The organism is Endozoicomonas sp. ALE010 (genome assembly GCF_049310165.1).
Classification (GTDB): domain Bacteria; phylum Pseudomonadota; class Gammaproteobacteria; order Pseudomonadales; family Endozoicomonadaceae; genus Endozoicomonas.
Genome location: NZ_JBLYNV010000004.1, coordinates 114,330 through 172,000, shown reverse-complemented (window position 1 = coordinate 172,000; position 57,671 = coordinate 114,330). Strand labels below are relative to the sequence as shown.

The window sequence follows — 57,671 nt, the reverse complement described above, 5'->3', positions numbered from 1 at the left end:
CGCCATTCGTATGGGTGGTTTTATGTCTTACCAGATCGCCCTGATTGTCGCTAACTCGGTAGCCAGAGCCATTACCGGTCAGGGCCTTAAAATGGCAACTAACGTCGGTATTTCCCGAGTCATCGGTGTGGCTGCCGGCCCCATTGGCTGGGTCATTACCGGTTTGCTGACGGTACCGGCCATTTCCGGGCCCGCGTTTCGCGTTACTCTGCCCTGTGTTATTCAGATTGCTGCTATCCGGCAGCAGATGTTGAACGAATCAATTGGCTTTTAATACCCATGAATACCATTTTTACTTTTGACTGGGATAAAGTGTATCCCCATGTTTTTGAGGCATTACAGATTGGCAGTGCCGTGCTTCGGGATGGTGTTGCCTACTGGAGTGAAACGTCCGGTAAGTCTGGCATTATTCAGCATATGCCGTTGAAATCCGTCGTACTTGACCAGGCCGATTTGAATGATCTGACTTCTGCCATCTCCAAAGTTCAGAAGATGGTTCAAGGGACACAGGCCGCTTCATTGGTTGCAACAGCCGTCAGCACAGGCATTATTGTTGGCGCTATTGTGGTGCAAACCATATACCTGGCCAATAAGATCGACACACTGCAAAACGAAGTTGATCTGATTTCTCAGGACGTTAACTCCCAGAACATTATCTACTTTATGAGCAGGATGTCCGAGTATTTTGGCGTGGTTGAATCTGCCCGGATTTTACTGCTGGATAGAGCTCTGGTCGATGATACCCGGACAATGGCAGATCATCTGATTATGGATCTAAGCATCAAACGCAATGAGTTGATGTCGCTGATTGACAATCTTGTGGCTTTTGCTGACCAGGTATCTGAGCAACACCTGACACATATGCTGGACTTTATTACGACCATGCTTGATATCCTTCCAAAAGCCATTTTCATAGAATGTCAGCTGTGTGATCGCTACGGTAAATTTTCACTTGCAGAGCACCTGATGCGAGAAAGCAGTAAACGCTATGAGGGAATACTGGCCAATTACAGAGCCTGGTGTAATGATAGAGTAAAGCAGGTCATTATGGGTAAGTCAGACCCGAGAGCCCTTTGCTTTCATGAGAAAAAGGACGATCTGAAAGCCCTGTTCGACTCAGTCAGTAATAATCTGCTTCTGGCTCCTGCGATGCCTATTAGACTGGAAAATAACAGATAGCCTTCAGGGATACAGGTTCAGCTCTGCTCTTAACTTGTCTATAAAGGATAGACTGAGCTCTGTTTCAGTCTTTACCGGTGCTGAAATATGTGCTGCCTCGTTATTCTGAGGTGGCACACTCTTCTCGAATAAACCCGTCAGATTTAGAGTTTCTGACTGACTAAGTTGGGCAATATGGCAGGCATTACTCACTAAAACCTGAGTATTTAGAAACCATGCCAGATATTGGCCAGTAGTCGTGCATTTATACTCCATATGGCCTGATACCTGTTCACTCAGATCAATATTGATAGAGTTACTTCTATCCTCTACCAGCTGCTGCAAGCCGCAGGGCCGGTCTCCAAAAAGGGTACCCAGTCGATACAGCCAGTTCAGTACCTGATCTTTATTGCTATAGCAATTCACCAGAGTAAGCGATGGCAATTTCTCCCATACTTGCTGCCAGTCCCCATGTTCAGAAGAAACGGCTCCACCCAACAAATAGCTGGCTTGCACACAACCTGTATTGGTTAAATTAAGCAGCGTGTTATAAATCACTCTGGCACCCAGTGAGTGCCCTAATAGAATGGCATCTTTACCAGTGAAGCTCGCATCAAGATACTCCGCCAATTGCTCACCTGCCTGTTGTGCATTTTCCATTGACTGCTTCCAGTGCCCTGCCACTTTATCAGCAGCGATAGCCCCAACAGACATAAGAGAGCTGACTATTTCCCCCTTAAATAAATTTCGAGCCGTTGTTGAGAGCACCTCTTTCCCCAGGCCAGTCAGACCATCTGCCAGCACCATTTCTTTTACGCTGCCAGCCTGCCACTGAACATGTACGACCTGGTTCTCGGGGTAGAGTTGTTTGGTAATACTCAGCCAGTCAGTGACATCTTTTTCAGAAGCAGACAAAAAACCATTGATGACCAGGATTACTGGATCACAGCCCTGGCGCACAGTAGTAAAACGAAGATTTTTAAAATAAGCTTGGGAAGGCATTAGGAGCAATGTTCTGAGGTTACTGCTATGAAGCGAGTGATTTTGACATGGAAGACTTCTGGTTGATATTCCGTCTGAATACCTATTTTGTCAGTGTTTCTTGCAGGAAGGGTTGCCATTTGGGTGGTTTCAATCAATAGGTGAACCTCCCATTTTTGCAACAAGTGGTACCCTTGTTCTGTGGATTGGCCATTGATGTGAACTCCATATGATAGGAAAAACCAGATCAGAAAAACTAATTCGTTCAGTTTGCTCTGGCTATAACGGCGAATATACTGGCGCTTACATTTTAATGGAGTAATCAATGAGAGATATTTTTGAACTGGAAAGAAGCACAGAGATAGATGCAAACCATTCATACATTGTCTCCTATTCACACCTTGTCCGTTTTACATCTGGAATACAATTCTTCACAGCCACTGAGCTGGTTGCCCTGAGTCATATGGTGTATGGCTGGATGCCAACCATTCTCAGCCTTCATATTTCTGAAGAGACAGGTGCTCTTGAAGGCACAGCTCTCATTTTGCAAAAAGCAAAACAGGAAGGCAGTCTCAGCTATGACGACCTGTCGCAGCTGAAAGCCCTGGTGAACAATTCGATGGTTGGCGCATCAAAACTGCTGCACTTTGTTGCTCCAGAGCATTTCCCAATCTGGGATTCAAAGGTGTATCGCTTTTGCCATAAGCAGGAGCCTCATCAGTACAGAGTTAACAGTATTGATGAATATCTGACTTATCTGGATCAGCTGAAAAAACTGAGCGAAGATGAACGCTTCCCGGAGTTCCACAACAGCGTAATTGGGAAGCTGGGCTATGAGGTGACGCCGATGCGAGCCATTGAGCTGGTAATGTTTCTGAACGCTGAAAATGATTTGATGAAGTGAGGCAAAAATTCAGAGGGCAAAATATATAAATACCCTCTTTCTGGATCAATAAAGCTTTATTAACCAAACAGTCTCCTTCATTATGAGTACTACTGAAAAACCTGACGTCGTATTATACGGTTTAAGCCCCTCAATATGCGAGCTATTTTGGTGACATGAACCGTACTATTCTTCCGTATTCTCTTATCGGTTGCCTCTTTGTTAGAATGAACTGATTTAGGCAACTACAAAAGGCGATAAATGATAGCGATTGAAATGTGTGCTGGAGCAGGAGGTCAGGCGCTAGGGTTACATGAAGCAGGCTTTCAACATGCAGCGCTTATTGAAATCGACCGTCATGCATGTGAAACCTTACGGCTTAATAATGAACAGCTTGGTCTCGGATGGGGCGATGTCATTGAGGGTGATCTCAAGGAGTTCGCTAAGTTATCGGCTGGTTTTGCTGGTCGGGTCGACCTTGTGGCCGGTGGTGTTCCCTGCCCCCCTTTTAGTAAAGCGGGTCAGCAGTTAGGGCATGAAGATGAGCGTGACCTATTTCCTACCGCACTGCAAGTCGTTAAAAAGGTAAAGCCCAGAGCTGTAATGCTTGAAAATGTCCCGGGACTGTTTGAGGAAAAATTCCGCTGGTATCGAGACAAAATATCCGCCGAGCTTACCGCCATGGGGTACAAGAGCGAGTGGAAACTGCACCAAGCTAGTGATTATGGCGTACCGCAGCTTAGGCCCAGAGTTATTCTGGTTGCTATGCATCAAGACAATTTCCAGCATTTCACTTGGCCGGAGCCTGTTTCAAATATTGTCACTGTTGGTGATGCACTGTATGACCTGATATCTGAAGGCGGTTGGGAAGGAGCAGAAGAATGGCGAGAGAGAGCTAATAGGATTGCTCCAACTCTGGTTGGTGGTTCCAAGAAGCATGGCGGGCCTGACCTCGGGCCGACTCGGGCCAAACGTCAGTGGCGTGAGCTGGGGGTTAATGCCCATCGACTGGCCAATGATGATGAGATTCCGGGAAAAGGTTTCAAGGGAGCCATGAAGCGTGACGGTTCAATTCAAGAAGGCTGTGAAAATATGCCCCTCCTGAATGTCAGAATGACCGCAAGAATTCAAGGTTTTCCTGATGATTGGAGCTTCTACGGCAGCAAAACCCACGCTTATCGTCAAGTAGGAAACGCCTTTCCTCCCCCTGTTGCCAAGGCAATTGGAACGCAGATTATCAAAGCATTACGTGCTGAGCCGAAGGAATGTGCTGCATGAGTATACTATCCGAAGAAAGAACTGGTTTTCACCGCTACCTCATTGAAAAAGAAATTCTTACTCACGCCCCTTTTTCCAAGTTTGATGCCGACTATATTTGCAGCAATGCAGACAACGGTCAGAAGCATAGCGTGTTAGTGGCAAATCTGCTGGCTGCCAAGATTTCAAAGAAAGCAGGCGTGACACTGGTAGAGCGCAAGAAGAAAGACGGCCAAACACTCGGTAATGAGTTCGAAGAAGCTTGTGCTTTATATCTGCAAAATACCTTTCTGAAGCTGGGCAACCTTAGGCCGGGGAGCTGGGAAGTTCAGAAGATCAATAGTAGGAAGCAATCAGTTCTCGGAAGGTATGAGCAATATACTCACCTTGCAGAGCTGGGCCGCTTGGCTTCTGAGTATTCAGAGCTGCGTAATTTTTTGGGTGATGGTTACACTGTTGCTCCTGACGTGATTATCGCTCGAATTCCAGAAGATGACGAAGTAATAAATGATGATATTGAGATTGTTGGCGATGACTCCTGTCATCAAGCAATGCTCAGAGCTTCAAACCATAAGAACGACATTGCGCATATTCTTCATGCAAGCGTATCTTGCAAGTTCACCATGCGTTCTGACAGGTCTCAGAATACCAGAACTGAAGCTTTGAGCCTTATCAGGGCAAGAAAAGGGCGTTCCCCTCACATTGTATCCCTGACCTCTGAGCCTACAGCCAGCAGGATTGCTTCCCTTGCTCTTGGTACTGGTGATCTGGACTGTGTTTATCACTTTGCCCTATATGAGTTGCGTGAGGCTCTGGTTGAGCTTGATGCTGACGATGCCCTTGACCTGCTGGACTCTATGGTTGATGGAAAAAGGTTGAAAGATATCAGCGATCTACCACTTGATCTGGTTGTTTAACAGTAACTGTTTGCTGAAACCATATTGACCCTTGATTCCCAAGGGCTGCAAGAACATGGACTTTGGTTCAATATGGCTACAGCCCTTGGTAATTGGGAATACTGGATGGGATTACCAAACAGTTACGTTTAACAAGAAAGTAGAAAATTATGATTACTATTTTTGGCATAACCAACTGCGACACCATAAAGAAAGCACGCCGCTGGCTGGAAGGTGCTGGTATTGAATATCACTTTCATGACTACAGGAAAGATGGCCTGTTGAAAGACATGATCGAACAGTGGGCCAATGAACTGGGCTGGGAGGCCCTGTTAAACCGCCGGGGAACCACCTGGCGGCAGCTTCCGGAAGAAGAAAAAGCCGCCATTAATGCAGAGCGGGCAATCACCCTGATGCTGGAGCAACCCGCCATGATCAAGCGCCCGTTACTGGATACGGGCAGCCAGAAGTTGCTGGGCTTTTCCGAAGAACAATACCGCAACTTGCTGGCATAACAGACGTTCTGATTAATTGAAGGAATGAAAATGAGCAAACCGCATTTCAGTCTGGCCATTGGTGTCGGCAGCAAAAACCGGAACGACCAGTGGCTGGAAGTATTTTACCCAAAACCTATTCTCAATCCAGCACCTGAGCTGCTGGAGAGTATTGCCAAACTGGTTGGTTACCAGGGTGGCAATACGTTTATTGAGCTTGACAGCAAAACCCTGCACGCACTGGAAGACCTGTTTGTCGATATCGAACAAACTGAATTGGCTGCCATCACCCGAAGCCTGGAAGAAAGTGTACAACCCCGTGTGATCACTATTCTGGCAACCGATGAAGCACCCACCAGCACCCCCGAGGCTTATCTCAAGCTGCACCTGCTGTCACATCGTCTGGTCAAGCCACACGGCACCAACCTTCAGGGCATTTTCCCACTGCTGCCAAATGTTGCCTGGACCAGTGAAGGCGCAATCGACCTGGAAGAACTGCCAGCCCGTCAGCTGGCGGCCCGGGCAGAAGGCCGGGTTCTGAGTGTCAACTCCGTGGATAAATTCCCGAAAATGACCGACTACGTTGTCCCTGCCGGTGTCCGCATTGCCCATACGGCCCGGGTTCGCCTGGGTGCTTATGTGGGTGAAGGCACCACCGTAATGCATGAAGGCTTTATCAACTTCAACGCCGGCACCGAAGGCAAGAGCATGATTGAAGGTCGTGTTTCTGCCGGTGTCATGGTGGGTGAGGGCTCTGATCTTGGTGGTGGCTGCAGCACCATGGGTACCCTGTCCGGCGGCAATGACATTGTGATCTGTGTCGGTGAAAACTGCCTGATCGGTGCCAATGCCGGCCTGGGCATTCCGCTGGGTGACCGCTGCATTATCGAAGCAGGCCTTTACCTGACGGCTGCCAGTAAGGTTCAGGTTCTTGATGATCAGAAAAATGTCGTTGAAGTCGTGAAAGCAGGAGATCTCTCAGGCAAGTCCGATCTGCTGTTCCGCAGAAACTCCCTGACCGGAGCCCTGGAATGCCTCACCAACAAATCAGCCATTGAGCTGAATGATGAGCTGCACTCCCACAATTAAGCCCGCAATGACTGTGTATTGAAAAAAGCGCGCTGAAGAAAGGGTAGCGCATACTTATAGCCCCGGTGCATAATACTGGGGCTATTTATTAAGATCAGGTTTAAATAATAATAATGCGTCATACGATTTTTGATACGCCTATCGTTAACAGCTGTTTTCGCTTCTTATCCCACCTTGGTCTGAAGCTATTCGGCTGGAAGCTGGAAGGCCAACGCCCAAATGCCCGGAAGTACGTTATTATCGCGGCACCCCATACCAGTAACTGGGACTTTATTCTGATCATTGCCTGTGCCTTCTGCTTTCGCATTAATATCTACTGGATGGGGAAAAACTCTCTGTTCAAGGGGCCCTTTGGCGGCATCATGACCTGGCTTGGGGGAATTCCGGTTGACCGCAGCAAAGCCAATGGTCTGGTTCAGCAAATGGTCGACACCTTCCACAACTCCACAGACCTGGCCGTTGCCATTCCTCCTGAAGGCACACGCAACAAGGTTCGTCAATGGAAAAGTGGTTTTTACCACGTCGCTCACGGTGCTGAAGTCCCCATTGCGCTGAGCTTCCTGGATTATAAAAAGAAGGTTGGCGGTTTTGGCCCTATGTTCTTTACTACAGGGGACTATGCGTCAGACCTGAAAAAAATTCAGGAATTTTATCAACCTATGACGGGCAAGAACCCGGAAAAGTTTGCTTAGGCCATCTATTCGTAGCTGCATACTGAAACCAGACAGCATGTAGCTATCATCTTTAGATGTATAACTTTCCACAAAATTTATAGAACCATGGAACTATTTAATAGTAAGAGCATCTAACCCCTATAAAACCCATATAAAAAAACCGGATAACCACTTAATTAAATCATGACCATTCCAGCACTACCAAACTCGACTGCAACAAAACATGCAACCTCTGAAAAAAGTCTATTCGAGATAAAAAAAGAAGAAAAAAAATTTTTACCAACCACTGAACAACGGCATGTTAGAAAACGTATCGCTTCGTTCAACACTATAGAAAATACCCAAAGTACCAGTAAGTTTTCCGTAGAGGCGTTTTTAACTGACTTACCAGAAGCCCTTAAAGTCGAATTAAACACAATTCAAAGGTTTTGCACCCTCAATAACAATCTCACAGAGATACTTAATGGTCATGGAATTTTTTATAACCGACTAATCATCTTATTGAAAAAAATAGATCTTACTATGACTGAAAATGGCTTTTCTAATAAACAAAAAACAAAGGTAGAGAAAAAAATAAATCTGTTATTGACAGATGGTAAATTAAATTTACTCAGTGATATCGGAAGAGAAATTAATCATCTGGAAGAATATTATGACACCGGAAGCTGGCTGCCTGCCCCTGAAGACATAACCTTTTTTGATCAAGATGGTGAAAACTGTGCTGCACAGCATCGTTCAGGTGATTTCTGCCCTGAATGGATGAAAAAAACTGAAATAGACCCTGACATTCCAGCATCAAAAGCAATGCTGGGTTACTGGAACTTCCGACATTCATCCAAAAATACCAAAAGAACTAAACTGACCGACCTTATTGTCAGTAAGATGGATCCCGTACTTTTCCGTTTTATGTGCAAACTTCGAAAATTAAAAGCCGCCTTACACAATCCAGCTGTTGGTACCCCCTGCTCACCACCGGGTTTAACCAGATTTCATATTGATGCCATCGTTGCACGTTTTGAATATGCAGATAAAGTAGCCAACAAACAAGCAAAGACCAATCCTGCCTTCAAGCTTTATTTCTGGGATCATCAAGGCCCTTGCACTGAAGAGCAGGAAAGCATGCAGCCATCAGAAACCGGTGAAGCTGCCAGGCAAACGTTAAATCGAATTGTCGAAGACAGCCCTAATACCTCTACCTGCCATGTTGTTAAAGAAGAAGACAACAAGCCTATCCAGAAAACCACAGGCCGTTCATTAAGAAAACGCAGCTCTTATCCAAACTACCAGGAAATTGTTGGTGATGAGCAACTGGCCTCGCCCAAAAAGAGAAAGAAAACAAGCACATTTTCATCGTCCTCTACAGCCAATAAATTTACCAGAATGGATAAGGAAAACTTATTAAAAGAAACAGGCATCCCGGCATTTGAAAAAATTATCAAATCAGTACTTGAGGAGAGAGAGAAAGAATTAATTCCGGATCCAACGTCTGCCCCTCTTGAAGAGAGTGTTGAAGCCAGCTATCACAGAGATCGTGCAGAAGTAATAGCTGCTCAGGATGAACTCAGCCGACTATATGACGCGTGCCGACAACACTTTGGAATAAACAAATCACTCTACAGGTTGGACACAAGTATAAAATCAGAATCAATCAAACCTGTAATAGTTAGAACTAATAATCCTCGTGTTGAAGTGGATATCCCGGAGCCCAATAAACCACCATATACAGATAAACCACCCACCCAAATGAGCGCTGCTGAAAGAACGCCCAATTTTTCTGAAGCTCAAAATGCCTTCATTAACATGATAGAAAAATCCAAAGAACTATCATTGAAACCTATAATAGAGCCTGAAAGACTCCGAGGTCATCCTGAAGACTTTGAATATGCCCCTAACTGGCAACCCTTATCCACAGTTTTGACATTTCCTATGCCTTTTTTGACAAAGCTCTTGGCAATAGAAGGTGATACAAACCCGGAAGCTACCATAAAATTAAAAGAGAAAGTACCGGAATTATTTGATGACATTAAAACGATCATACGTTTTTACCGGCATAATTCACATGTCTGGTGTCCGGATGTTGCCAGAGAAACGCTCAATCCGGTCATACAAAAAGTCCGGAAAGTTCAACACTGTTTCCCACAAATCATCAATGCTTTTGAAAACAGACAGCAAGATCTGCTTAAATCAAGCCATCGCACAACAGAAGACATCAACAGCGATGAAAATCAACTGAAAATGATTCAGGAAGCACTGGCAAAAACAGCTATAGTGCTGTCTGCATTTGAAGACTTCAGCGCACATTTAAAAACTGAAAAACAGCAAGAACTCTACCAACGTCTTTTAGAAACCTTAAAGGAATGGAGTGCCTGTATAAAAAATACCCCTGAGAGCCTGCTGCCAGCAGTTCGTGAACGGGGCAGTTAACAGAGTCGTCCCTGCCTGCCTCCCACACCGCGCAAGAAATGAAGGTGTGAGTCAGCGCTCTTCTGCACTGGTAACAACACCTTTCATCATTATTACAGCGGCGTATTTTTGCAAATTTTATCAAATCAGAGGACACTGTTGACATATAAACCAAGAATTATAAGTAGCAGGAAGTATCAATGGCAGAGTCTAACCAGAAGATCGCCCTCTTTATTGATGCGGATAATGCCCCCGCCAGAAAAATTGAGAAGATCCTCTCTGAAATGGCCAAGTATGGTGTCGTCAGTATCCGAAGAGCCTACGGCAACTGGAAGAGTCACACCATCAAAGGATGGGAGGAACAACTTCACGAATACGCGATCCAGCCAATCCAGCAGTTTGATTTAACCAAAGGCAAGAACGCCACCGATATGGCCATGACCATCGATGCTATGGATACGCTCTACACCAGGAACATGGACGCCTTTTGCATTGTCTCTTCTGACAGTGACTTTACACCACTGATCATGCGACTGCTCTCAGCAGGTAAAGTGGTGTACGGCTTTGGTGAACGAAAAGCCCCATCCCCTTTCGTGAATGCCTGCTCCCGCTTTCTCTACCTGGATGAGCCCGGTGATGATCCGGAAAAAGTCGCTGCAAACGATAAGAAAAGCGGCCATGAATTGAAAGCCGATACCAAACTGATGAACCTGATCCGCAATGCCATCGATACAGAGCAGGACGATGATGGCTGGGCCTACCTTGGAAGAATCGGTGCGGTCATCGCTAACCAGGCTTCCTTTGACCCACGAAATTACGGTTATAAAAAACTGGGCGATCTGATCAGGGCTGTCGACCTGTTTGAAACTCAGGTTATGGATAATAATCAGATGAGTGTCCGTGATAAGCGACGTGGTAACCATATCCAGAATGGTGGCCATTAAGCGTGATGTGCAGCCTGAGAGGCTGCTCATCAGCACCGGCCAAGGCACCCTGGTTACCCAAAGGGGACGCTTTGCTATCCATCATCAAAGGGGCTTCGGTAGGGGTTTAGCATAAAAGTGTTTTATGGATTTCCCCTTCACAAACTGTTTCTCCACGGTACCTTCAAACTCAAATCCCAAACCGGTGAGTATCTTGACTGAACCGATATTTTCTGGGGAGACTGTCGCCGTCAGCCACTCCAGAGGCAGAGATTCCTGAGTATCATCTGGCAACGCACAGGCGACTTTAAAGCCCTGCTTTTGATACTCCGGAGCAACACCATTCACCATTGCAGCAGCCGCTTGTTTACCGTAGCCCTCACCCCAGCATTTGTGATCAATCATAAAAGTCATCTCAGAGGATCCAGCAGCTACTGTGCTGCCGACATATGCATTATTGTTCTCTCCTGATTTGAAGCAGATGTTCCCTATAAATTCCTCAGGATCCTGCACCCCACTGACATCACGCTTAAAAATCGAAAACCCACTGAAAGGATTACCCTTTTTCCAATCATCACTCCATCTCTGCACTAGCCTTTCAGAGATGCTCTTTTCCCAAGGTCGGCCAGCACCGTAGTTTTTCATATTCTCAGCACATTTATAAAGCCCAATTAAATCATTAAGATCTGAAATCTCAACAGAACGAAGATGCAAATCATCGGTATAAATGTGGACAATCAGGCCCTGTTTCTCCTTTCCCGGGTCATCGTAAGAAGCCGGGTCAATACTGAGCTCAATAGAGCCACGGTAAGGATTGCCTGATGGGAATGAAATACTGCTGTTCATAATTTAATTTCTCCATATAATTAAGCATTTAGTGATCCATCACCTTTTAGACTTAAAATAGATAGCATAGTTCCCCGGCATAGCCTGACGACCTGAGCTCAGGGAGAGTAAGGGCATATTTATACAGAAGCAGAAGTACTTTGCGGGTTGGTCACTTTACGTCTTCGTGGCCTGGGGTGGTTTTCAGCAAATACACGCCCTGACCCCGTTCCCCCGGACTTTCTCCTTTCATTACTCTGACCTGCCTGCTGCTTAGGTGTCTTACCGTTTCCGCCACTCTCCTGTCCGGGCCTGTGAGAAGTCCTGGACTTTTTAGGCTTTTCAGGTTTCGGTGGCTTACCGGACAACTGAGTCACCGACACCTCATTAACCGGCTCAAACCCGGAGATCATCTCCCTGGGTAACTGCTGATTGATCAACCGTTCAATGTCCCGAAGCTGCTTGCTCTCATCTGCACAGACCAGCGAGACCGCATGACCATCCGCCCCCGCGCGCCCTGTTCGCCCGATACGATGCACATAATCCTCCGGCACATTGGGCAGGTCGAAGTTCACCACCTGTGGCAACTGGTCAATATCCAGCCCACGGGCAGCGATATCCGTTGCCACCAGGGCTGTAATGTCATTATTTTTGAAATCAGCAAGGGCCCGGGTACGGGCTCCCTGGCTCTTATTGCCATGAATCGCCGCCGCCAGAATGCCTTTACCTTCCAGATGACGGGTTAAGCGGTTGGCACCGTGCTTGGTCCGGGTAAAAACCAGCACCTGTTGCCAGTTATGCTCTTTAATCAAGCGGGTCAGCAGTGCCGGTTTTTTACTTTTATCCACCGGATACACACACTGCCTGACCGTTCTGGCCGTAGTATTGCGGGGAGAAACGTCAATCTCTACCGGATGGTGAACAATGGTTTTTGCCAGCTGTCGTATGTCATCGGAAAACGTTGCCGAAAACATCAGGTTCTGTCTTTGCTGGGGCAACAGCGCCAGAATACGACGAATATCGTGAATAAACCCCATATCCAGCATCCGGTCTGCTTCATCCAGAACCAGCACTTCCAGGTGTTTGAACTTCACCGCATTCTGGTTGTAAAGATCCAGAAGTCGCCCGGGTGTGGCCACAAGGATATCTGCACCACGTCTCAGATTCATCATTTGCGGGTTGATTTTGACCCCGCCAAAAACCACTGAAGAACGTATTGGCAAATGCCGACCGTAGGTGGCAACACTCTCTGCCACCTGGGCTGCCAGCTCACGGGTCGGTGTCAGAACCAGCGCACGAACCTGGTTGGGCCTTGCCCGCTCGCCGCGACTGAGCAGCTCCAGTATCGGCAGCGTAAAACCGGCTGTTTTACCGGTGCCTGTCTGAGCTGCCGCCATCACATCCTGTCCTGCCAGAACCGCCGGTATGGCTTCTGCCTGAATAGGAGAAGGCTGTTTATAGCCCTGTTCAGTAATGGCTTGCAGGATCGGCAGGGAAAGCCCGAGGTTGGCGAAGGTCATGGAATGTCTCATTAAGGGCCATACAACTAAAATGATTGATATTTCGTCAGTTTACCGCTGTTCTGTTACCACATGAATCATTCTGTGGATTACACGGGAACTTTTCGTAGGAGAGGAAGCTGAGAATAGAGAACTTTTTTCTGTATTCAGAGTCTGATTGATAAGGATACAAGTTATTCAGGCTAATTTCATGCAACCAGCAAGACCATTAGATACATCTATGCCAATGCTCCAGCCTCAGGGGGCGGCAGCCAATGAACAGATGGATAATTCAGAACAGATATTGTGTCAGCATCAAGTTTTTGGACGAACGGTTTCAATGTCAAAATATACAGCTGTCTCTCTGTCTGCAGGTCTACCTGCATGCCTGTCTTTTGTTGTGCCGGGTTTGATCATTCACCCAAGCTTCGCAGTTTTTTGTTTCACTTTGGGCGCAGGTTGTCTTGTTGGTATTCCTGTTGGTAAGGGCGCCGCGGAGTTGTATCGTTGTCTTCAGCATCGGCACACAGCAACCGAGCCCCCATCTATACAGTTATCCCGGGTTATCAGCCATGCCCCTGAACCGACAGAAACACCCGGTGAAGTAGAACCAGACAATTACCCGGCGACGTTTCGACACAACCCGGGACCGCCACCAGTATACACTCCTATAGAAATAGAATCGCCACCACCTTACAGTCCTTAGACTGATGACTTCCTGATCATTAGCACTCAGGATAAACTTCGAGATTTGGGCTTACGCGATATGTGACGTTGAACAAAGGAAAAACCCATTTAAACTCTTCCTTACTGATCTCACATAAATGCTTCGTTTTCTGCTCAAAATGATCATAATTAACTTTCATTCCTTCGATAATCAAGCCAAAATCATCAGCTACCCTGGCTATGAATCTGCCATTGTCCGTAGTGGTTAAATACTCATATTTAAACGGCTCTGAGTCATGGCTGCCAGCATATTTATGAATAACCTCAATGCTTTTTTCGCCACTGATTTGCTTTTCGATAATTGTTTTTGGCAACATCATTTTGGTTTGGTTTGCTTCAGAAAGGTACTCGTATTGATGGACAATAATATTGCTTGCGTAAAAATGATGTCGGTATTCAGGTTCTTTATGGTTGGCAAAAAAAAGCCATTCATCAGTTTTGTACTCATTGACGAATAGCCCTATTTTTTTTCCTATGCTTTCAACACACAATGGTTCCCTACTGCCCGTGTTGCAGCAATTCCTGATAGTGAAATTCTCCATGATAAAGGAAAACTGTTCCTGGTATTTCACTTTTATGCCTTGCAGTCTTTCTCTTATTCTCCCGTCCAGAAGGTCTTCTGGTTTGACGACTGGCTCGCCACTGCTTTCAGCGGTGACTGGAACTTCTTGCCGAAAACAAGCAACTTTTTTTTCAGCCTGAGCCATTTTCCGGTTTGCAATGTCTGATGGCGTTTCTGAAGGTTGATCGGCCTCTGGAATCAACGATGAAACCTCTGAGTTTAAGGACAGACTCCTGTTTATTATTACGATGGTACAAGAGGCAGGCTTGCAACTCTGTGTGTATTGAGAGGTTGCACTGGCCGGAACACCCGTATTGCAAGCAGTGCTGACGGCTGTTGTTAATCCGTTCATAGAACGCGTCTCTTTAATTACTTATGAATTTCAACCATCAACAGCAGCAGGAATTCATGGTTGCTCTCTGGAGCTCGAAGAACTACGTTCTCTTCGGCCTGAACTATCCGGTGAATATATTTATCTGACAGTAATGAATAAGAAAAGTTCCCTACAGACAACTAAAGCCTCTGAGCATTTTGTTTGCAGTATAGAAAAAAACAGCTAGTTTTTAGTTGCTGTAACCAAACGAGAGAGACGAGGATGATCAACTTCTTTGAGGAAATTTCAGAAAAAATGGAAATTACGTTCCACCTGTGGTTCGTAATAACCTTGTTGGATAATCTGGACAGTTTATGATAGTCGTGTTCCGATCCATGCCTAGGAGGCTGACCGAGAATAGCGCCCGTCTAGGCGACCCCGTAGCGAGGATGGCAGAAAATTGAGGATAAAAAGTCGGAAATTTTTAGTGAATAGTGGTTCTATTTGCTAAAAATTTCCGACTTTTTAGACCAATTTTCTGCCACCGCAGTAGGGCAGTCTATTCTCGGTCAGCCTCCCAGGAAGTCAGCAAAACATGGTTTTGCAAAAACGAACGTTGAACGATTTAACTTATACCCATGAATTATCTAAAGGGCTTTGCCGGAGAGTTTATAGGTACGTTTATCCTCGTCTTGTTTGGCTGCGGCTCAGTGGCCGTGACGGTGCTATTTTCTGCCCATGCAGGACTCTTTCAGGTGGCCATGGTCTGGGGGCTGGCAGTCACCCTGGCGATTTACGCTACCCGTCGTCTATCCTGTGCTCACCTTAATCCAGCTGTGAGCATTGCCATGGTAGTCAGTCGCCGGATGTCCATGACATTACTGCCCTGCTATCTGGTTGCCCAGTTTGCCGGTGCATTTGTGGCAGCCGCCCTGCTGTACCTGCTCTTCTCCAGCTCAATCATGCAGTATGAACTGACCCATGGCATTGTTCGTGGCACCGAATCATCTATAGCCAGTGCCATGATGTTTGGCGAGTATTATCCCAACCCCTTGGCCGGGCAGGTTGCCTCCGTGTCCACCGTCAATGCATTTTTTGCCGAATGTACCGGCACCTTTGCCCTGGTCTTTATGATTCTCGTCCTGACCGAAGGCTGCAACACCGGACGACCAGACCAGGCCCTTGCCCCCCTGTTTATCGGTTTAACCGTCACCGCCATTATCTCGATTATTGCGCCACTGACCCAGGCAGGACTCAACCCGGCCAGAGATTTATCACCCCGACTGCTGGCCTCTCTGTTCGGCTGGGAGCGCGCGGCGTTTCCCGATAAGCATTATGGCTTTTTGACCGTATATGTTGCGGGGCCGATTACCGGGGGAGTTATCGCCGCTTTATGTTTTATGGGGATTGTTGAGCCGCTGATGAAAAACACGACAGCGGAAGAACCTGGCAAAATTGACAGAGCAACAACCCCGGACAAAGCAACACCGGACAAATAGCCCCCCTGATTCATGTACATTAACCAAGGCGAGAACAATGAATAACCACTCCAGTAATCATCAGGTCCTGAAGGAGTACTACGGCCGTGTTCTTGGCGGTACCACGGATCTCAAAACCAATGCCTGCTGTTCCGATCCCGGCACCATGCCAGCCCGCGTCCGGGAGATCCTGAAGCAGATCGACCCGGCCATTACGGACCGTTTTTATGGCTGCGGATCGCCGATCCCATCGGCCCTGGAAGGGTGCCGGGTACTGGATCTTGGCTGCGGTACCGGCAGGGACAGTTATATTCTTGCCAGCCTGGTAGGAAAACAGGGCCAGGTTATCGGTATCGATATGACCGACGAGCAATTAATGGTGGCCACGGGGCATATTCCCTCGATGATGGAGAAGTTTGGCTTTCAGCAACCGAATATCGACTTCAGGCAGGGTTATATTGAAGATCTGCAAACCCCGGGGATAGAAGACAATTCCATGGATGTGGTGATTTCCAACTGCGTGATAAACCTTTCGCCCCACAAGGAAGAGGTGTTCAGGGAGATTTTCCGGGTACTGAAACCCGGTGGCGAACTGCTTTTCAGTGACGTATTTGCCGGTCAGCGAATACCGGCCCCGTTAAAAGACGACCCGGTGCTGATGGGGGAATGCCTTAGTGGTGCTCTTTATATTGAAGACTTTCGTCGTCTGTTAACCGGGCTGGGTTACCCGGACTACCGGTTGCTTTCTGCCAGCCCGATCACCATTGCCAACCAGCAAATCGAGGAGAAAATTGGCAATATCGATTTTCAATCCCTGACCGTTCGGGTGTTCAAACTGGATAACCTTGAAGATATCTGTGAAGACTATGGTCAGGTGGCCATTTACAACGGTACCCTGCCGGAACACCCTCACTTTTTCCAACTGGACGACCATCATCGCTTTATCAATGGCAAACCGATGCTGATCTGCGGCAATACCGCAGCCATGGTGCAGGATACCCGCTATGGCAGCCACTTTACCGTACATGGCAATCGAAAGACCCATTATGGCCCTTTCAACTGTCTCCCGGCAGCCATTGATAATGGGACTGATTGCACAACTGGCGGTTGCTGTTGAAGCCCTATCCACTGATCCATGAACCTGATAGATTACCGGGCCAGTGAGTTACAGCGCTTTCTTTCCGCTATTAGTAATATTGTTAACCGGTTGCCAAATGCCCATAAAACCATCCAGCGGTTTCTGCATGGTTCTGACCACCTGCCCCAATCAACAGGAAGCTGACGACCATGCCAGGGCTATCATCGAACAGCGCCTGGCAGCCTGTGTTCAGAGCAGTCCAATCCACAGCCATTATCGATGGGATGGTGAAGTCCAGTCGGATCCGGAAGTACTGCTTCGGATTAAAACCACCTGTGAGCGTTATCAGGCACTGGAGCAATACCTGAAAGCTGAACACAGCTATGATGTGCCACAGGTTATTCAGATACCCATTGAGAACGGCCTGCCAGAGTACCTTGACTGGGTAAGGGATGAAACGGCGGTCATCGGCCAGTAAAACATATATTGGCAAGATCAAATCAAATACTTTATTTAGTACATTTGCCTTTTTTGGTTTGTCTGAGTTATAGGAGTCTGTACAATCCTTCTGAGCTGTATACCTGTAAAATAAGTATAAAACATGCCGCATGGTATGAGAAAAGCAAAGTTAAGGATGCATTTGTGAACAGAAAAGTTATGTACCCAGTTGTGGTCGCGTGTCTGTTGGCGGCAGTGGGTTGTTCTCCTATCCCTAAAGCAACAACCGTTGATCAAAGTCCTCAGGTTAAACTTCAATCTGCTCAGCATTGGGGAGTGATAGCCGAACATTTATCCGGACAGATTATGGCTAACGCAAACCTTGCGTCTCAGCCGGTCTATATCGATTTGGAGCAGAGTCACTCAACTTTCAGCAAAGTATTCACACAGCAGCTATCCAGTGCGTTGGTCAAGCGCGGCGCAACGGTTATGACCTCAAGTGCTACCAGCCTTTCAATGGAACTGGATGCACAGGTTGTCAGGCACTCAAATGATAGAGATAAGGGCACAAACTTCGCCACCACTGGAACTGCAGGCTTCCAATGGGCACTGGCCGAACTTGGTGATGATTTAAGCGTTGCTGAAGGTATTAGCTATGGCGTTATCCCTCTTTCGGTAGCTTATGACGTCAGCAAAATATTCCCCTCCAAAACCAACACAGAAGTTGTGATTACAGCCCGTATTGTCGACGACTACCAGATTCAATTTTCAGAAACTAATTCCTACTATATTCCTGATATGGCTATGCGGCAGTACAAAAAGTCAGCAGTTGTTAATCTGACCAAAAATGATGGACAGGGAGTAGAAAAATAATGAAGTCACTCACTGCAAAAATTATCATTGCACTGCTTTCTACCATTTTGATGGCTGGGTGTTCGAGCAAAAGCCATAAAAAGCCCGAAAGAATTGATCTGGTAAAAATCAGCCAACTTGCAGCAATTGCCATGGCTAAAAAGGCACAGGATGAATTACCGGTCGGGGCTACTATTCTTTCGACAAGTCTTGCAGATATTAACCAGCTTAGTAATACAACTACTCTGGGTCGTGTTCTTGGAGAACAGCTTTCATCCGCTTTATCTGATATTGGTTATGATTTGATCGAAATCAAAATGCGGGATAGCGTTTTTATTGATGACTTCAAGGCTGGAGAGTTCAGTCTTTCAAGAAATCTGGATAATCTCAGTAAGTCCTATAATGCTGATGCTATTGTAACTGGCACCTATGCTGTTGGCAGCTCAACTGTCTATATCAGCGCAAGAATGATTGATACCAGTACAAAACGTGTTATTTCCACTGCCGATTTCCAGATTCCAATGGACGCAGATATTCGTTTATTAGTGAGCCACCGTCGTTACTGATAATAATGAATACAGGTATTTTTATTTATGACCAGGCTGAAGTTCTGGACTTCTCTGGCCCTTTTGAAGTGTTTACCACTGCGGCACGCCTCTCTCCCAACGGAAAAGCCTTCAGGCCTTTTCTGGTCAGTGAATCCGGCAATCTGGTCACTGCCAGGGGAGGTTACCGGGTTCAACCGGACTACGGGTTTCACAACCACCCCTCAATTGACCTGCTGGTGGTTGTCGGTGGTGTGCACAACGCAGAAATGGATAAGCCCGGTGTTTTACAATGGATTTACTCTCAGGGAAAACAGGCCAGGTTGAACGCTTCAGTTTGTACCGGCGCTTTCCTGATGGCGGCAGCCGGTTTACTGAGCAACCAACAGAATGTCACCACTCACTGGGAAGATATCCCGGATTTGCAAACACAGTTCCCCAGTCTCAACGTTATCAGCAACGTCCGTTGGGTGGATGAAGGCTCTGTTATCACGTCAGCGGGTATTTCTGCGGGTATTGATATGAGCCTGCATATTGTCAGTCGCTTACACAGTGAGGCGCTGGCAGAAAAGACCGCCAGGCAAATGGATTTCCACTGGCAAAAGGCCTGATAGTATGAAGTACCGCTTTCAGGACAAGATAAACACAGCATCGTAACTATGATACCAGGTGACTGCATACCCTGTCGTACAATGATTTACAGGTTATTCAGATACCCATTGAAAATGGCCTGCCAGAGTACCTTGACTGGGTAAGGGGAGAAACGGTGGTCATCGGCCAGTAGAGATGGTCGGATAGCATTCTTCAGGAAAAAGGACTTTTGTACTTACTTGATTGTTGAAACTCCTTTCAGAATTGATTTCATACGGCTTTGCCGTATAATAAATGTATGATTTTTATAGAAACCAGCCGCTTTACCAAATTGCTATCCGGATATTTATCAGATGATGAATACCGGGTATTGCAGTGGCACCTTCAACAGAAACCGGATTCTGGCGATCTTATCAGGGGTAGTGGGGGTGTCCGTAAAATACGATGGGCACCGGATGGAAAGGGTAAAAGTGGTAGTATCCGGGTTATTTATTACTGGAAAAAGAGTGATTTTGAAATCTGGATGTTGACCTTATATCGCAAGTCGGAGCGTGAAAGTATTCCTGGTCATATCCTGAAAAAGATAGCGGAGGCTATAAACGATGAATGAACGAGATATTGGTCAGGAAATCCTCGATGGCCTGAATGAGATCAAGGCATTTAAGGCGGGTAAGGGAAAGCTGAAAACGACCGTCTTATCAGAGCCGTCACCTGCCAAAGAGATCAGGGAAAAGCTCCAGCTGTCCCAGTCGGCTTTTGCTTCTTTTATGGGAGTCAGTGTTCGGACAATCCAGGACTGGGAGCAGGGACGGCGGAATCCTCAGGGGCCTGCAAAAGCTCTGTTGCGAGTTGTCGAACAGCATCCTGAGGTTTTTGAGAATCTCCGTTAATGGGCATTTGTTATAGTTTGCCAGAGTGTCCAGCATTTGTCTGAAAATCAACCAACAACCACTTCTACCAACTAATCCGAAGATATTTAATAATAATGAATACAGGTATTTTTATTTACGACCAGGCTGAAGTCCTGGACTTCTCTGGTCCTTTTGAAGTGTTTGCCACTGCGGCACGCCTCTCTCCCAACGGAAAAGCCTTCAGGCCTTTTCTGGTCAGTGAATCCGGCAATCTGGTCACTGCCAGGGGAGGTTACCGGGTTCAACCGGACTACGGGTTTCACAACCACCCCTCAATTGACCTGCTGGTGGTTGTCGGTGGTGTGCACAACGCAGAAATGGATAAACCCGGTGTATTACAATGGATCTACTCTCAGGGACAACAGGCCAGGCTGAACGCTTCAGTTTGTACCGGCGCTTTCCTGATGGCGGCAGCCGGTTTACTGCGTAACCAGCAGAATGTCACCACTCACTGGGAAGATATCCCGGATTTGCAAACACAGTTCCCCGGTCTCAACGTTATCAGCAACGTCCGTTGGGTGGATGAAGGCTCTGTTATCACGTCAGCGGGTATTTCTGCGGGTATTGATATGAGCCTGCATATTGTCAGTCGCTTACACAGTGAGGCGCTGGCAGAAAAGACCGCCAGACAAATGGATTTCGACTGGCAAAAGGCGTGACAGTATGAAGGATCGCTTTTGGAAAAGATAAAACAGTAAACGTAACTATGATGCCAGGTGATTACAGTAAAAACCAATCACCTGGATTTCCCAGAGCCGTTTCTTCACCACTGATCTGACACAATCACATCCTGTTGTTCCAAACAATTTTGCGGGAAAAGTTTACATCAGCCACTTTTTATAATACAAATGATAATTATTCTCATTAAAATAAATGAATCAATACGGGATCCGGACAGTGAACCAGTGGCAACAGAAGCTTCATCAAGGGAATGTTAATTTTCATCAATGCAAATGGCGATCAGCTGAAACAGCTTATCTGGACGCTGCCCGGATGCTGGAACATGAATGGTTCAAGGATCTGGATAACCCTCAGTTAATGATGGCGTGGATTGCTGCCATGCATAATCTGGCAGCCCTTTATGAAAATCAGAAGATCCCCCAGAAGGCCAGTGAATTTCTGGTCTTCCCCTACCGGCGGATTATCACGCTGATAAAGTCAGGAGGATTATCTGAGGCATTTAAGCCCCCGTTACTCAAGGCTCTGAAGTGTACTGTGATACCACTGCTGGAGTTTTCCACAAAGCATCGTATCTGTAAGTGCTGTCAACATTATCTCGATGAGGCCAAAGAGTGGCTAAGTCTGAGTTGGCCGGATCTGCAATACCTGCACAGAAACCAAAACCATATTGCTAACCAGTCTTCCCCCACAGACAGAACAATTCATTGAATCTAAAGGGGCGTTTTCGCCTTGCTTGTGGTCTGGTCACATGGCGAGAAAACGTCCCAAATGCTTTTCCAGCGTTACCAACGCCCTGTTGAACGCAGGCTAAACCACCTCTTTCAGCCGATACCACAACATCCCCAGGGCCAGTAACGGCGAACGGAAATAGCGCCCTCCGGGAAAAGTGATATGACGTATATTGGCAAACACATCAAACCGTTCTGCCTGGCCGGAAATAGCCTCTGCCAGTACCCTCCCCGCCAGATGGGTGGCATTGACCCCGTGGCCAGAATAGGCCTGGGCAAAGTAAATGTTTGCCCCTGATCGACCAATCTGTGGCATGCGATTGGCACCAATCCCAATCATGCCGCCCCACTGGTATTCAATAGCGACATTTTCCAGCTGAGGAAAGACCTGCAACATTTTCGGGCGGAGCGATGCGACAATATCTTTTGGATCCCGCCCGGAGTAATTGCACATACCACCAAACAACAGTCGTTTATCCGCAGAAAGGCGGAAGTAATCCAGGGCAAGGCTGACATCACAGATAGCCGTGTCTTGTGGTATCAGGCTTTGCCAGACCCTGTCCTCCAGTTGTTCTGTGGCAATGATATAACTGCCCGCAGGTAACACTTTTCCGCCAATCTTTGGTTCCAGGTTCCCCAGGTAGGCATTCCCTGCCAATACCAGGAACTGGCAGGTTACCGAACCTTTCGCCGTTTCAACCCCGGGCAGGTTACCCTTATGGATTTTCACCACCGGCGAATATTCGAACAACTGTACCCCTAATCCCTCAGCTACACGCGCCTCACCCAGACAGAGATTCAATGGGTGCAAATGCCCACTTCCCGAGTCGAGCATGCCGCCAATATACCGGTCAGTATTGATATATTGCTTGATATCATCCTGTGATAGCAGCCGCAGCTCATGGGCATAATGGCGTGCCTTCAGGGACTCATAATCTTCCGTAATCCCGGCCATCTGTTTTGGCTTGATCGCCGCATCCACATAGCCCATTTTCAAGTCACACTGAATGCCGTATTTCCGGACCCGCTCGCGCACCAGCTCAACAGCCTCAAACCCCATCCGATGGATTGCCTCGACCCCATCGGTACCGATCTGGTTGCGAAACTGCTCCGGCTCTTCCCCCATCCCCCGAATCAGCTGACCGCCATTTCGCCCGGTTGCCCCCCAACCGATTTTCCGTGCCTCCAGAACCGCAACGCGATAGCCACGCTCGGCCAGTTCCAGGGCTGTAGCGATGCCGGAGAACCCCCCACCAACCACACAGACATCGACGGTCAGGCTACCTTCCAGCACCGGATAATCTGTGGCAAAGTTCAGTGACGCGGCGTAGTAAGACTGCGCATGGGCTTCGGTATGTACAGGTGCCTTGAGTTTCATAAATCATTGCCTGTTCTTATATTTCAACGTTTTCAAGAGGCAGAATTTCAGCGAACCATTCCTCACGAACTATTCCCCAGGCCCCCTGATATATCAAGGGAATTTTCAGTCTGTGTCAGAGTCTAATTACCGAGTACTTATGATGAGCTTTTTTTATGACGCCCCCCAAGGAACCCGGCAAACAACATTTATCTTTCAACACAAACCCGCCCCGGGGAGCCGTTGCAGCAACAGCGCGTCCTGCGAAACACAATCAATATTCGGTAAAACCGGATGATGGAGTAGCGATCGCCGGAAAAATTACCGGAGAATCCATTGACCTTCCTCTACCTGCAAAGGCTCCGATCAATAAAAGAGCCAGTCGCCACTACTCCCCACCGATTGAAACCGAACAGGTGATAGTGCAGCTCTTGCGCCTGAAAGAACCGGTGAAAAGCAGAAAAATCAACGAAGGAGGGTCTTCTGTGGTAAAAAAAGTATCGGATGGACAACAAACCATCGCTGTGAAGCTGTTAAAAGATAAAACATTCTCAATAGAGCGGAGACTCATTCAGCAGAAAAACGGAGAGATATCAGGGCTGAATATTCCGGATCATCCGAATATTGTTAAAACTCTGGCGGTTTTAGTACAGCGAGAAGCTAACAATAAATATCGTTTGATCCAACACGGGGATCCTGATTTTTCCCTGGCTCTCTACAGGCCCCTGGCCTGCGTTCTCGAATATGTTGATGCCATTGACCTTTGTGAAAGCCTTGTAAATAAAAAAGTCGAACCTGGTTTCGACCTTGCAGTTGATGTTGGCAGAAAAATCTGTGCCGCATTAATGTGTATTCATGATCAGAATTTGGTGTATCGGGATATTAAGCCCGATAATATACTTTATGCCCCCCCAAAAGCCCCGGGGGAAGAAAGCATGGTAAAGCTAACCGATATGGGGCTCACCAAACACCTGAAAAAAGACGATTATACCAGAACCCTCTGTGGCACTGTTGACTATGTTGCCCCCGAGGTGTTCTCTGAAAGAAGATATAATCATACCGTAGATGCCTGGTCACTCGGGGTGCTTCTATTTGTTCTATCCACCGGATTGCGATTATATGACTCAAAGGATAAATCTAAGACTTATAAGGACATCATCCGTTTCAATGAAAAAAGTGAGGAACAAAAAAGGTCATATATGCTGACGCGATTCAGAGTTTTTCATCCTGAATTGTTGAACATCATGCTTTCGCTGTTTCGTAAACCGAGCCAGCGAATGGCATTGTCAGAAGCGAAAGCAGCATTGGACCAGTTAGCAGGCTTAAAGCAGTGAAATCCAGGTAGATTTCAACTCCGTGTATTTATCAAAGGCATGGAGCGACTTATCCCGACCATTACCGGACTGCTTGAAGCCACCAAAAGGCACCGTCATATCTCCACCATGGTAGTTATTGATGAACACTGAACCCGCCCTGAGTCGCCTGGCTACCCGATGCGCTTTGTCAAGATTACCGGTCCAGAACGCTGCCGCAAGGCCGTAGTCGCTGTCATTGGCAATGCGGATTGCCTCCTCCTTATCATGGAAGGAAATAACCGACAGCACCGGCCCAAAGATCTCTTCACGGGCAATGGTCATCTGATTATCAACCTGGTCAAACACCGTGGGTTCGATAAGTAGTTGGCCAAATGGAATCGTATATTTCTGGCTAAGTGGGCAGTTGCTATGCAAGGCGCAACGTAGGGAGCATAGCCGTAGCTATGTGACCGGAGTTGCAACGCCGCAGAGTGACTGCCCACTTAGCTAGAAATATACGATTCCATTTGGCCAACTACTTAGCCTGCCATTGCCCGCGCGTTCTGGTCGCCATAACCGCTCCCGTTGTTATTGTTTGAGGGCATTTGTTGATAAAAGCACATTAACGAAATGCAGTACTTGATTCAATACAGATTGTTTGAAATATTGTGCACAATGTTTGCAATCATGTGCGCCACTGATACCACTGGCGTCAGCAAACCAGGGCTCAATAATAACAAAGGTAAGGGATATGACTGATCTGCCCCTGAGTAAGCCCACAGCAACTGCCCGCCAACATACCATGAACAGAAAAGCCAGCTCACTGGACGCGCTCTGAATGCCCTTCACAGCAAACCGCCAGTTCAGGCAACAGTCCCGCATGCTCACCAGTGCAGAAGGCATGTACTATCAGGACGACAAAGGTCGTCTGATTCTGGATGGCTGCGCCGGTCTATGGTGTGTTAACGCCGGTCATGGACGTCAGGAGATATCTGACGCTGTCGCCCGTCAGGTGGCAAAAATGGACTACGCGCCACCCTTTCAAATGGGGCACCCCCTGGCATTCGAGTTTGCAGAACGTCTGGCGGACATTGCCCCCGGCAACCTGAACCACGTGTTCTTTACCAACTCAGGCTCAGAGTCTGTAGAGACTGCCCTGAAAATTGCCCTGGGCTATCATCGCATCAGGGGTGAAGGTACACGACAGAGACTGGTTGGTCGTGAGCGTGGTTACCACGGTGTGAATTTTGGTGGCATTTCTGTCGGGGGGATCGGCAATAATCGCACAATGTTCGGTAAACTAACTGAAAAAACGTGTGATCAAATATTGAAAGCAGACATGTCCCAGATAGACACCCACGATCCCTGTAACACCTGACAGTACAGGGGGTGCAGGGATCGGCAAGCGGAAGTAGCTGAAGAGCATACCTACGGCAAAACCAGTGGCTGTAGCAATAAGGGCTTCGTTCATCAGGTGACACCAGAAGAAACTGCAGGAAAATCTTATATTAGTCCATGAAAACAGCCCCTGAAGTCTGATTCAGGGAAACGAAGCTTAAACAACATAATAAGGTGGATTATGAAAACCGATACCCGGCCACTGATCGGTGTCACAGCAGACACGGCAATGGATGGTCTGCACCGTGTACATCAGGCTGGAGAAAAGTATCTCACCTCTGTTGTTCATGCTGCCAATGCCCTCCCTGTTATCATCCCTTCTTTGCCTGTTCCCCTGGATAGTCAGGACATTCTTGCACAGCTTGACGGCCTGCTGGTTACTGGTGCTTATTCGAATATTGAACCCCGGCGCTATGGTAGTGCACCGGCTAACTCCGATGTTTCAAAAGAAAGCGCACACCATGATAGCCAGAGAGATAACACAACTCTGCAACTTATCCCTGATGCCATAGCCCTGGGTATTCCTTTATTAGGCATTTGCCGAAGCCTGTCGTACAAGGCATTACCAACGATTACCTCGTCATCACTAAGAACATAACCATAAGCAAAGATACTATGAAAAAGCTGGCCAGCTGGTTAAAAGCGCAGAGAATCACCGAGGTCGAAGCGGTCATATCCGACTTTACCGGTATCGCCCGTGGCAAGATTATGCCCAGTAGCAAGTTTATTGCCGAAAAAGGCATACGACTGCCGGAAAGTTTGCTGATTCAGGGAGTGACCGGAGATTACGTCGAAGATGAAATCTACTATGAGCTGATGAATGCCGCTGAGATCGATATGATTCTCAAACCCGATGAGTCCGCTGTCCATATGGTACCCTGGGCACTGGAGCCAACGGCGCTGGTTATCCATGACTGTTACGATAAGCAGGGTAACCTGATCAGCATGGCACCAAGGGCAGTGCTGAAAAACGTTCTGGCGCTTTATGAAGCCAAAGGCTGGAAGCCCGTCGTGGCACCTGAACTGGAATTTTACCTGACCAAACGCACCGCTAATCCGGACCACCCGTTGCAGCCGCCGGTTGGCCGATCCGGGCGTCCTGAGTCTGGCCGCCAATCCTATAGCATTGACGCTGCCAATGAATATGACCCTCTCTTTGAAGATGTTTACAACTGGTGTGAACAGCAGGGGCTGGATGTAGATACCCTGATTCACGAAGAAGGTGCAGCCCAGATGGAAATCAACTTCCGTCACGGTGATGCGCTGTCCCTGGCAGACCAGGTATTTATATTTAAACGCACGGTACGGGAAGCGGCATTAAAACATGAGATTAATGCCACTTTTATGGCCAAGCCCATCAGTGGTGAACCGGGCAGCTCCATGCACCTGCACCAGAGTATCCTGGATAAACAGGGAAACAACATTTTCAGCAACGAAGATGACTCCCCCAGCAAGATGATTTACCACTATATTGGCGGGCTTCAGCAGTATGTATCGGAAGCCATGCCACTTTTTGCGCCGAACGTAAACTCCTACCGTCGTTTTCTCAGGGATACCTCTGCGCCGGTGAATCTGGCCTGGGGTATTGATAACCGGACTGTCAGCCTGAGAATTCCTGACTCATCTCCTGCCAACCGCCGTGTTGAAAACAGACTGGCAGGGGCGGACGCCAACCCATACCTCGCCTTTGCGGCATCACTGCTTTGTGGTTACCTTGGCATGATTAATGCCGCAGAACCAACACAAGCCGTTACCGGAAATGCCTCTGATGATTCTAACGACAAAAGACTTCCACTTAATCTTGAGGAAGCCCTTGAGCTGATGGAACAGAGTGAAATTCTCAAAAAGACCCTGGGAAGACGCTTTGTTCGTTCCTATGTTGAAGTGAAGCGCACTGAATACCAGAACTTCAAAGGGATTATCAGCTCCTGGGAGCGTGAATACCTGCAGATGACTGTTTAAAAAAATAATAAAATTCTTGATGGCATGGCCGGGCTCTGGTGCGTCAATATTGGCTATGGACGACAGGAGCTGATTGCCGCAGTCTGTCAGCAGATGAAAGAGCTGCCTTACTACAACACCTTCTTTAAAACCACCCATAACCCGTGGTGTCGGCATGGTTGCGGCACTGGAAATGACCAATAACAGGGAAGCAAGAACCCGTTTTGATGATGAAGGCACAGCAGGCACCGTCTGCCGTAATTTCTGCTTCAAAAATGGTCTGGTGATGCGCGCAGTGGGCGATACCATGATCATCTCACCACCACTGATCATCAGCCATGCCGAGATTGATGAATTGGTGACCAAAGCCCGTAAATGCCTTGATTTAACCCTGGAGTACTTGAACGACAGAAAACAATAATTCATCCGGGTTGTTATAACCCGGGTATTTTTTAATCAACCTTGCCAAAGACACCATTGCCAACTTTGAGCAAGAGACCGGTATCCAGGTTCGCTATGACGTGTTTGACAGTAATGAAGTACTGGAAGCCAAGCTCCTGTCAGGAAATACCGGCTACGATATTGTCGTGCCCTCTTCCGATTTTATGGCCAGGCAGATCAAAGCCGGTGTGTTCAAACCGTTGGATAAAACCAGACTGTCTGAATGGAAACACCTTGATACGGAACTGATGGCCCTGCTGGAGACATACGACGAAGGCAATAAACATTCCATCCCTTACCTGTGGGGAACCACGGGCATTGGCTATAACCCTGAGCTGGTCAAAAAATATCTTGGCGAAGAGGCCCCTGTCGACAGCTGGGACCTGGTGTTTGAGGAGAAGTACATCAGCAAGCTGAACAAGTGCGGTGTTGCGTTTCTGAATGCGCCAACAGAAATCATGCCTGCTGCCCTGCGCTACCTTGGGCTTGATCCTAACTCAGTGAACAAGGGTGATTATCAGAAAGCGGAAGCGCTGCTGATGAAGGTTCGCCCTCATGTCACCTACTTCCACTCTTCCCGCTACATTTCTGATCTGGCCAACGGAGATATCTGTGTGGCAATAGGCTGGTCCGGCGACGTGCTGCAGGCCAGTGACCGTGCCGATGAAGCCGACAATGGTGTCGTTGTTGAATACACCATTCCCAAGGAAGGTGCAGGCATGTGGTTTGATATGCTGGCCATTCCCAAAGATGCGAAAAATATTGATGAAGCCTATGCCTTCCTGAACTATCTTCTGAAGCCGGAAGTGATTGCTGACATCAGTAACTACGTGGCCTATGCCAGCCCGAATAAGAGTTCTTTTGCCCTGGTTGACCAGGATATCCGTGAAAATCCCGGTATTTACCCGACCGCAGAAGCCAAAAAGAATCTCTACGTTTTTGCTGTGCTGCCACCCAAAGTGGATCGCATTATTAACCGGTCGTTCACCAAAGTCACTACCGGACAGTAAACGTCACCACTGGCTCCTGCGGGACAGGGAGCCAGTCTCTTGCTTCCCTGTGGGTCTGTTCAAACATCATGGAGAACTTCAGGGAAGCTTCAAGGAGAACCTGCTTTGGATGTAGGAACACGGTTAAAAACCGTTCGAATTATGCATAACCTCTCCCAGCGAGAGCTGGCAAAACGTGCCGGTGTTACCAACAGCACCATTTCCATGATTGAAAAAAACAGTGTCAGCCCATCGGTCAGCTCCCTGAAAAAAGTACTCGATGGCATTCCCATGTCGCTGGTGACGTTTTTCTCTGTGGAGATGGATGAGTACGGCTACGAGCCAGTCGTCTATCGTTCAGAAGAACTTCCTGCGATGATCATGGACCAGATACAGATCAAAATCATTGGTCAGCACAAGGCGAACCGTGCCATGGCCTTTATGGATGAAAATTACCCGCCGGGTTCCGATACCGGTGAGGAGATGCTCTGCCATGAAGGTGAAGAAGCCGGCATCATCATTGAAGGTCAGCTTGAGCTTACCGTGGGTCTAGATGTCTATCTGCTGAACCCCGGTGACAGCTATTATTTCGACAGCAACCGCCCTCACCGCTTCTGCAATCCGAGTAATGACAAAAAGTGTCGTTTGATCAGCTGTACAACTCCCGGTAATTTTTAATGCCTTCCGGTGAAGGCGCTATCCGGTCAGGCCCTTGCTTTAAAAAAATAACTATATTGCTTTCCAGAGAGATCGGTAAACCTGTGGAGCCCATGCCATGGGCATACTTGCATGGATGTATTGGACATATCCTCTGAGGTCATCAAATGCAAATTGCAACATCTACCTTGCCAAATGTCTTCCCTTCCCAGGTCACTTCTTCACACTCCCGGGAAACCACAAAAGCATCAGGTATCACCGTCAGCCACGGGCAGACGAGTGCCAGTTGCCGTCATGGCCCAGCTCAAAAGCCTGAGCACAGGGCGATTTCTGACTACAGGGTAAGGCAGCTTGCCGGTAGTGCCTTACAGGCCGGAATGGGACTGATGCGTAGTGTAGCGGGTTATGCATTTAATCAGGTAATGACCTCACCTTATATTGATGGTGTTGCACCAGGGCTTAAAACACTGCTCAGCTTTGCTGTTTTTTATCATCAACTGCAACCGGCCGGGGCGAAATGTCCTTCTGACGAATTCAGCTGTGACAACGGTAAATGTATTTATATCAGTGATCTGTGCGATGGGCATGATGATTGTTTTGATAATACGGATGAGCGGAAAGATGTATGCACTAAGGACAAATGTGAAAAGTTGGGGCGGTTTATCTGCAACAGCGCAAAGTGCATTGATACCAAGGGGGTCTGTAACGGGAGAGATAGTGGGTATGGTCATTTAGATTGTGGCGATGGTTCCGATGAGGGGGCGAAAACATGCACTCAGGATAGATGTGAGAAGTTAGGGCGTAGTTTCCTCTGCCACAACAGTTCAAAATGTATCTCTACCGAAAGAGTGTGCAATGGACATAATAGTTGTAATACTCTGAATGTTACGGATAATTCTGATGAAGGGCCGGATTTATGCACACAGGACCAATGTGAGAAGCTAGGGCGTAGTATCCTCTGCAACTACGAAGACAAACCAACATGTATCTCTCGCAGGATGCAGTGCGATGGATATATTGATTGTGGTGATGGTTCCGATGAGGGCGCGGATTTTTGCACTCAGGCCAGATGTGAAGAGTTAGGGCGTAGCTTTCTCTGCAAAAACAAAAGGTGCATTGAGCCCAAGTATGTCTGTAACAAGGATGACTGTAACTTGGTTAAATCTTATTGGTATGATAATTGTGATGATAATTCCGATGAGGGGGCGGATTTATGCACACAGGCCAAATGTGAAGAGTTAGGGCGTGATTTCCGCTGCGACAGCAGCAAATGTATTCCTCGGGATAAAGTGTGCGATGGGAATTTCGATTGTTGTGATTTCTCGGATGAGCGGGCAGATTTATGCCATACTGTTGCCCCCCCTGCTTATGGCTGGCTTGCTTTACCCGCTGTTTTGACAATAGCCGCCTATGGAGTCTGTACCTATAAAAGTTATAAGACTCTCAGGCAGGCAAATCCGGACTCATCAACAACACCTTTATTGTTGAACGCACTAAGTAATCCATTGCAATTCCGGCAGTCTCATCATCAACCCGCAGCTACAGCGGAGCCTTCGACGGGGTCCGCGAACAACAATAATCCGGTGGTACAACTGGAGCAACAGAACGTTTGACGGCATAAATCATGTGCCCAACCAGCTGTGGCTGATTAGCCGCAGTGGACGGTCAATGACAAAGGTCAAATTCATAGCCAGAGGCTGTGCAGGAGAACAATAGTGTATGAAATTACCAGTCAATAGTTGCATCTTTGTTTTCCCTGGGCACAGTCAGCTTTCCTGCACTCTACTTCATCATTAAAGTACAAAGGCGACGTTAACCCAACAGTATTGACCTGATAAAAATCAACTACAATTCGATACAGGATTCATCAATGAATTAACCATCCAAGGTTTCTCTGCATCTCAGTGCCCTGAATTTGAGCCAGAACAGTTCATCCAATGCCGGGGGCACTGATATTTTACCCTTGCAGTATGATTCAGAAGCGGGTGTGACCAATGCTCCAGCATTAGAAACTATCGGGCTGGCTTCTAAAGGAACTCATATTACAGGCCCTTTATTACTGGATAGAACGGCTTCTATTTCATCATCTGGTGATGTTTCCCTGCTATCCAGTGGCTTTCGGAAAAGATGGCAAGTCAATGAAGAGAACCATTCCCCAAAAGAGCCCCATTCCCCACCCTTTGAAATATTACAGCAGGCGCATAAAATCCAATTTACCTTGGCAAATGAGCCTGGTAAATGTTTGTCCATCCAGCATTTAACTAACCACACAGGGCTATCAATACCAGAGGCTGAAAAAGAGATTAACAGCTTTTAAAAAAAACTGGAGAGCGCCCAATATCACTGGAATTATGCAAAATCAAACATTGAACGTTTAGCTAACGACCACCATCATATATTCAATACTTTACACACCGTTGAAGCCAATAGAAATCTGGCAGAAAGAAGCGCTGTAAGATTTGAAAAAAAGCATGACAAGATTGAATCCATTCTGAAACATATCAGCAGGGAAGAAAACAAAGCGATTATCACCGAAAAACTTTGTGAGCAGCTCAAGAAGCCAAAACATGACGTTGAAATTCTTTTTCAGCGTTTTATCTGCGAAGCGGAAAAACCGAAATCAGTACTTCATGGGGTGCTAACAGGTCTGTGTCTTTTCAGTGCTTTTGGCAGATACAGCAGTTTTATTCTCGATAAACAATCTACAGCCAGTGACATTATTGTGACGTTGATCGGGTCTTTCAGTACTGCTGCATTGACATTAGATGCTGTGTCAGCCGCTCCTGACAGCTGGGAAGAGTATTCAGCAAAACTTTCCCGGGCACAGGAAACCTTCAATAAATGTTATTTCCCCGCATTATTCCTGGCCACGGCCAGCGACATGGCAAGGGTTGGCATTGCTGCCCATAAAGAATTTGGACTGACTATTGCCATTTTGGGTACTGCCTCAGAAGGTATTACCATGCTGGCCATTGGCTGTGAAGCGCTCAATCTTCTCTACAAAGCCGGGGAAATAATAGGCAAGGCAGAGCGTTGTCATCTTGCTGCTGAGAATATTTTGGCCGCTGACCTTGTTCAAACCGCTGCCATTGCGTCTCCAGTTTCGGCCTATGCCTTACCACTGGGTGTTGAACAATGGACCAATGATCCCCCGGAACTCATTCCGCCAGAATCATGGGCCTTTTCTTACGGGGCCCAGGCAGCAAAAATTTTCATAATGTCGCCTCACGCACTGGTTAATACGATTATTGAAACTTATATGACGGCGACATTTTTAGTGTCAATTAAAAAGGTAATATTTGAAACTGCACGTTTAACGTCTGTTTTTTGTAAGAAAAAAGCGGGCCAACAAACACAACTAACCGATTCAGAAAAACGTATCTCTGATAAGATCGATAAAATTCTGACCACGCTTGGCTCTGTACCAGACTCCAGAGTTGGCAAAGTCGCCCTGGCTAAAGCACTCCTGGGCCTGGCATGCAGCTTAACCGTTGGCAGTTTTGCGCTTTACAATGCCTTTATCTACCAAATGGGCCTCACCCGGGAAAGGGCTGATACATTCAGAGTGATGCCTAACGAAACTCGCTTTAACGGCACTGTGCATCCGGGTGTGTCGCCTGATCCACTGGATGGATTAGCAAGATGGGCTGACAGAGATGCCACTGTCAATGAATTTTCGGTCGGGACAACCATGACAGCCCAGTTTATGGAAGCCTTCAGTCTGGTCAAGGCGGCGGGGATGGTTTTTGGCGTTGGTAAGGCACTGTATCAGAGATGCCGTGGCACTCAGCCTATGACTCCGAGCCAGCTGCGCACTGCACTGGAAGCGTCTTCTGAAGAAAAACTGGATGAAATTTTAGCCATTTTTCAACAACAGGGCTCACTGTCCAAAAAATTAGTAGAATATAAAATTTCAACGGTTTGACCAGCTAAGCCTTTACCTTCCTGTAAGGGGAAGGGTTATGCTGCATCAGTCAGTGACAGAATGGCAACAGGAGCATAACCCATGACCGTCATAGAAACCGAACTGCGATTGAGTGGTCTGCGCTGTGCCGGCTGTGTTGGCAAGGTAGAAAAGGCCCTGCTTGCGGTGACCGGCGTTACTGCCGCCAGTGTTAATCTTGCCGACCGCACTGCACGGGTTGCCGGAACCGCCTCTTCAGAATCGTTAGTGAGCGCAGTAGAAAGTGTTGGCTTTGTCGCTGAGCTTGCTTCGGGAGTTCAAACCTCGGCAATGGTTGCCATCGCAGCCATGAACTGTGCCTCCTGCGTTGGCAAAATTGAAAAATCACTGCAGGGCATCGATGGGGTTCAGGGAACCGTTAATCTGGCGGATAAAACCGTTCTGCTGGAAAGTACCGACGGTACGGATCTTCATATAGAGATCCATAGCGTGCTTTCTGCGCTGGAACAGGCGGGGTTCCCCGGCACGGTTCTTAACTTTGCAGAGGGTTCATTCGAGCAACAACAGGTTCAGCAGGAAGCAGAAGACAGGCGACGTTATCGCTATCTGCTGAAACATACCGCCATCGCCCTGGGCCTCGGGATACCACTGATGATCTGGGGCATGGTCACCGGCGAGATGGGCGTCAACAGCCCTCAGGAGCAGATTGCCTGGGGTGTGGTTGGCGTTGTTACCGGACTGATTCTGTATTTCTCCGGTGGGCACTTCTTCACAGGGCTATGCCAGTCCCTGAAACATCGCAATGCCAATATGGACACTCTGGTGGCACTGGGCACCGGTGCCGCCTGGCTGTTTTCCATGATTGTTGTACTGTTCCCGGATTGGCTGCCCGACAGTGCCCGGCATGTCTATTTTGAAGCTTCCGCCATGATTATCGGCCTGATCAACCTGGGCCAGGCGCTGGAACTCAGAGCCAGGGGCAAAACCAGTGAAGCGGTAAAACGACTGCTTGGGCTTCAGGCCAGGACAGCGCGGGTGATTCGTGCTGGCAAAGAGCTGGATATCCCTGTGCAGCAAGTGCGTAAAGGCGACACACTGCGGGTACGCCCCGGAGAGAAGATTCCGGTGGATGGCAGCATTGTGGATGGCATGAGCTTTGTGGATGAATCCATGCTGACCGGTGAGCCTGTCCCTGTAGAAAAGCAGGCGGGTGATGCCATTAGCGCCGGCACCCTGAATAAAAATGGCTCACTGTTGTTTACTGCTGAAAAAGTGGGCAGTGAAACAGCACTCGCCCAGATTATCGCCCTGGTAAAAAAAGCCCAGAGTGCCAAGATGCCGATCGCCCGACTGGCCGATAAAATTTCCAGCATCTTTGTTCCTGCCGTTATCCTGATTGCACTGCTGGCGGCAGCTGTCTGGTTTTTTGCAGGACCTGAGCCCAGGGTTGCCCATACGCTGGTGGTCACCACCACGGTGCTGATCATTGCCTGCCCCTGCGCACTGGGCCTTGCCACGCCCATGTCAGTTATGGTGGGAGTGGGTAAAGCTGCGGAGCTGGGCATTTTGATTCGTAAAGGTGACGCGTTGCAGCAGGCCAGTAAACTGACGACACTGGTTCTGGATAAAACGGGCACCATCACCGAAGGTCGCCCCACCGTAACTGAGATTGTCAGCCTGGAGCCATACACCGAAGTCGAACTGTTAACCCTGGCAGCCAGCCTGGAACAGGGCTCTGAACACCCTCTTGCTGAAGCAATTGTGGCATCCGCCCAGTCAAGGCAGATAGCACTGAAAGCCGTTGAAAGTTTTCAGGCCATTCCCGGTCATGGCGTCTCTGGCAACGTCGATGGTCAGGTAGTGTTGCTGGGTAATAAAAAATTGATGACCGACAATGGCTGCAACATCGAAAGCCTGGTCGATAAAGCGGAACAACTGGCAGAACAGGGGCAAACCCCGATGTTTATGGCGATTAATGACTGTCTGGCCGGGATCATCTCCGTTTCAGACCCAATCCGGGCCGACTCACAGGCAGCCATCAAACGGCTTCATAAACTGGGTATTACCGTGGTTATGCTCACCGGAGATAACCGGTTAACAGCACAGGCCATCGCCAGACAGGCGGGCATCGATGAGTTCCATGCCGAAGTTCTGCCTGAAGATAAAGCCGGGCATGTGAAAGAAATACAGCGTCTTCTATCCGGGCGCGGTCATAAAGTGGGTATGGCGGGTGATGGCATCAACGATGCCCCGGCCCTGGCCCAGTCCGATGTTGGCTTTGCCATTGGCACCGGGACCGATGTTGCCATTGAATCGGCGGATGTGACCCTGATGGGCGCGTCTCTTCACGGTGTCGCAGATGCTATTGAACTCTCAAGAGCAACACTGAGAAATATCAAACAGAACCTGTTTGGTGCCTTTATCTACAACTCATTAGGCATACCCATTGCCGCGGGCATCCTGTTCCCGTTTACCGGTATGCTGCTCAATCCGGTTATCGCCGGTGGTGCCATGGCACTGTCGTCGGTAACCGTGGTGTCCAATGCCAATCGGTTAAGGTGGTTCAAACCATCAACGAATAAACATCAATTGTCATAAAATCATGCGACTGGCAGTGTCAGGGTAACCTCCAGCCCACCCTCCGGATGGTTACGAAGTCTGAGGCTGCCACCATGAATCCGCGCCAGGTGGCGAGCGGTGATCAGCCCAAGACCGTTACCATCCGGGTTCTTCTGACAGCCGTAGTCCAGCCGGAAATAAGGTTTAAAAATCGTTTCTTCCATCCCCTCTGGAATACCGGGCCCATGATCACGGACAGTAATGATGACCTGATCGGCTACCCGCTCAATATAAACATTGGCCGGTGCCCCATAAACAATCGCATTGCCAATCAGGTTCTCCAGACACCGTTTAAGCGCCAGCGGTTTGCCGGTGATGTTATAACGCCCGTCACCTTCAGGATGATTCAGGAACGGTGTATGCAGCCAGGCTCTCTGCCCGACTGATTGGGCTGCCAGTGTCATGTCATTCAGCATTCTTTCCAGATCAACCACCCGGGGGTTTTCATGGATATCGGTATTGCTGACCACCTGCAGGGCCGACTTGACCATGATTTCCAGGTGTTCCAGGTCATGGATAAACGGCTCCCGCTGGGCGTCATCATCCAGCATTTCGGCTCGCAGGCGCAGTCGGGTAATCGGCGTTTTCAGGTCATGGGAAATCCCCGAGAACAACTGTTTCCGGTCATTCATATAATGGCGGATATTCTGCTGCATCTGGTTAAAAGCCCGGGCCGTTCTTTCATACTCCAGACAACCCCGTTCAGGAATGGCCACAGGCTCCAGATCCCGCCCAAAATCGTTTGCTGCTTTGGATAACGCCGCAAAAGGACGAACCATAAAATAGATAGCCATGGTCGCAAATACCAGCAGCACCAGCATCCAGATCAAATAGGAAGTTTGCAAAGGTGCCGGGGAGGAGTCATCAGCCGAGAGAATGGATGAGTCTGGCATCAGGGTTGCCAGGTATAGCCACTCACTGTTTTCAAGTTGAACCTGTATTACCAGAACCGGAAGATCCAGAGGCTCAACCAATAACGTTTCCCGGCCCCAGTTATCGGGCAGATCCTGCAGCAGCGTTTGATTATCAAACACCTTCAGCGTTTCCGGTCGGGAAAAAGCCACCTCGACCCGACCACTGATATGATTGGCGTTTTTAAGTACTGCCTTAAAGACATTCACCACCGTTTGATGGGCCAATGAGTTCTCATAAGGCACCAGTTTAATAAACTCCGGATTCAGGGTGATGAAGTAACGGGCTCCTCCCATGTAACGCAGTTTGTTGATAGCGGCCTTACGGAGTGAGGCAGGCAATGTCACAAAATATTCAGTGGTAGCCGACATACGCAGCGCCACACTGGTTGATACTCTGGCAAGCGCTTCCTGCCGGTCACTCTCGGTTTCCCGCTCCCAGAGATGATTCACCAGAAGCTGAGAGGTGAACACCAGGGCAAACATCACCATCAGGAAACGGCCGGCCAGCGTCCTTGGTGAGCACTCATGAAACTGGTGTTTGAGGATTTGCCAATACTCTTTTATGACGCCGCTCATCCTTACGCTCACGAAAGAACAGGCACAGTGGCATCATGAGAAAATCGAACCTCGGTGGCCATCAGGTATCCGGCACCTCGCACGGTTTTGATGATCGCCGGTGACCTGGCATCATCACCCAGACACTGGCGGAGACGGCTGATATGGACATCAATAAAACGGTCCAGTGGATCTGAACCGCGTTTGCGGGTTTCGCCAGCAATATACTCACGACTCAACACCCTGCCGGCATTGTTCACAAAGAGCATCAACAGATTGTAATCAGCACCAGAGAGCGGCAGGGGTTCCCCTTCCGTATCAGACAATGACCGGGTAACCATATCCAGGCGAAGGCCATGAAAACAGCAAAACCGTGAAGGCGGCAGCACCTCAGCGGTCTGCTCACTGCGCCGGAAAATGGCTTTAATTCGGGCCAGTAGCTCCCTCGGGTTAAAGGGTTTGGCAAGGTAATCGTCTGCCCCGATTTCCAGACCAACAATACGGTCCATTTCATCGGATACGGCAGTGAGCATGATCACAGGGACTTTGGTAAAGGTTCTCAACTGCCGACAGACATCAAAGCCATCAATACCCGGCATCATGATATCCAGCACCACCAGCGCATTCCGGGTTTCTTCCACGGACAGTGATTGGAACCGTTCCAGAAAAGACTCACCATCCGGTGATGTTTCTACAGCAAAACCATGCTTTGTCAGGTATTCAGCCAGTAACTGCCGAATGCCATCATCATCATCCACCACAAAAATCCGGTGCGATGCCCTCATCGTTCCCCCTAACCATATAATGACCACGTCGTCAGTCAGGATTATCCCAATCAGCGCTGAGCAAAACTATTGATCCCTGACAATATGAACGTCGATCGACTTATCTTTTTATGATCACTTTTTTAAGACTTTGTTACATTTCGTTGAGCTGCCTTACCCTAACAGTAAGCACTGTTTGATACCATCAAAGCACACAGAAATTCACCGAAGGACAACCATGAAAAAAGTCACAGCGCTGGCTGCCATGATGGCAGCGATAACCATTGGCAGTGCCGCTCAGGCCAGCACGACCCTTGGCGTTACCGTTTACAAATACGACGATAACTTTATGGCAAGCGTTCGCCGGGCTATCGAAGCAGAAGCCGACAAGGTTGACGGTGTTCGACTGCTGATGAACGACTCGCAGAACGATCAGTCCAAGCAGAATGACCAGGTTGACATTATGCTGGCCAGAGGGGTGGATGCTCTGGCGATTAATCTGGTGGACCCTGCTGCCGCTCCGGTCATCATTCAAAAAGCCAAGTACGATGATGTTCCCATTGTCTTCTACAACAAAGAGCCCTCCGCTGAAGCCCTGGCCAGTTATAAGCATGCTTACTACGTTGGCACTGACTCCAAGGAATCGGGCATTATCCAGGGAGAACTGATTGCTGAGCACTGGGCCAGAAACTCAGCCTGGGATCTGAACGGTGATGGCAAGATCCAGTATGTATTACTGAAAGGTGAGCCCGGCCACCCGGACGCAGAAGCAAGAACGTCCTATGTCATCTCTACCCTGAATGACCGGGGCTACCCGACGGCAGAACTCCATATGGATACCGCCATGTGGGATACCGCCATGGCAAAAGACAAGGTTGATGCCTGGATCTCTGGCCCGAATGCCGACAAAATTGAAGTGGTTATCGCCAACAATGATGCCATGGCCATGGGCGCTATCGAGTCCCTGAAAGCTGCCGGTAAATCCGCCATTCCCGTGTTTGGCGTTGATGCCCTGACAGAAGCACTGGCACTGATTAAAGGCGGGCAGATGCAGGGAACCGTACTGAACGACGCCAATAACCAGGCCAAAGCTGCTTTTCAGTTAGCCAATAACCTGGCCAATGGCAAAGCCGCAGGTGAAGGCACCAACTGGAATATCGAAAATAAAATCGTTCGCGTACCTTACGTGGGTGTCGATAAAGACGACTTGTGACAGGCAGGTTTAGGTCTGACTAACCTCTCGTTCCCACGCAGGAGCATGGGAACGAGAGGAAACCAGGCCAAATCTTTCAACTCCGTTTCTCATTCAAAAGAGCAGCCTCCCGGGCATTTCCGGTGCCCTTGCCGGGTGCTCTTTATCTCTGAAAAGTCAGAATGCTATGGATACCAGCAACCATTTGATTAACGATAGTGAATGGCTTCTGGAAATGACCGACATCAGCAAATCATTTCCCGGAGTAAAAGCCCTGGACCGGGTTAATCTAAAAGTGCGTCCTCACTCCGTCCATGCCCTGATGGGGGAAAATGGTGCCGGTAAATCAACACTCTTAAAATGTCTTTTCGGTATTTATGAAAAAGACGAAGGCAGTATTTATTTTCAAGGCAAGGCCACTGAATTTACCTCATCAAAGGAAGCACTCACTCACGGTGTTTCCATGGTGCATCAGGAGCTGAACCAGGTATTGCAATCCAGCGTGATGGACAATGTCTGGTTGGGTCGTTACCCAAAGAAACATGGTTTTATTGATCACAAAACCATGTACGACGAAACCAAAAAGATCTTTGACGAGCTGGATATTGATGTTGATCCAAAAGATAAGGTGGCGGATCTGTCTGTTTCCAAACGACAGATGGTGGAAATTGCCAAGGCATTTTCCTACAACGCCAAAATTGTCATTATGGATGAACCGACTTCGTCCCTTTCAGAAAAAGAAGTCCGCCACCTGTTTACCATCATTAATAAATTAAAAGAGCGTGGCTGCGGTATTGTCTACATCTCTCATAAGATGGAAGAAATTTTTTCTATCTGCGACGACATTACCATACTTCGGGATGGTCAATGGGTGACTACCCGGCCACTGGCAGGTCTGGATATGGACCAGATCATCAGCCTGATGGTGGGGCGGGAACTGACCCAGCGATTCCCTCAGCGGGATCACCAGCCGAAAGAAGTGATCCTTCAGGTTGAGCATTTGACCGCCAAAAACCAGCCCTCCATACAGGATGTCAGCTTTGAACTCCGTAAAGGGGAAATTCTCGGTATCGCCGGTCTGGTGGGTGCCCGTCGTAGCGATGTCGTGGAAACCATTTTTGGTATTCGCGATAAAAGCGCGGGCGTTATCAAGCTGCATGGAAAGACACTGGACAATAAGGATGCATACCAGGCCATCCAGAATGGCTTCTCTCTGGTCACCGAAGAGCGACGTGCGACGGGTATCTACGCCACACTCGATATCACCTTTAACGCTCTGATTGCCAATATTGAAAAGTACAAACAACGTTTTGGCTTATTAAGTAATCAGACCATGGGGGCGGATACTCAGTGGGTCATTGATGCAATGAAGGTAAAAACACCCGGTCATAAAACGCACATCGGCTCACTCTCCGGCGGTAACCAACAGAAAGTGGTCATTGGCCGCTGGCTTCTGACCCAACCGGAAATCCTGATGCTGGATGAACCGACCCGGGGGATTGATGTGGGTGCCAAGTTTGAAATCTATCAGCTGATTCTGGACCTGGCCAAAAAGGATAAAGGCATCATTATGATTTCATCAGAAATGCCTGAGTTGCTGGGTGTCACCGACCGCATCATGGTAATGAGTAATGGTCGGGTTGCCGGCATTGTCAATACCCGGGAAACCACGCAGCACGAAATTCTTGAACTGGCTGCACGCTATCTATAACGCATTTTTTATTTACTGAAACGAACAAGGGGAGAGACTGCCATGAGTGTTGCCAGCAGTCTGACGGCGGGAAAACAACTGAGTGTTCTGCGCCTGGTAAAAGAAGGTGGTATCTATGCGGTGCTGCTGATTCTTCTGGCGGTGATAATTATACAAGAACCGTCGTTTGTAAGTTTAAGAAACCTCAGCAATATACTGACACAGTCGTCGGTCAGAATTATTATCGCCCTGGGGGTTGCCAGTCTGATCGTTACCCAGGGAACCGACCTTTCTGCAGGTCGGCAGGTTGGTCTGGCAGCGGTCATCTCGGCAACCCTGTTGCAAGCTTTGGAAAATGTCAACAAAGTCTTCCCGGAGCTGGGACCACTGCCGATCCCTGCCGTTATCATGATTGTCTGTGCCATTGGTGCATTGATTGGTCTGGTGAACGGGCTGGTGGTCGCCTACCTGAAAGTGACGCCGTTCATCGCTACCATGGGTACGATGATTATCGTCTATGGCGTGAACTCCCTCTACTATGACTATGTGGGCGCTTCGCCAGTGGCCGGTTTTGCCACTCAGTTCTCCGAATTTACTCAGGGCTTTATCCGACTGGGTGACTTCCGGCTTTCCTACATCACCTTCTATGCGGTTATTGCCATTATTTTCAGCTGGGTACTGTGGAACAAAACCGTCTTTGGCAAAAACATCTTTGCCATCGGTGGTAACCCGGAGGCGGCCAAAGTATCTGGTGTCAACGTACCACTTACCCTGCTGAAGGTGTATGCGCTTTCCGGCGTGTTTTATGCCTTTGCCGGTCTTCTGGAAGCTGGCCGTATCGGCTCTGCCACCAATAACCTGGGCTTTTTGTATGAACTGGATGCCATTGCCGCCTGTGTGGTTGGCGGAGTATCTTTTGCCGGTGGCGTCGGCAGTATCATGGGGGTGGTCACCGGCGTATTGATCTTTACCATCATTAACTACGGTATGACTTATATCGGCATCAACCCTTACTGGCAGTTTATTATCAAGGGGGGAATTATTATCTTTGCCGTAGCTCTGGATTCCATGAAATACGCCAATAAAAAATAGTCGATAAAACGACGATGTCAAAGCACTGGCTCAGCAGAATATTGCCGATCACATTGTCTGATCAAGAAACGTGATCACCTGTTCAGCCAGTGCTTCCGGCGTTGTCTCCACCGATATTTCCAGGTGTCGATGCAACTCACCTCTACCCAGCAGTCCGGATAACATACCCTGCAAACCCCGTTGCTGACGATCGACTTCAAACCAGAGTTTAAGCTGTTGCTCATCGCGCCAGGCAACAATTTCCAGCTCCCGCCAGCGGCCAAGAAACTTTCCGGAGACAGGGATAAATTCAAACTCCTGAACAAACGGCAGTGCAAAGCCACTGGCGGCTTCACACTCTGCCTGGCGCAACTGCAAACCGGCGTTGGTGAGTCCATCAAACAGACCGGCCATCAATGCATCCGGCCTTACTACCAGCAAGTCAGTATCCGAAGGATCTATGGCAAACTGGATATCCAGCCCGGTTTCCAGCCATACCTTACCCTCGCCCAGAGTAATGGGTGTGTTATAGGGCAAAATAAAACTGGCATTGAATATTCGTTCTTCACCCGGAGCAATAATAAAGGTTTCCGGCAATGACCACTGGCTTAAAGAGCAGGTCTGTTTTACCTTTTCAGTCACGGTTCCTTCATCACCGCCCTTACGCTTTTCCAGCTCGGCAAAATATTGGCAGCAGATATTCAGATAGATGTTATCAATCTGTTGTTCAGCGACACCCCCGTTAACCCGAATGGTGAAATCCCCCCGTTTGCCCGGAATCAACTCTGGCTGCTCGAGCACGGCATCCACTTTGGCGGCACCTATCGACAACGACGCCATTGCTTTTTTCAGTAGTGACATAGATATACAACAACAAAACAGTAAAATCAGTCTGTGCAGCTGATCATTGATGATCAGAACACAATTCATATTGGCCAAAGTCGCCCATGATAAGCCCCATTTCCTGCCCGTCAAACTCTCTTCACTGACTCAGCCGGGCAGCGAGTCATTCATTATTCTGACCAGGTTCCGGCAGGTCATGTGCAGCTATATGTGCGTCAGTTTCTGCATAGGAGAGTATTTCTCTACAGCCACTCAGCGGACAGTGCACAAACAACCTGCCAATCTCATCCATGCTGGAAATATCGTAGTTTTCCAGTTTCTTGTCATCGCCACACCGACGATTGGGACAGCGTTGTTCATTACTGATCCAGCACTGGTTACAAACCCGATGGCCGCAAACCGTAACTTTGGTACCCTGCAAAAAATAAATATTGCACCCTGAGCACGTCGCTCTGGATGACAGCGCCTCCATAAGCTCTTTGTCATCAAGGCTCCTTTTGGCTATGGTCACCATATTACCTGCTGAAGTCACGACATAATCCAGTTTCATCCCGGGCATATAGCTCACTTTTCAATACTGTGTGATCGCAAAAAACCGGTACTTTCGGTGCGCAGCAAAAGTATGTATGCGACGATCTTTTCTTTTTAGTAGGCGGTAGTCTGGTATGGTTCTTTGCGATCACCAAGGAAGGTTGGTATTTCTCCATATACTGTACATCACGGGTTGTTATCTGAAAGCCTCTTCCACAGGTTTCGGTCTGTTCAGTTCAGCAGCCAATGTCAGGTAATAAGGTACCGATGTACGCAGTGTTCGGACAGCACTCATGATAGTCAGCGAGTTCTGTTTTGAAATCTCGCATTGATAGATCCCCCGGTTCTTTTAAGCGCAAGCCTCACTTTCAGCCCCGGGAGCCTGTCGGACTCAAGACTGGCCTTCCCGGGCAATATGCCGACTGACTTACTCTCTTTATCATTTTTGAGGCCTTTTTTATGCCAATACTGCCCAGTCACAGAGAGATGTTCAATATTCAACAAAAGTTAATTTACCGGCGGTTATATGGCTTTATCTGTTATGTCTTCCTGAACACAGAGCAAAAAATTCATTCAAAAATATTTTTTAGATTAAAAAACCAATAAAAAGTCATATTCAAGATAAAATCCTGTGAAAATTGATGTTAAATATTGTTATATCCCAATTTAATAGGATCATGGAGTTGAATATGCGGATAGGTATTCCCAAGGAAATCAAGAATCACGAGTACCGCGTAGGCCTGACCCCGGCTGCTGTTAAAGAGCTGGTTCACAACGGACACGAGGTGTTTGTTGAAGACCATGCCGGTAATGGCGTCGGTTTCTTCAATGAGGACTATCTGGCCTCAGGTGCCACAATCCTGGACACGGCAGAAGCGGTTTTTCAGGCAGCTGAGCTTATCGTGAAAGTAAAAGAGCCCCAGGCTGTTGAGCGCACCAGACTGAAACCCCACCACACACTGTTCACCTATCTGCACCTTGCACCAGATGTGCCACAGACCACAGAACTGATCAATTCCGGGGCAACCTGTATCGCTTACGAAACCGTAACCGATGCCCGGGGTCGTTTGCCACTGCTGGCCCCCATGTCTGAAGTGGCCGGGCGCATGTCTATCCAGGCCGGTGCACGATGTCTGGAAAAATCCATGGCCGGACGCGGCATGCTGCTTGGCGGGGTTCCCGGCGTTGAACCTGCCAAGGTGGTCATTATCGGTGCCGGGGTTGTTGGCCAGAATGCCACCGCGATGGCAGTCGGCATGGGTGCCGAGGTGGTGGTACTTGACCGTTCAGTGGATGCCCTGCGCTGGCTGGATGCCCAATATGGCAACCGTGTGCGTACCGTATACTCCACTTCCCAGTCTATTGAGCAGCATGTGCTATCCGCTGACCTGGTCATCGGCAGTGTTCTGCTGCCCGGAGCAGCAGCGCCAAAGCTCATCACCCGGGAGCTGGTTAGCAGGATGAAATCAGGTTCTGTTATTGTCGATGTGGCCATTGATCAGGGTGGCTGCGCAGAAACTTCCGTGGCGACTACCCATGCCGAACCGACCTTTATCGTTGATGAAGTGGTGCATTACTGCGTTGCCAACATGCCCGGGGCGGTCGCCCGTACTTCTACCCTGGCACTGAACAATGCAACATTGCCTTATGTTCTTCAGATTGCCAACAAAGGTACTCGCAAGGCCCTGGAAGACAATCCATACCTGTTGGCTGGCCTGAATGTTTGCCGGGGTGTTGTTACCTGTGAAAGCGTTGCTCAGGCACAAAACCTGCCTTACAAAGCAGCAGCCCTGGTGCTGACTGAGATTTAACCGGCGCTGAAATTCATGTCTGATGGTTGCTGACTCCGGGTTACATCTCCACATCTGTCGAATGATCAGGGGTGTGGAGGCGTGACCGGGAGGCAGCACTTTTACAAGTGGCTCCCTGAGTCCTGCCGCTCATCCCTGAAAACCCCCACACTCTGTCAAAAATCAGTCTTACTGACACCTGCCCAAAGGATTTCCCAACAGGCCCCTGCAACGGGAAAGCACAACACTATACTCAGTAGAAATTCCCATTAAAGGGAATCAAACATCATTAAACACCATGGATGGAGAATTACCATGATAAGGCAACTCAAAATAACCGCCCTTCTGACAGCAGCCCTTCTGACAACAGCCTGCGGCTTAAAGCAAACCAGCAGTGAAATGGCCGCCAGTGATTACCAATCAACCAACAGCGTTTTCGACTGTGACTTTGGTCCCTTCTGTGCTTTTGCGGAAAAGCCACCCGAGGCCATATATTTTGATTTTGGAACTTCGGTTCTGGATATGGAAGATCGCAAGTTACTCGATACGGTGGCAGAACAGATGGGTGATTCCAGGCGTATCGAACTCACGGGCTATACCTGCAAAATTGGTTCAAGCCGGGCAAACCAGAATCTTTCTGAGAGTCGGGCCCTCGCTGTAAAAGCCTACCTGATGCATAAAGGTATAGAAGAAGAGCGTATTACAACGTCGGGTAAAGGCAAACACAGCCCTGCTACCCTCAACAGCAAAGGAAGCGACCGTTCGCAGAATCGTCGGGTTGAAATGAGGATCTTTCGTTAATCGTTTCTGATTTGATTGGACTACACGGTTAGCGATCTTCAAAAAGGTACCGTTCAACCGGTACCTTTTTTATGTACAGTATCCTGAAAATGCAGGAGCAATACTCCGCAAACACCTAGTACATGCTTTCAATGCGTTTGACGGTTTGTCGTGCCTCCGCACTCCGTTCGTCCTGAGCCTGTCGAAGGGCGGAAGCTCCGGAGTCTGATAGATTGTGCCAAGCACCCTTCGACTCCGCTCAGGGTGAACGGAGATTGTACACGTCAAACTCATTGAAACCATGCACCAGTGCGGCAAAGCGTTAATACCCGTACACCCCGTTCATCCTGAGCTTGTCGAAGGATGGTGCCACCGTACTTCGACAAGCTCAGCACGAACGGTGTGGGTATCAACGCTTAGTACGCTAAAGCGTCATTACCTTCAACAGATCCAGCGCACTGATTACCCCCTTCAGTGAGCGATCCCTGGTGACCATAACCCGGTGAATACGCCCTTTAACCATCGCTTCAGCGACGTGGATCAGCGGTGTATCCGGAGACACTTCAAACACCATCGGCGTCATAATATCATTGACCAGAACGGACTGATCCACCAGATCATGAAACGAGCGCTGATCTTCCGGTGACAGTGAATCGTCGATCATGGTGCTGTAAAAATCATCATCCCGCCTGGCCAGATCAACCAGACCACTGTCTGCATGCCGGACAATATCGGAAAATGACACAACGCCAATCAACTGTCCGGCATTATTCACCACCGGCGCACCGGAAATGGCCTTATCCGTCAAAAAGCGCGCCAACCGATCCACTGACCAGTCAGAGGGAACAGTCATCACCTTCTGACACATGATTTGTTCAGCCGTCATGCTAACTAAGGGGTTGTCATTATTCATATCCCTGGCTCCCGGAAGAAACACCGTCGGGATCAGTATGACCTATTGCGGTAAACCACTATCTTGACCCAGATCAATATTCAGGGAGAACAGAGAGTAACCGTCACTGTGCCATCACCCCCGGTTAAGCTGAAGCAGCTTATGGGAATGCCACTCCCCTTCCCACAGGTTTATGACCTGTTTAAAACCGACGTCTTCTGACCATTGCCGAAACGTCTGCACCTCTTCCGGAAAGTCACAGTCCGTAATATGAGCACTCAATGCCTCCAACTCCTGAACTGACATGGCTATCCAGTTGGAATGCATATAAGCCAGATAATTTGCAAGGTATCGCTGCCGGGATTCGCCGGGCTGTAAAAATACATCGTAGATAAACATCACCCCATGCTCTCGAAGACAGCGATAAGCCATCTCCAGGCACCGTTTTTTATCATCAAACGACAGGTGATGGATACAAAACCCGGCGAGAATAATGTCAAACTGACCATCACAGGACGATAAAAAATCCATCATATCCTGACAGTCAAGTTGAAACGCCACATCCCTGCCGTTAAAACGCCGGGTCAAAACCTCAAGAGCCGCAGCAGAACTATCAACGCCCCGATACGCATTGACCGTCAGCTCCGGTAGCAGCTGGAAAAACACCTCGGCATCGCCACAGCCCAGATCAAGAATATCCGAACCTTGCGGCAGCGGCTCTATCTGCCTGAGGATATGGTCAGCAATACTGTTGTGCCCCATGTAGCCCTGGTCAACAACGGTTCGATAGGTACGCCACTGCTGGAAGAAATTGTCCATGCTGTTAGTCTTTTTAGATCGGGTGATCAACCAAGCATAGACGAACACACAGCGGTTACGCCCCATTCAATAAGCGTTACAATCAGGCCAGACTAATAAAGGCATGGAGTGAATGCTTGCATGAAAACACTGGTTGTCTTTGCCCACCCGGTTCCTGAGAGTTACAACGCCAGCATCTTGCAGGTGGTGTCTGATGAGCTGAGGGCAAAATCATTTGAGGTACAAACGCTGGATCTCTATCAGGAAAATTTTGAGCCCAGAATGAGCACCGCCGAGCGAAGAACCTATAAGGACAGGGACAACACCGCTACTGTCGAGAACTATGTGCAACAACTGCAATGGGCTGAAGCCCTGATCATGATCTATCCCACCTGGTGGATGGGACCGCCGGCCATCCTGAAGGGCTGGCTGGATCGAGTCTGGCTTCCCTCGGTCGTGGCCGATTTTGGTCCGGATGGGGTAAAGCCAAAGCTAACCAACCTGAAGAAGATTCTGATCATTACCACCCAGGGCGCATCCCGCTGGCGGATGGCCCTGATCGGTAACCCACCCCGCAAAATGATGAAACTGAGCCTGAAGGCCGTCACCCAATGCAGGGATATTGACTGGCTGACCCTGTACCGCATGGATAAGATTGCCAAACCCCGGTTAAGCCAGTTTCTGGACAAAGTCCGCCAGAAAATCAAACACTTTTAGTCATCCACCACTGACAGGGATGGCACGGCCGGGGCCTGCTGATGACGTAACCACAGTTTTGCCGTCATGTGCCTGGCCATATCCCGGTAGATCATGGCGATCTGTGATTCCGGTTCAGAAACAACCGTAGGCGCGCCCTGGTCTGCCTGTTCACGAATCATCATGGAAAGAGGCAGGGAGCCCAAAAGGTCGATTTCAAACTGATCAGCGATACGGCTTCCCCCACCTTCACCAAACAGATGCTCGGTATGGCCACAGTTTGAGCAGATATGAACCGCCATATTTTCCACCACGCCCAGAACAGGCACACCAACCTTGCGGAACATCTCCACACCTTTTCTGGCATCAATCAGCGCCAGATCCTGAGGTGTTGTCACCACCACACTGCCGGAAACCGGAATTTTCTGAGCCAGGGTTAACTGAATGTCACCGGTGCCCGGAGGCAGGTCAATCACCAGGTAATCCAGGTCATGCCACATCGTCTGAGTCAGCAACTGAATCAGGGCACCACTGACCATGGGGCCACGCCATACCACAGGGGTATCTTCGGTCACCAGAAACGCCATGGACATCACCTGGATACCATGGGCCTCAATGGGCACGAAAAATTTCTCATTCTTCACATCCGGCCGGGTGCCATCGGCAATACCAAACATCTGCCCCATACTCGGGCCATAGATATCGGCATCCAGAATACCCACCCGCGCACCTTCTGCCGCCAGTGCCAGTGCCAGATTTGCTGCGGTGGTGGATTTACCCACCCCACCTTTACCGGAAGCCACGGCAATGATGTTCTTCACACCGGCCATGGTTTCCAGCTCACCCTGAACCGGTGCCGGATCCACTTGCCAGTTGACCGAAACATCCACCGACGCAACGCCATCAACATCTTCGATTTTACTGGCCAGCATCTGGGCCACCCCATGACACAGGCCTTTGGCCGGGTAACCCAGCACCAGTGAGGCGCTGACGTTGCCATGGTCAATGTTCAGGGATTCAAGACAGCCAGCATCCAGCAAATTGTTTTTCAGGTAAGGGTCCTGATAGCTGCGGATCGCCGCTTCAATATCGGCTCGGCTTGGATTCATGGCCACACTCCAGTCGGCGGGAAAATAATATTCGGTTTAATGAGGGTTTGAGGCGAGAAATTCAAGAGGCCAGCTTTGCGTACACATCACCGCGCAGGATTTACTGCCAATACTGTTCAGTCGATGCACGGAGTTCAGGGCTCCCTGCATTGCATCAGGGATGATTCAGTATCAGCCCTGGTCAAACACTGTCCTTAACCGATCCCGGGCTGATGCCCCATTATCCGGATCAATACCCTGGGAAATCATCGTCTCCCGCTGATGCTGTTGCGCCGCCTCTTCTGCCAGACGGGTGACTTCTTTACTGCGACTATCTTCAATCCCTTTCAGGATACTGGCCTCCAGATCTTCACCTTCCAGTACCCGGTTGCAGAGTATTTCATAGTTTCGCTCAAATACCGGAAAAGCGATCCGCTGTTCTTCACTGCGCAGCATCATCCAACCGGTTTCACGGGCGGCAAGATAGACCGCAATATGCGACCATGGATAGTCTCTGTGCTGGTGCGGGGCATAACAGGCCTCATAATAAGCCTGCAGGGGCTCTTTTAGCCCCACTTCATCGTATCGCAGCTTGCACTGCTCACGGATATCACTGAGATCGGGAAAAAATTTAGCGGTATCAAGCGCCTTTTTTGCCGCCATCAAAATACGACGAGGGCTGAATTCCTGCAGAGAGTTTTTCCAGACCCGCTTGGCTCGGATGATATCTTCATGGGTTTGGAAAGCCCGCTTGAACTTCAGGGGATAAGCATCTTCCAGTAGCGTGAAAACCGCATTAATGGCATCAACATGATCGGCCCCGGAACGGGCCTGTTGCGTACCAGGTCCGGACGCTGCCGGATCACAGGCCGCAGGCGCTTGTTGAGCGATGGAGCGCTGATCACTCGCAGTCTTCGAACTGGAAGCCGTCGTCCCAGCTCCGGTCTGTAAGCTTTTCAGCTGTTGATCGATGAGATCTTTGCCCTGTTTCACTTTGATTCCGCTTCCACTGGTAAATGACGTGGGATTTGAACTTGTTCTGCCAGGCTTTTCGCGCCTCACCCGTTTCATGCCAGTACAACTTGAAATCAACCAGCTGGGTAGCAATAAATTCCAGGGGTATGCCCTGATGGGCCTGGAGAAACTCCAGAATTTCCCGGGATGGAGCAAAATCTTCCGGCAAAGGCTGAACCCGGGCCCCCTCACGGATGACAGGCTGAGCCTGACCAAACACAGGATGCTCTTCCTGCTTGCGGGTATCCGGCTCAATTTCCCAGGGTAATGCGCCCGCATTGCGTCGGCGAATGTAGTGTTTGTTCTCGTCAGTCATGTAATCAACAATACCTGCCTTGCCGTTTCTGGTCTAGCTTGATCAATGATATCACCCTGTTTGCCATACGGTTTCATAAACACAGAAAAAGCGACACAGGAATAACCATTGTCAGCCCGGACAGGGAAGTTTGCTGCCGAAGCCATGACATGGCAATGAGTAAAGGACACAAAAACCATCAGCACTGGCTCATGACAAATTAGCGCACTCGAACCAGAGTGCTTGTGAGGCCCACGGGTCTCCTGATGAATGTAAGCCCATGTCTTGCTGACATTATTTTATCAACGATTGCCTCGAAACATAATTAAAAAATTCATGATAAAAAACCATCTTTGTACGGCCGTAGATCACTAATATAATCATCAGTTGCAAAAATTAGCGCCTTGATTTCAAAAGAATTAAAAAATACGAATATTTACTTAGCGAGAAAATAGTCAACTCAGGAAACTTTCAAACGGTCTCAATGATCTGAAGAGGAGGTTTTTAATCAGGAGAGTGAGAATGGACCTACAATACCCAGGTTCAGGTTACGATCATACGATCCACCGTCCCCGTGAGCAGAACCTTCCCCATTCGGCCACTGCGTCGTCCCGGGAAGAAGCAAAAACGCTTTACCACGGCATGAAGACTGATAAATTCTCGCCTGATTCTGATACTCTGCAACTCTCTTCTCACCTGCATCCCTCAGCAGAGGGACATGCCAAACAGCTTCCGACCAGAAAGCGGAAAATCCCGGATCAACACTATCAGTCAGCTTTCACACTGAACACCAATAAGAAGAGCACCAGCCAGTCGTTTTCTGCCCTTCTCGCCAGGGCAGACGAACAGGCTGAACGTTTAAGGATTTTATTAGAAGGACACACAGCGTCGCTGCCACGTTTACGGGAGCATCGTGCTGACCAGCCTCAATCCTCCCTCAGCAGCCAACCGGTCAGGGCAACTGAAATCAAACCGATACGCCAACAGAGCCTCGAAACGCACATCACTGAACCGGACATCACCGGGCTGTCATCATCAGAAACATGGGCGGAACTGACCGTTCAGGATGCTCCAGCTGCTGCCTCACCGTTTGAACAGCCTGATGCCGACACGGCGGAAGCACCATCAGGCTCAACCGACAGCACTTTACAAAACCAGCTCTCACAGGATGACCAACTCAGTACCTCCTCATCCGCATCTTCTACAGAAGGTGTCTATGAAATTCAGGAATATCCAGTTGATATAGAGACAGACCAGGGATCACCAGGAAGTCCCGTGGAGCAGTTTGTAACCGCGCATGAGTTTTTCAGTCAAGAACAGTATCAGTCTGGGCCTGAAACCAGCGGCAGTGACGATAGTGGTCATCTCGAAGATGAAGTCATAACCAGAGATTCCGCGAGTTATCTGCCATCCATGGATATCACAACCGGACCAGCAGCTGCAGATCAGAATCCGATTACCCAAACCATAACGCACAGCCTTGAAAGTAAAGTGGGTGAGTTGGAAATCAGCGGGGCTGATAAAGAAGATGACGATGCAACAGCAATCAATGACACACCTGAGAAAACGGGCACCCAACCGGATAAAGCCTCAGTGCTTCCATCGTTGAGTGATTCTGCCACAGAGACTGACAGTTTGGCGGAAACCCAATTGAGCCCTAAAAATGAGGATGATATTCAGCTAACCTCTGAATCCATGCAAAAAGAAAAGCCTGTCTACAAGAAACTCACAATCAGTGTTGTATCTGTGGCCAACCCCCACCTTAAACCGGCAAAAAAAACACCTGAAAGACTGGACACCAACCAAAGCACCAGTGCTCAGGATACCATAGCCCCAAAAGCCAGAAACCCAAAAGCCAGAAAAAAGTCGGTTAGATGGGCCCCATCGGTGGAACAACATCACTCCACCTCCGTTCAAACAGAAACTCAAAAACCGCAGGCAGAGCCTTCGAGAACCGGGTCCGCATCCATTTCCAGTCCGGCAAAGTCTGTGATCGGAGCAAAAAAAGCAGCAACCGTGGGTACGCCATCGGAATTATCCGACGGACCCCGCACCCGCAGTATTAAAATCACCTACGAGTACCGAAGGAGACATTACGAAGTTTACAAACAGACGTTTTCACCAGACACGCCCCTGGACGTTATTCAACAGCGAGTGAATGCTGAAATCAGCAAATTTAAAAACTCGGGGTACAAAAGTCAGTACCCCATACGGGCCGAGCTCAGCTCTGTGATAAAAGATCTTCCTGATAGCAAAAGAACGATGTCAGTGGATGTGCCAGGGTCCAGGAACGTAGATCGTCAAGATTCTGCTGCTACTCCATCCTATGAGCAAAAAACAGCATCACTGTTTGATCAACTGAAAAACGCTGAAGCCGAGTCGGATTTTTACTAAACGTTGTTATTTTCCTGAAATCTGATGTCAAAGGACTGATCAGATACTCAGGAGCACCAAAAAGTAGTTAACCAGCAGGGAGGTAAATGATGATCGTCAACGATCGAACTTTTCACGAATAGGCTTTCCTCTGGACAGTTTGTATAATGCCGCATTCCCGTTTTTTTATCCGACCATCAAGACAGAATCGAATGAGCCAACGCAAAATACTTGTCACCAGTGCCCTGCCCTATGCCAACGGCCCTTTACACATGGGGCATCTGGTGGAATACATCCAGACTGATATCTGGGTTCGTTTCCAGAAACTGTCTGGCCACCAATGTACCTACGTTTGTGCTGATGATGCCCATGGCACCGCCATCAGCCTCCATGCGGAAAAACAGGGCATGTCACCGGAAGAGTCCGTGGCTCGCATTAACATCGAACGGGTTCGCGATTTTGGTGAGTTCCATGTGGCATTTGATAATTATTACTCCACCCACTCGGAAGAAAACCGCAAGCTCTCAGAAGCGATTTACCTGTCTCTGAAGGAAAAGGGCCATATTGTCAGTCGCAATATCATTCAGGCTTATGATCCTGAGAAACAGATGTTTCTGGCCGACCGTTACATCAAGGGTGACTGCCCGAAATGTGGTGCCTCTGGTCAGTATGGCGACAACTGTGAAGCCTGTGGAGCGACCTACTCACCGGCGGAACTGAAAAACGCCCGGTCAGCCATTTCCGGTGCCGCTCCCGTTGACAAAGAGAGTGAGCATTTCTTCTTCAAACTCTCGGATTTTGCTGACTTCCTGAAGCAGTGGACCCGCTCTGGCACCATCTCCGAAGAAATTGCCAACAAACTGGCGGAGTGGCTGGATGCCGGTCTGCAGGACTGGGATATCTCCCGTGATGCGCCTTACTTCGGCTTTGAAATTCCTGGAGAAACCGGTAAATACTTTTATGTATGGCTGGATGCGCCCATTGGTTATATGGCAGCATTTGAAAACCTCTGCCAGCGCCGCGATGACCTGAACTTTGATGAGTACTGGCAGAAAGACAGCCAGTGCGAGGTGCACCATTTTATTGGCAAGGACATTGTCAACTTCCACTGCCTGTTCTGGCCAGCCATGCTCCACGGTACCAACTATCGCACCCCAACCCGTGTGAATGTGCATGGCTATCTGACCGTGAACGGTGAAAAGATGTCCAAGTCCCGTGGCACATTCATCACCGCCCGTACTTACCTGGAACACCTGGACCCTGAGTATCTGCGTTATTACTACGCCGCCAAACTCTCCAACCGTATTGATGACCTTGACCTGAATACCGATGACTTTATCCAACGGGTAAACTCGGATCTGGTGGGCAAGGTGGTCAATATTGCCAGCCGTAATGCCGGTTTTATCAATAAGCGTTTTGGCGGCAGGCTTTCTGCCACCCTTTCTTCCGAGAAGGGCGCACCGGAACTCACCGCCGACTTCCAGGCAGCGGCACAGCGTATTGCCGGGCACTATGAAGGCCGCGAATTTGGCAAGGCGATGCGTGAGATCATGGCCCTGGCAGACAAAGCCAATGCCTGGATTGACGAAGTGAAGCCATGGGTAGTTGCCAAAGAACAGGGCAACTCTCTTGAGAAAAGACAGGTTCTGCATGACATCTGCAGCACCGGCATCAACCTGTTCCGACTACTGATGATCTATCTCAAGCCGGTACTGCCAGCCATGACGGTGAAAGCGGAGGCCTTCCTCAATGTTGCCCCTCTCACCTGGCAGGACAGCCAGACGCTGCTTCTGGATCACCACGTCAATAAATTTGAACCATTGATGACCCGCGTCGAAGCCGATAAAGTAGCGTCCATGATCGAAGCCAGTAAGGAGGTCCTGGCCCAGATGGAATCATCCAATAAGCCAGCTGAAACGTCTGCTGTTTCTTCTGAATGGTTAGAGAAAGACCCTGTTGCCGATGAAATCACCTTTGATGACTTCGCCAGAGTTGATCTGCGTATCGCCAGAATTGTCAACGCCGAACTGGTGGAAGGGGCGGGCAAGCTGCTGCGTCTGACCCTGGATATTGGCGAACCCGAGCCTCGCAATGTCTTTGCCGGCATCAAGTCTGCCTATGCACCAGAAGCCCTGGTGGGCAAACATACGGTTATGGTGGCCAATCTGGCTCCACGTAAAATGAAGTTTGGTGTGAGTGAAGGCATGGTATTGGCCGCAGGCCCCGGCGGTAAGGATCTGTGGATTCTTGAGCCTCACGAAGGCGCTCAGCCTGGCATGCGTGTGATGTAATCGTCCTCAGCCATAGAATTAGAGCGTAGCCCGACAGCTGCGCTCTTAAGTCCATATCACCGGGCTGATTACCACGATATCCGCTCGATCTCCTTTTCTTATCCGCCCGGCGTCGATACCAAACCACTGAGCCTGATCCCCGGTAAAACTTCAGTCTTTTTGTCCAGCCAGCACGCTGACCGAAAACAGATCGGTTGGTTCTCAAACATCAGCGCATTGAAAGCCAGTTGTTTTCCCGGTTGCATCAGACAGGGCGATCTCAGCAAATGAAACTGAACCCGATCCTACCAACACGGTCACACTGGCTCCCATGAACTTTTGCTTCAGAAATCTGTCTTAAAGTGTGGCTGTTTGACATTCAACAACATACCAATCACAAGCTTAAAGGAATAAGAGTATGCAGAACCCTAACATAACAGCGAACAATGTCGGTGCAGCTTTCGAATTGCGGACTTACGGTAGCAATTCCGGCAACACTTACCTCCTGTTACATGTCTTCCAGGTCCAGGAAGACCGTTACCGATTTTTTGCTGGCAAGTCAATCAACGATACACTCCACAAAGTTCCGGTAACCTTTTCCAGGGCTGACACCTGTCACATTCTTCTACAAAACACCCTCACCCAGTTCCATGTACGTCCGATCGAAGATATTAAATCTCTGTTCCCTCCGGAAGACTCAAAGCTACCGCACGAGTTAAATCATGCCATTAACAAGGATCACCCTTACTCCGTACCATGGAAGTTTTAAAGATGAATACCAATAAAGTTGGCCAACCTAATGACTATAACGCTTTAGCTTTTGAGACCGTAACTCCTCAAAAAAGACTGGCAAATTCTACATGCGATCATCTACAACCCAGTAAAATCGCTAAAATAACAATAGAAACTGAGGTTTCGCCCGTCAAAAATGAGCCGTTACTTGAGACCAATGATCCGACAGAAAATGGTACCAGCCATGGTGTCACCACTGTTCCTGCCCGGGACTGCTTTCCATTACTGGCCATGCCAAGTGAACCTTTATTACGGATTTTGGGTTATTTATCACACAGAGATATTGTGGCGATAGAAAAAACCTGTCTGGATTTAAGGAATTTAGCCACCAGTATTCTGACCGTCAGGAGCCAGGCATGGTACGCACAGTTCGAGACATCACAAAAGCAGCAATTCACCCGGATCGCGAAAAACATCAGTCAACATAAACTGAAAGCCTGGCTTATGCAGTTTACCCGTGATGAAGTGCTGGTCAGCCGTCTTTGCAGCCAGCTGGCCGGGGAGGCGACGGACGACCTTGAGGCCTGCAACCCGGAAAAGATAACATCGTTCCCTCAACGCCTGTTTTACCGGGTGGCTAAACTCATGTTTGACTTTCCAGCCTTTAACCCGGCTTTAGTATCAGACATTCAGTGCAAGTCCTTTAAATCCGACCTGTGCCTGCTCACTCCCAGTGATGTCAGCTACCTGGTAACCAACTGTGATAGTGCCGATTGCTGTGCAAAAATTCATATCCT

General features: G+C 48.7%; 59 protein-coding genes (2 of these 59 cut by a window edge). 43 read left to right on the top strand and 16 right to left on the bottom strand.

The features are described 5' to 3' along the window. Both ACO6UY_RS03760 and ACO6UY_RS03755 read left to right on the top strand, forming a co-directional pair. Positions 1-274, top strand: partial view of a DUF3944 domain-containing protein gene (locus ACO6UY_RS03760; protein WP_422459352.1) — the 3' portion only. The gene continues 470 nt to the left of window position 1, outside the view; only the last 274 of its 744 coding nucleotides appear in the window; its start codon lies beyond the left edge, outside the window; the stop codon is at positions 272-274. 5 nt (positions 275-279) lie between these two features. Then, positions 280-1,179: a hypothetical protein gene (locus tag ACO6UY_RS03755; RefSeq protein ID WP_422489096.1), complete on the top strand. Its 900-nt coding sequence runs from the start codon at positions 280-282 to the stop codon at positions 1,177-1,179. Positions 1,180-1,182: 3 nt separating this feature from the next. Here ACO6UY_RS03755 and ACO6UY_RS03750 read toward each other — a convergent pair whose 3' ends face one another. Further along, positions 1,183-2,160 (bottom strand): DUF726 domain-containing protein, encoded by a 978-nt coding sequence (locus tag ACO6UY_RS03750; RefSeq protein ID WP_422489094.1) that lies wholly within the window; start codon positions 2,158-2,160, stop codon positions 1,183-1,185. Positions 2,161-2,464: 304 nt separating this feature from the next. Between ACO6UY_RS03750 and ACO6UY_RS03745 the strand changes: the two genes are divergently transcribed. From ACO6UY_RS03745 to ACO6UY_RS03710, 8 genes are all read left to right on the top strand, one after another. After that, positions 2,465-3,043, top strand: coding sequence for a hypothetical protein (locus ACO6UY_RS03745; protein WP_422459347.1), 579 nt, complete (start codon positions 2,465-2,467; stop codon positions 3,041-3,043). A gap of 240 nt (positions 3,044-3,283) precedes the next feature. After that, positions 3,284-4,300, top strand: coding sequence for a DNA cytosine methyltransferase (locus ACO6UY_RS03740; protein WP_422459345.1), 1,017 nt, complete (start codon positions 3,284-3,286; stop codon positions 4,298-4,300). Beyond that, a complete protein-coding gene (locus ACO6UY_RS03735; protein WP_422459343.1) occupies positions 4,297-5,196 on the top strand; it encodes an NgoMIV family type II restriction endonuclease in 900 nt (299 codons plus the stop codon). The genes ACO6UY_RS03740 and ACO6UY_RS03735 overlap by 4 nt, the downstream gene beginning before the upstream one ends. Positions 5,197-5,345: 149 nt before the next feature. Beyond that, positions 5,346-5,690 carry an ArsC family reductase gene (locus tag ACO6UY_RS03730; protein ID WP_422459341.1) on the top strand — a complete coding sequence of 115 codons (345 nt, stop codon included), beginning with the start codon at positions 5,346-5,348 and terminating at the stop codon, positions 5,688-5,690. A gap of 30 nt (positions 5,691-5,720) precedes the next feature. Continuing rightward, positions 5,721-6,758 (top strand): 2,3,4,5-tetrahydropyridine-2,6-dicarboxylate N-succinyltransferase, encoded by a 1,038-nt coding sequence (gene dapD, locus ACO6UY_RS03725; protein ID WP_422449257.1) that lies wholly within the window; start codon positions 5,721-5,723, stop codon positions 6,756-6,758. Positions 6,759-6,871: 113 nt separating this feature from the next. Next, positions 6,872-7,450, top strand: a complete 579-nt coding sequence (locus ACO6UY_RS03720; RefSeq protein ID WP_209203321.1) for a lysophospholipid acyltransferase family protein — start codon at positions 6,872-6,874, stop codon at positions 7,448-7,450. Between the two features lie 165 nt (positions 7,451-7,615). Next, positions 7,616-9,856, top strand: a complete 2,241-nt coding sequence (locus ACO6UY_RS03715; protein ID WP_422449259.1) for a hypothetical protein — start codon at positions 7,616-7,618, stop codon at positions 9,854-9,856. Between the two features lie 179 nt (positions 9,857-10,035). Beyond that, positions 10,036-10,779, top strand: a complete 744-nt coding sequence (locus ACO6UY_RS03710; RefSeq protein ID WP_209203323.1) for an NYN domain-containing protein — start codon at positions 10,036-10,038, stop codon at positions 10,777-10,779. 84 nt (positions 10,780-10,863) lie between these two features. Here ACO6UY_RS03710 and ACO6UY_RS03705 read toward each other — a convergent pair whose 3' ends face one another. The 3 genes from ACO6UY_RS03705 to ACO6UY_RS03695 form a co-directional block, all read right to left on the bottom strand. Then, positions 10,864-11,604 (bottom strand): GNAT family N-acetyltransferase, encoded by a 741-nt coding sequence (locus ACO6UY_RS03705; RefSeq protein WP_422489092.1) that lies wholly within the window; start codon positions 11,602-11,604, stop codon positions 10,864-10,866. Between the two features lie 119 nt (positions 11,605-11,723). Continuing rightward, positions 11,724-13,103 carry a DEAD/DEAH box helicase gene (locus tag ACO6UY_RS03700; protein ID WP_422489090.1) on the bottom strand — a complete coding sequence of 460 codons (1,380 nt, stop codon included), beginning with the start codon at positions 13,101-13,103 and terminating at the stop codon, positions 11,724-11,726. A 704-nt stretch (positions 13,104-13,807) separates the two neighbouring features. Beyond that, entirely contained in the window at positions 13,808-14,572 is a 765-nt protein-coding gene (locus tag ACO6UY_RS03695; protein ID WP_422489088.1) for a hypothetical protein, read from the bottom strand. A 112-nt stretch (positions 14,573-14,684) separates the two neighbouring features. On the opposite strand from ACO6UY_RS03695, the gene ACO6UY_RS03690 reads away from it, so the two are divergent. The 11 genes from ACO6UY_RS03690 (at position 14,685) to ACO6UY_RS03640 (ending at position 21,965) form a co-directional block, all read left to right on the top strand. Then, positions 14,685-14,930, top strand: a complete 246-nt coding sequence (locus ACO6UY_RS03690; RefSeq protein WP_422489087.1) for a hypothetical protein — start codon at positions 14,685-14,687, stop codon at positions 14,928-14,930. Positions 14,931-15,321: 391 nt separating this feature from the next. After that, positions 15,322-16,182: an MIP/aquaporin family protein gene (locus ACO6UY_RS03685; RefSeq protein WP_422449269.1), complete on the top strand. Its 861-nt coding sequence runs from the start codon at positions 15,322-15,324 to the stop codon at positions 16,180-16,182. A gap of 37 nt (positions 16,183-16,219) precedes the next feature. Next, the gene (locus ACO6UY_RS03680) at positions 16,220-17,278 is read left to right on the top strand and encodes a methyltransferase domain-containing protein (RefSeq protein ID WP_422449271.1); all 1,059 of its coding nucleotides are present in this window, start codon (positions 16,220-16,222) and stop codon (positions 17,276-17,278) included. Positions 17,279-17,375: 97 nt separating this feature from the next. Then, entirely contained in the window at positions 17,376-17,717 is a 342-nt protein-coding gene (gene cutA / locus ACO6UY_RS03675) for a divalent-cation tolerance protein CutA (RefSeq protein WP_422489085.1), read from the top strand. 164 nt (positions 17,718-17,881) lie between these two features. Then, the gene (locus tag ACO6UY_RS03670) at positions 17,882-18,550 is read left to right on the top strand and encodes a hypothetical protein (RefSeq protein WP_422449275.1); all 669 of its coding nucleotides are present in this window, start codon (positions 17,882-17,884) and stop codon (positions 18,548-18,550) included. Beyond that, entirely contained in the window at positions 18,550-19,095 is a 546-nt protein-coding gene (locus ACO6UY_RS03665) for a FlgO family outer membrane protein (protein ID WP_422449277.1), read from the top strand. Before ACO6UY_RS03670 ends, ACO6UY_RS03665 begins: the two co-directional genes overlap by 1 nt. A gap of 5 nt (positions 19,096-19,100) precedes the next feature. Next, on the top strand, positions 19,101-19,685 hold the full coding sequence (locus ACO6UY_RS03660; protein WP_422489084.1) for a DJ-1/PfpI family protein: 585 nt from the start codon (positions 19,101-19,103) through the stop codon (positions 19,683-19,685). A 278-nt stretch (positions 19,686-19,963) separates the two neighbouring features. Next, positions 19,964-20,275 carry a transcriptional regulator gene (locus tag ACO6UY_RS03655; protein WP_422449281.1) on the top strand — a complete coding sequence of 104 codons (312 nt, stop codon included), beginning with the start codon at positions 19,964-19,966 and terminating at the stop codon, positions 20,273-20,275. Beyond that, complete coding sequence (locus tag ACO6UY_RS03650; protein WP_101746508.1) at positions 20,268-20,555, top strand: helix-turn-helix domain-containing protein; 288 nt, start codon at positions 20,268-20,270, stop codon at positions 20,553-20,555. Before ACO6UY_RS03655 ends, ACO6UY_RS03650 begins: the two co-directional genes overlap by 8 nt. Before the next feature lie 95 nt (positions 20,556-20,650). Beyond that, a complete protein-coding gene (locus tag ACO6UY_RS03645; protein WP_422459327.1) occupies positions 20,651-21,235 on the top strand; it encodes a DJ-1/PfpI family protein in 585 nt (194 codons plus the stop codon). A gap of 238 nt (positions 21,236-21,473) precedes the next feature. After that, entirely contained in the window at positions 21,474-21,965 is a 492-nt protein-coding gene (locus ACO6UY_RS03640) for a hypothetical protein (protein WP_422459325.1), read from the top strand. 99 nt (positions 21,966-22,064) lie between these two features. Here the strand turns inward: ACO6UY_RS03640 and ACO6UY_RS03635 are convergent, their stop codons facing one another. Beyond that, a complete protein-coding gene (locus ACO6UY_RS03635) occupies positions 22,065-23,363 on the bottom strand; it encodes an NAD(P)/FAD-dependent oxidoreductase (protein WP_422489082.1) in 1,299 nt (432 codons plus the stop codon). Positions 23,364-23,518: 155 nt separating this feature from the next. On the opposite strand from ACO6UY_RS03635, the gene ACO6UY_RS03630 reads away from it, so the two are divergent. Then, positions 23,519-24,676 carry a protein kinase domain-containing protein gene (locus ACO6UY_RS03630; RefSeq protein WP_422489080.1) on the top strand — a complete coding sequence of 386 codons (1,158 nt, stop codon included), beginning with the start codon at positions 23,519-23,521 and terminating at the stop codon, positions 24,674-24,676. Here ACO6UY_RS03630 and ACO6UY_RS03625 read toward each other — a convergent pair. Next, the gene (locus ACO6UY_RS03625; protein ID WP_422459319.1) at positions 24,665-25,072 is read right to left on the bottom strand and encodes an aldehyde dehydrogenase family protein; all 408 of its coding nucleotides are present in this window, start codon (positions 25,070-25,072) and stop codon (positions 24,665-24,667) included. The genes ACO6UY_RS03630 and ACO6UY_RS03625 overlap by 12 nt on opposite strands. Positions 25,073-25,475: 403 nt before the next feature. On the opposite strand from ACO6UY_RS03625, the gene ACO6UY_RS03620 reads away from it, so the two are divergent. Further along, a complete protein-coding gene (locus ACO6UY_RS03620) occupies positions 25,476-26,015 on the top strand; it encodes an aminotransferase class III-fold pyridoxal phosphate-dependent enzyme (RefSeq protein WP_422489078.1) in 540 nt (179 codons plus the stop codon). On the opposite strand, the gene ACO6UY_RS03615 is transcribed toward ACO6UY_RS03620, so the two are convergent. Beyond that, positions 25,938-26,108, bottom strand: a complete 171-nt coding sequence (locus tag ACO6UY_RS03615; protein WP_422449295.1) for a XapX domain-containing protein — start codon at positions 26,106-26,108, stop codon at positions 25,938-25,940. The two genes, ACO6UY_RS03620 and ACO6UY_RS03615, sit on opposite strands and share 78 nt — an antisense overlap. 108 nt (positions 26,109-26,216) lie before the next feature. Here ACO6UY_RS03615 and ACO6UY_RS03610 point away from each other — a divergent pair, with 108 nt between their 5' ends. The 10 genes from ACO6UY_RS03610 to ACO6UY_RS03565 all read left to right on the top strand — a co-directional run bounded on the left by ACO6UY_RS03610 (position 26,217) and on the right by ACO6UY_RS03565 (position 36,565). Continuing rightward, complete coding sequence (locus tag ACO6UY_RS03610) at positions 26,217-26,633, top strand: gamma-glutamyl-gamma-aminobutyrate hydrolase family protein (RefSeq protein ID WP_422459317.1); 417 nt, start codon at positions 26,217-26,219, stop codon at positions 26,631-26,633. A 17-nt stretch (positions 26,634-26,650) separates the two neighbouring features. Then, complete coding sequence (locus ACO6UY_RS03605) at positions 26,651-27,997, top strand: glutamine synthetase family protein (protein WP_422459313.1); 1,347 nt, start codon at positions 26,651-26,653, stop codon at positions 27,995-27,997. 24 nt (positions 27,998-28,021) lie between these two features. Beyond that, positions 28,022-28,180, top strand: coding sequence for a hypothetical protein (locus ACO6UY_RS03600; RefSeq protein ID WP_422449301.1), 159 nt, complete (start codon positions 28,022-28,024; stop codon positions 28,178-28,180). Continuing rightward, positions 28,152-28,397: a hypothetical protein gene (locus tag ACO6UY_RS03595; RefSeq protein WP_422449303.1), complete on the top strand. Its 246-nt coding sequence runs from the start codon at positions 28,152-28,154 to the stop codon at positions 28,395-28,397. Before ACO6UY_RS03600 ends, ACO6UY_RS03595 begins: the two co-directional genes overlap by 29 nt. Before the next feature lie 34 nt (positions 28,398-28,431). Next, positions 28,432-29,427 (top strand): extracellular solute-binding protein, encoded by a 996-nt coding sequence (locus tag ACO6UY_RS03590; protein ID WP_422459428.1) that lies wholly within the window; start codon positions 28,432-28,434, stop codon positions 29,425-29,427. 105 nt (positions 29,428-29,532) lie between these two features. Next, entirely contained in the window at positions 29,533-30,084 is a 552-nt protein-coding gene (locus ACO6UY_RS03585) for a cupin domain-containing protein (protein ID WP_422449305.1), read from the top strand. A 146-nt stretch (positions 30,085-30,230) separates the two neighbouring features. Then, positions 30,231-31,676, top strand: a complete 1,446-nt coding sequence (locus ACO6UY_RS03580) for a hypothetical protein (RefSeq protein ID WP_422449307.1) — start codon at positions 30,231-30,233, stop codon at positions 31,674-31,676. A gap of 350 nt (positions 31,677-32,026) precedes the next feature. Further along, positions 32,027-32,380, top strand: coding sequence for a hypothetical protein (locus ACO6UY_RS03575; RefSeq protein ID WP_422489076.1), 354 nt, complete (start codon positions 32,027-32,029; stop codon positions 32,378-32,380). Between the two features lie 453 nt (positions 32,381-32,833). Beyond that, positions 32,834-33,988: a hypothetical protein gene (locus ACO6UY_RS03570; protein ID WP_422489074.1), complete on the top strand. Its 1,155-nt coding sequence runs from the start codon at positions 32,834-32,836 to the stop codon at positions 33,986-33,988. Positions 33,989-34,069: 81 nt separating this feature from the next. Then, positions 34,070-36,565 carry a heavy metal translocating P-type ATPase gene (locus ACO6UY_RS03565; RefSeq protein WP_422449313.1) on the top strand — a complete coding sequence of 832 codons (2,496 nt, stop codon included), beginning with the start codon at positions 34,070-34,072 and terminating at the stop codon, positions 36,563-36,565. Between the two features lie 2 nt (positions 36,566-36,567). Here the strand turns inward: ACO6UY_RS03565 and ACO6UY_RS03560 are convergent, their stop codons facing one another. Both ACO6UY_RS03560 and ACO6UY_RS03555 read right to left on the bottom strand, forming a co-directional pair. Continuing rightward, positions 36,568-38,076 carry an ATP-binding protein gene (locus ACO6UY_RS03560; protein WP_422467432.1) on the bottom strand — a complete coding sequence of 503 codons (1,509 nt, stop codon included), beginning with the start codon at positions 38,074-38,076 and terminating at the stop codon, positions 36,568-36,570. An 8-nt stretch (positions 38,077-38,084) separates the two neighbouring features. Beyond that, positions 38,085-38,840, bottom strand: coding sequence for a response regulator (locus ACO6UY_RS03555; RefSeq protein ID WP_422459304.1), 756 nt, complete (start codon positions 38,838-38,840; stop codon positions 38,085-38,087). A gap of 217 nt (positions 38,841-39,057) precedes the next feature. Between ACO6UY_RS03555 and mglB the strand changes: the two genes are divergently transcribed. The 3 genes from mglB (at position 39,058) to mglC (ending at position 42,793) form a co-directional block, all read left to right on the top strand. Next, on the top strand, positions 39,058-40,032 hold the full coding sequence (gene mglB / locus ACO6UY_RS03550) for a galactose/glucose ABC transporter substrate-binding protein MglB (protein ID WP_422489073.1): 975 nt from the start codon (positions 39,058-39,060) through the stop codon (positions 40,030-40,032). Between the two features lie 166 nt (positions 40,033-40,198). Then, positions 40,199-41,722 (top strand): galactose/methyl galactoside ABC transporter ATP-binding protein MglA, encoded by a 1,524-nt coding sequence (gene mglA / locus ACO6UY_RS03545; protein WP_422459300.1) that lies wholly within the window; start codon positions 40,199-40,201, stop codon positions 41,720-41,722. A gap of 42 nt (positions 41,723-41,764) precedes the next feature. After that, a complete protein-coding gene (gene mglC / locus ACO6UY_RS03540; RefSeq protein ID WP_101744865.1) occupies positions 41,765-42,793 on the top strand; it encodes a galactose/methyl galactoside ABC transporter permease MglC in 1,029 nt (342 codons plus the stop codon). A gap of 48 nt (positions 42,794-42,841) precedes the next feature. On the opposite strand, the gene ACO6UY_RS03535 is transcribed toward mglC, so the two are convergent. Next, the gene (locus ACO6UY_RS03535) at positions 42,842-43,612 is read right to left on the bottom strand and encodes a sporulation protein (RefSeq protein ID WP_422489071.1); all 771 of its coding nucleotides are present in this window, start codon (positions 43,610-43,612) and stop codon (positions 42,842-42,844) included. A 166-nt stretch (positions 43,613-43,778) separates the two neighbouring features. Next, positions 43,779-44,174, bottom strand: coding sequence for a hypothetical protein (locus ACO6UY_RS03530; protein WP_422489069.1), 396 nt, complete (start codon positions 44,172-44,174; stop codon positions 43,779-43,781). A gap of 661 nt (positions 44,175-44,835) precedes the next feature. Between ACO6UY_RS03530 and ald the strand changes: the two genes are divergently transcribed. Both ald and ACO6UY_RS03520 read left to right on the top strand, forming a co-directional pair. Further along, complete coding sequence (ald, locus tag ACO6UY_RS03525; protein WP_422449327.1) at positions 44,836-45,957, top strand: alanine dehydrogenase; 1,122 nt, start codon at positions 44,836-44,838, stop codon at positions 45,955-45,957. A 294-nt stretch (positions 45,958-46,251) separates the two neighbouring features. After that, positions 46,252-46,737, top strand: a complete 486-nt coding sequence (locus ACO6UY_RS03520) for an OmpA family protein (RefSeq protein ID WP_422449329.1) — start codon at positions 46,252-46,254, stop codon at positions 46,735-46,737. Positions 46,738-47,140: 403 nt separating this feature from the next. On the opposite strand, the gene ACO6UY_RS03515 is transcribed toward ACO6UY_RS03520, so the two are convergent. Beyond that, on the bottom strand, positions 47,141-47,629 hold the full coding sequence (locus tag ACO6UY_RS03515; RefSeq protein WP_422449331.1) for a CBS domain-containing protein: 489 nt from the start codon (positions 47,627-47,629) through the stop codon (positions 47,141-47,143). A 114-nt stretch (positions 47,630-47,743) separates the two neighbouring features. After that, a complete protein-coding gene (locus tag ACO6UY_RS03510; protein WP_422449333.1) occupies positions 47,744-48,427 on the bottom strand; it encodes a class I SAM-dependent methyltransferase in 684 nt (227 codons plus the stop codon). 120 nt (positions 48,428-48,547) lie between these two features. Here ACO6UY_RS03510 and ACO6UY_RS03505 point away from each other — a divergent pair, with 120 nt between their 5' ends. Further along, complete coding sequence (locus ACO6UY_RS03505) at positions 48,548-49,123, top strand: NAD(P)H-dependent oxidoreductase (protein ID WP_422449335.1); 576 nt, start codon at positions 48,548-48,550, stop codon at positions 49,121-49,123. On the opposite strand, the gene apbC is transcribed toward ACO6UY_RS03505, so the two are convergent. The 3 genes from apbC to ACO6UY_RS03490 form a co-directional block, all read right to left on the bottom strand. Further along, positions 49,120-50,211, bottom strand: a complete 1,092-nt coding sequence (gene apbC, locus ACO6UY_RS03500) for an iron-sulfur cluster carrier protein ApbC (protein ID WP_422449337.1) — start codon at positions 50,209-50,211, stop codon at positions 49,120-49,122. The two genes, ACO6UY_RS03505 and apbC, sit on opposite strands and share 4 nt — an antisense overlap. A 171-nt stretch (positions 50,212-50,382) precedes the next feature. After that, positions 50,383-51,183, bottom strand: coding sequence for a replication protein P (locus ACO6UY_RS03495; RefSeq protein ID WP_422449339.1), 801 nt, complete (start codon positions 51,181-51,183; stop codon positions 50,383-50,385). Next, the gene (locus ACO6UY_RS03490) at positions 51,092-51,520 is read right to left on the bottom strand and encodes a DnaT-like ssDNA-binding domain-containing protein (protein ID WP_422449341.1); all 429 of its coding nucleotides are present in this window, start codon (positions 51,518-51,520) and stop codon (positions 51,092-51,094) included. The genes ACO6UY_RS03495 and ACO6UY_RS03490 overlap by 92 nt, the downstream gene beginning before the upstream one ends. A 501-nt stretch (positions 51,521-52,021) precedes the next feature. Between ACO6UY_RS03490 and ACO6UY_RS03485 the strand changes: the two genes are divergently transcribed. From ACO6UY_RS03485 to ACO6UY_RS03470, 4 genes are all read left to right on the top strand, one after another. Next, complete coding sequence (locus ACO6UY_RS03485; RefSeq protein WP_422449343.1) at positions 52,022-53,893, top strand: hypothetical protein; 1,872 nt, start codon at positions 52,022-52,024, stop codon at positions 53,891-53,893. A 146-nt stretch (positions 53,894-54,039) separates the two neighbouring features. Further along, on the top strand, positions 54,040-56,163 hold the full coding sequence (gene metG, locus ACO6UY_RS03480; RefSeq protein ID WP_422489067.1) for a methionine--tRNA ligase: 2,124 nt from the start codon (positions 54,040-54,042) through the stop codon (positions 56,161-56,163). A 397-nt stretch (positions 56,164-56,560) separates the two neighbouring features. After that, positions 56,561-56,911: a hypothetical protein gene (locus ACO6UY_RS03475; RefSeq protein WP_422449347.1), complete on the top strand. Its 351-nt coding sequence runs from the start codon at positions 56,561-56,563 to the stop codon at positions 56,909-56,911. Positions 56,912-56,913: 2 nt separating this feature from the next. Beyond that, positions 56,914-57,671 carry the start of an F-box/WD repeat-containing protein gene (locus ACO6UY_RS03470; RefSeq protein ID WP_422449349.1) on the top strand. 1,336 nt of this gene lie beyond the right edge of the window, so only the first 758 of its 2,094 coding nucleotides appear in the window; its start codon is at positions 56,914-56,916; the stop codon falls past the right edge of the window.

Excerpts from the sequence above, each read along its gene's own strand:
- metG (WP_422489067.1), top strand. The coding sequence starts at position 54,040 with ATGCCGCATTCCCGTTTTTTTATCCGACCATCAAGACAGAATCGAATG.
- ACO6UY_RS03515 (WP_422449331.1), bottom strand. The coding sequence starts at position 47,629 with ATGAATAATGACAACCCCTTAGTTAGCATGACGGCTGAACAAATCATG.
- ald (WP_422449327.1), top strand. The coding sequence starts at position 44,836 with ATGCGGATAGGTATTCCCAAGGAAATCAAGAATCACGAGTACCGCGTA.
- ACO6UY_RS03485 (WP_422449343.1), top strand. The coding sequence starts at position 52,022 with ATGGACCTACAATACCCAGGTTCAGGTTACGATCATACGATCCACCGT.
- ACO6UY_RS03635 (WP_422489082.1), bottom strand. The coding sequence starts at position 23,363 with ATGAAACTCAAGGCACCTGTACATACCGAAGCCCATGCGCAGTCTTAC.
- ACO6UY_RS03650 (WP_101746508.1), top strand. The coding sequence starts at position 20,268 with ATGAATGAACGAGATATTGGTCAGGAAATCCTCGATGGCCTGAATGAG.
- ACO6UY_RS03665 (WP_422449277.1), top strand. The coding sequence starts at position 18,550 with ATGAAGTCACTCACTGCAAAAATTATCATTGCACTGCTTTCTACCATT.
- ACO6UY_RS03755 (WP_422489096.1), top strand. The coding sequence starts at position 280 with ATGAATACCATTTTTACTTTTGACTGGGATAAAGTGTATCCCCATGTT.
- ACO6UY_RS03605 (WP_422459313.1), top strand. The coding sequence starts at position 26,651 with ATGAAAAAGCTGGCCAGCTGGTTAAAAGCGCAGAGAATCACCGAGGTC.
- ACO6UY_RS03535 (WP_422489071.1), bottom strand. The coding sequence starts at position 43,612 with ATGGCGTCGTTGTCGATAGGTGCCGCCAAAGTGGATGCCGTGCTCGAG.
- ACO6UY_RS03700 (WP_422489090.1), bottom strand. The coding sequence starts at position 13,103 with ATGACCTTCGCCAACCTCGGGCTTTCCCTGCCGATCCTGCAAGCCATT.
- mglB (WP_422489073.1), top strand. The coding sequence starts at position 39,058 with ATGAAAAAAGTCACAGCGCTGGCTGCCATGATGGCAGCGATAACCATT.
- ACO6UY_RS03745 (WP_422459347.1), top strand. The coding sequence starts at position 2,465 with ATGAGAGATATTTTTGAACTGGAAAGAAGCACAGAGATAGATGCAAAC.
- ACO6UY_RS03720 (WP_209203321.1), top strand. The coding sequence starts at position 6,872 with ATGCGTCATACGATTTTTGATACGCCTATCGTTAACAGCTGTTTTCGC.
- ACO6UY_RS03600 (WP_422449301.1), top strand. The coding sequence starts at position 28,022 with ATGGCCGGGCTCTGGTGCGTCAATATTGGCTATGGACGACAGGAGCTG.
- ACO6UY_RS03735 (WP_422459343.1), top strand. The coding sequence starts at position 4,297 with ATGAGTATACTATCCGAAGAAAGAACTGGTTTTCACCGCTACCTCATT.
- ACO6UY_RS03580 (WP_422449307.1), top strand. The coding sequence starts at position 30,231 with ATGCAAATTGCAACATCTACCTTGCCAAATGTCTTCCCTTCCCAGGTC.
- ACO6UY_RS03630 (WP_422489080.1), top strand. The coding sequence starts at position 23,519 with ATGACGCCCCCCAAGGAACCCGGCAAACAACATTTATCTTTCAACACA.
- ACO6UY_RS03565 (WP_422449313.1), top strand. The coding sequence starts at position 34,070 with ATGACCGTCATAGAAACCGAACTGCGATTGAGTGGTCTGCGCTGTGCC.
- dapD (WP_422449257.1), top strand. The coding sequence starts at position 5,721 with ATGAGCAAACCGCATTTCAGTCTGGCCATTGGTGTCGGCAGCAAAAAC.
- cutA (WP_422489085.1), top strand. The coding sequence starts at position 17,376 with ATGCCCATAAAACCATCCAGCGGTTTCTGCATGGTTCTGACCACCTGC.
- ACO6UY_RS03595 (WP_422449303.1), top strand. The coding sequence starts at position 28,152 with ATGGTTGCGGCACTGGAAATGACCAATAACAGGGAAGCAAGAACCCGT.
- ACO6UY_RS03730 (WP_422459341.1), top strand. The coding sequence starts at position 5,346 with ATGATTACTATTTTTGGCATAACCAACTGCGACACCATAAAGAAAGCA.
- ACO6UY_RS03750 (WP_422489094.1), bottom strand. The coding sequence starts at position 2,160 with ATGCCTTCCCAAGCTTATTTTAAAAATCTTCGTTTTACTACTGTGCGC.
- ACO6UY_RS03740 (WP_422459345.1), top strand. The coding sequence starts at position 3,284 with ATGATAGCGATTGAAATGTGTGCTGGAGCAGGAGGTCAGGCGCTAGGG.
- ACO6UY_RS03555 (WP_422459304.1), bottom strand. The coding sequence starts at position 38,840 with ATGAGGGCATCGCACCGGATTTTTGTGGTGGATGATGATGATGGCATT.
- ACO6UY_RS03505 (WP_422449335.1), top strand. The coding sequence starts at position 48,548 with ATGAAAACACTGGTTGTCTTTGCCCACCCGGTTCCTGAGAGTTACAAC.
- ACO6UY_RS03710 (WP_209203323.1), top strand. The coding sequence starts at position 10,036 with ATGGCAGAGTCTAACCAGAAGATCGCCCTCTTTATTGATGCGGATAAT.
- ACO6UY_RS03615 (WP_422449295.1), bottom strand. The coding sequence starts at position 26,108 with ATGAACGAAGCCCTTATTGCTACAGCCACTGGTTTTGCCGTAGGTATG.
- ACO6UY_RS03475 (WP_422449347.1), top strand. The coding sequence starts at position 56,561 with ATGCAGAACCCTAACATAACAGCGAACAATGTCGGTGCAGCTTTCGAA.
- apbC (WP_422449337.1), bottom strand. The coding sequence starts at position 50,211 with ATGAATCCAAGCCGAGCCGATATTGAAGCGGCGATCCGCAGCTATCAG.
- ACO6UY_RS03680 (WP_422449271.1), top strand. The coding sequence starts at position 16,220 with ATGAATAACCACTCCAGTAATCATCAGGTCCTGAAGGAGTACTACGGC.
- ACO6UY_RS03520 (WP_422449329.1), top strand. The coding sequence starts at position 46,252 with ATGATAAGGCAACTCAAAATAACCGCCCTTCTGACAGCAGCCCTTCTG.
- ACO6UY_RS03490 (WP_422449341.1), bottom strand. The coding sequence starts at position 51,520 with ATGACTGACGAGAACAAACACTACATTCGCCGACGCAATGCGGGCGCA.
- ACO6UY_RS03715 (WP_422449259.1), top strand. The coding sequence starts at position 7,616 with ATGACCATTCCAGCACTACCAAACTCGACTGCAACAAAACATGCAACC.
- ACO6UY_RS03530 (WP_422489069.1), bottom strand. The coding sequence starts at position 44,174 with ATGCCCGGGATGAAACTGGATTATGTCGTGACTTCAGCAGGTAATATG.
- ACO6UY_RS03660 (WP_422489084.1), top strand. The coding sequence starts at position 19,101 with ATGAATACAGGTATTTTTATTTATGACCAGGCTGAAGTTCTGGACTTC.
- mglC (WP_101744865.1), top strand. The coding sequence starts at position 41,765 with ATGAGTGTTGCCAGCAGTCTGACGGCGGGAAAACAACTGAGTGTTCTG.
- ACO6UY_RS03560 (WP_422467432.1), bottom strand. The coding sequence starts at position 38,076 with ATGAGCGGCGTCATAAAAGAGTATTGGCAAATCCTCAAACACCAGTTT.
- mglA (WP_422459300.1), top strand. The coding sequence starts at position 40,199 with ATGGATACCAGCAACCATTTGATTAACGATAGTGAATGGCTTCTGGAA.
- ACO6UY_RS03705 (WP_422489092.1), bottom strand. The coding sequence starts at position 11,604 with ATGAACAGCAGTATTTCATTCCCATCAGGCAATCCTTACCGTGGCTCT.
- ACO6UY_RS03655 (WP_422449281.1), top strand. The coding sequence starts at position 19,964 with ATGATTTTTATAGAAACCAGCCGCTTTACCAAATTGCTATCCGGATAT.
- ACO6UY_RS03620 (WP_422489078.1), top strand. The coding sequence starts at position 25,476 with ATGCCCTTCACAGCAAACCGCCAGTTCAGGCAACAGTCCCGCATGCTC.
- ACO6UY_RS03685 (WP_422449269.1), top strand. The coding sequence starts at position 15,322 with ATGAATTATCTAAAGGGCTTTGCCGGAGAGTTTATAGGTACGTTTATC.
- ACO6UY_RS03510 (WP_422449333.1), bottom strand. The coding sequence starts at position 48,427 with ATGGACAATTTCTTCCAGCAGTGGCGTACCTATCGAACCGTTGTTGAC.
- ACO6UY_RS03610 (WP_422459317.1), top strand. The coding sequence starts at position 26,217 with ATGAAAACCGATACCCGGCCACTGATCGGTGTCACAGCAGACACGGCA.
- ACO6UY_RS03645 (WP_422459327.1), top strand. The coding sequence starts at position 20,651 with ATGAATACAGGTATTTTTATTTACGACCAGGCTGAAGTCCTGGACTTC.